The organism is Phaeocystidibacter luteus (assembly GCF_008933115.1).
In the GTDB taxonomy this organism is placed as follows: domain Bacteria; phylum Bacteroidota; class Bacteroidia; order Flavobacteriales; family Schleiferiaceae; genus Phaeocystidibacter; species Phaeocystidibacter luteus.
The window spans coordinates 1-57,671 of the sequence record NZ_WBVO01000009.1 but is presented as its reverse complement, the minus strand read 5'-3'; the positions used below and the strand labels follow the sequence as shown (position 1 = coordinate 57,671).

The 57,671-nt window shown below is 47.0% G+C and carries 53 protein-coding genes and 1 tRNA gene (1 of these 54 running past the window's edge); 32 read left to right on the top strand and 22 right to left on the bottom strand.

Annotation, left to right across the window (positions count from 1 at the left end; all coding sequences use genetic code 11):
- Together cysS and folE are read right to left on the bottom strand one after the other, a co-directional pair.
- Nucleotides 1-815 carry the 5' portion of a cysteine--tRNA ligase gene (cysS, locus tag F8C67_RS10925; RefSeq protein ID WP_151667887.1) on the bottom strand. 670 nt of this gene lie to the left of the window's left edge, so only the first 815 of its 1,485 coding nucleotides appear in the window; its start codon is at nt 813-815; the stop codon falls past the left edge of the window.
- Nucleotides 816-833: 18 nt separating this feature from the next.
- Entirely contained in the window at nt 834-1,532 is a 699-nt protein-coding gene (gene folE, locus F8C67_RS10920) for a GTP cyclohydrolase I FolE (protein ID WP_223277554.1), read from the bottom strand.
- A 221-nt stretch (nt 1,533-1,753) separates the two neighbouring features.
- On the opposite strand from folE, the gene F8C67_RS10915 reads away from it, so the two are divergent.
- Nucleotides 1,754-2,812, top strand: a complete 1,059-nt coding sequence (locus F8C67_RS10915; protein ID WP_151667886.1) for a 3-oxoacyl-ACP synthase III family protein — start codon at nt 1,754-1,756, stop codon at nt 2,810-2,812.
- A gap of 78 nt (nt 2,813-2,890) precedes the next feature.
- On the opposite strand, the gene F8C67_RS10910 is transcribed toward F8C67_RS10915, so the two are convergent.
- The 4 genes from F8C67_RS10910 to F8C67_RS10895 form a co-directional block, all read right to left on the bottom strand.
- Entirely contained in the window at nt 2,891-6,112 is a 3,222-nt protein-coding gene (locus F8C67_RS10910) for a VPS10 domain-containing protein (protein WP_151667885.1), read from the bottom strand.
- A 52-nt stretch (nt 6,113-6,164) separates the two neighbouring features.
- A complete protein-coding gene (locus F8C67_RS10905) occupies nt 6,165-8,714 on the bottom strand; it encodes an ATP-binding protein (protein ID WP_151667884.1) in 2,550 nt (849 codons plus the stop codon).
- Between the two features lie 64 nt (nt 8,715-8,778).
- Nucleotides 8,779-10,212, bottom strand: coding sequence for an OmpP1/FadL family transporter (locus tag F8C67_RS10900; protein ID WP_151667883.1), 1,434 nt, complete (start codon nt 10,210-10,212; stop codon nt 8,779-8,781).
- 34 nt (nt 10,213-10,246) lie between these two features.
- Nucleotides 10,247-11,665: a hypothetical protein gene (locus tag F8C67_RS10895; RefSeq protein WP_151667882.1), complete on the bottom strand. Its 1,419-nt coding sequence runs from the start codon at nt 11,663-11,665 to the stop codon at nt 10,247-10,249.
- 71 nt (nt 11,666-11,736) lie between these two features.
- Here F8C67_RS10895 and proS point away from each other — a divergent pair, with 71 nt between their 5' ends.
- From proS to F8C67_RS10845, 10 genes are all read left to right on the top strand, one after another.
- Entirely contained in the window at nt 11,737-13,212 is a 1,476-nt protein-coding gene (gene proS, locus F8C67_RS10890; RefSeq protein ID WP_151667881.1) for a proline--tRNA ligase, read from the top strand.
- Between the two features lie 3 nt (nt 13,213-13,215).
- A complete protein-coding gene (locus tag F8C67_RS10885) occupies nt 13,216-13,920 on the top strand; it encodes a hypothetical protein (RefSeq protein WP_151667880.1) in 705 nt (234 codons plus the stop codon).
- 75 nt (nt 13,921-13,995) lie between these two features.
- Nucleotides 13,996-14,069 (top strand) — tRNA-Glu (locus F8C67_RS10880).
- Between the two features lie 31 nt (nt 14,070-14,100).
- Nucleotides 14,101-14,352, top strand: coding sequence for a 30S ribosomal protein S20 (gene rpsT, locus F8C67_RS10875; RefSeq protein WP_151667879.1), 252 nt, complete (start codon nt 14,101-14,103; stop codon nt 14,350-14,352).
- A 128-nt stretch (nt 14,353-14,480) separates the two neighbouring features.
- Nucleotides 14,481-15,179, top strand: a complete 699-nt coding sequence (gene radC, locus F8C67_RS10870) for a RadC family protein (RefSeq protein WP_151667878.1) — start codon at nt 14,481-14,483, stop codon at nt 15,177-15,179.
- Nucleotides 15,180-15,191: 12 nt separating this feature from the next.
- The gene (gene wecB, locus F8C67_RS10865; protein ID WP_151667877.1) at nt 15,192-16,286 is read left to right on the top strand and encodes a non-hydrolyzing UDP-N-acetylglucosamine 2-epimerase; all 1,095 of its coding nucleotides are present in this window, start codon (nt 15,192-15,194) and stop codon (nt 16,284-16,286) included.
- A gap of 17 nt (nt 16,287-16,303) precedes the next feature.
- Nucleotides 16,304-16,687 carry a hypothetical protein gene (locus F8C67_RS10860; RefSeq protein WP_151667876.1) on the top strand — a complete coding sequence of 128 codons (384 nt, stop codon included), beginning with the start codon at nt 16,304-16,306 and terminating at the stop codon, nt 16,685-16,687.
- A 12-nt stretch (nt 16,688-16,699) separates the two neighbouring features.
- A complete protein-coding gene (locus F8C67_RS10855) occupies nt 16,700-18,010 on the top strand; it encodes a polysaccharide deacetylase family protein (protein WP_151667875.1) in 1,311 nt (436 codons plus the stop codon).
- Nucleotides 18,007-18,927, top strand: a complete 921-nt coding sequence (locus F8C67_RS10850; protein WP_151667874.1) for a hypothetical protein — start codon at nt 18,007-18,009, stop codon at nt 18,925-18,927. The genes F8C67_RS10855 and F8C67_RS10850 overlap by 4 nt, the downstream gene beginning before the upstream one ends.
- Before the next feature lie 56 nt (nt 18,928-18,983).
- Nucleotides 18,984-19,916: a LysR substrate-binding domain-containing protein gene (locus F8C67_RS10845; RefSeq protein ID WP_151667873.1), complete on the top strand. Its 933-nt coding sequence runs from the start codon at nt 18,984-18,986 to the stop codon at nt 19,914-19,916.
- Here F8C67_RS10845 and F8C67_RS10840 read toward each other — a convergent pair.
- Nucleotides 19,913-21,322, bottom strand: coding sequence for an SLC13 family permease (locus tag F8C67_RS10840; RefSeq protein WP_151667872.1), 1,410 nt, complete (start codon nt 21,320-21,322; stop codon nt 19,913-19,915). The genes F8C67_RS10845 and F8C67_RS10840 overlap by 4 nt on opposite strands.
- A 52-nt stretch (nt 21,323-21,374) precedes the next feature.
- Here F8C67_RS10840 and F8C67_RS10835 point away from each other — a divergent pair, with 52 nt between their 5' ends.
- Nucleotides 21,375-22,238 carry a cupin-like domain-containing protein gene (locus tag F8C67_RS10835; RefSeq protein ID WP_151667871.1) on the top strand — a complete coding sequence of 288 codons (864 nt, stop codon included), beginning with the start codon at nt 21,375-21,377 and terminating at the stop codon, nt 22,236-22,238.
- Here F8C67_RS10835 and F8C67_RS10830 read toward each other — a convergent pair.
- From F8C67_RS10830 to F8C67_RS10815, 4 genes are read right to left on the bottom strand one after another with little or no spacing between them, the layout of a single operon-like run.
- Complete coding sequence (locus tag F8C67_RS10830) at nt 22,235-23,260, bottom strand: hypothetical protein (RefSeq protein ID WP_151667870.1); 1,026 nt, start codon at nt 23,258-23,260, stop codon at nt 22,235-22,237. The genes F8C67_RS10835 and F8C67_RS10830 overlap by 4 nt on opposite strands.
- Nucleotides 23,257-24,015: a LytR/AlgR family response regulator transcription factor gene (locus F8C67_RS10825; protein WP_151667869.1), complete on the bottom strand. Its 759-nt coding sequence runs from the start codon at nt 24,013-24,015 to the stop codon at nt 23,257-23,259. Before F8C67_RS10825 ends, F8C67_RS10830 begins: the two co-directional genes overlap by 4 nt.
- Entirely contained in the window at nt 24,012-25,037 is a 1,026-nt protein-coding gene (locus F8C67_RS10820; protein ID WP_151667868.1) for a sensor histidine kinase, read from the bottom strand. The genes F8C67_RS10825 and F8C67_RS10820 overlap by 4 nt, the downstream gene beginning before the upstream one ends.
- An 18-nt stretch (nt 25,038-25,055) precedes the next feature.
- Nucleotides 25,056-25,415 (bottom strand): hypothetical protein, encoded by a 360-nt coding sequence (locus F8C67_RS10815; RefSeq protein WP_151667867.1) that lies wholly within the window; start codon nt 25,413-25,415, stop codon nt 25,056-25,058.
- Between the two features lie 162 nt (nt 25,416-25,577).
- Between F8C67_RS10815 and F8C67_RS10810 the strand changes: the two genes are divergently transcribed.
- The gene (locus F8C67_RS10810) at nt 25,578-26,156 is read left to right on the top strand and encodes a non-canonical purine NTP diphosphatase (protein ID WP_151667866.1); all 579 of its coding nucleotides are present in this window, start codon (nt 25,578-25,580) and stop codon (nt 26,154-26,156) included.
- Here F8C67_RS10810 and F8C67_RS10805 read toward each other — a convergent pair.
- From F8C67_RS10805 to F8C67_RS10795, 3 genes are read right to left on the bottom strand one after another with little or no spacing between them, the layout of a single operon-like run.
- The gene (locus F8C67_RS10805; protein ID WP_151667865.1) at nt 26,153-26,692 is read right to left on the bottom strand and encodes an RsmD family RNA methyltransferase; all 540 of its coding nucleotides are present in this window, start codon (nt 26,690-26,692) and stop codon (nt 26,153-26,155) included. The genes F8C67_RS10810 and F8C67_RS10805 overlap by 4 nt on opposite strands.
- The gene (locus F8C67_RS10800; protein WP_151667864.1) at nt 26,683-27,522 is read right to left on the bottom strand and encodes a DUF3822 family protein; all 840 of its coding nucleotides are present in this window, start codon (nt 27,520-27,522) and stop codon (nt 26,683-26,685) included. Before F8C67_RS10800 ends, F8C67_RS10805 begins: the two co-directional genes overlap by 10 nt.
- Nucleotides 27,506-28,120, bottom strand: a complete 615-nt coding sequence (locus tag F8C67_RS10795; RefSeq protein WP_151667863.1) for a hypothetical protein — start codon at nt 28,118-28,120, stop codon at nt 27,506-27,508. The genes F8C67_RS10800 and F8C67_RS10795 overlap by 17 nt, the downstream gene beginning before the upstream one ends.
- A gap of 107 nt (nt 28,121-28,227) precedes the next feature.
- Between F8C67_RS10795 and F8C67_RS10790 the strand changes: the two genes are divergently transcribed.
- From F8C67_RS10790 to F8C67_RS10760, 7 genes are all read left to right on the top strand, one after another.
- Nucleotides 28,228-29,652 (top strand): ATP-dependent DNA helicase, encoded by a 1,425-nt coding sequence (locus tag F8C67_RS10790; protein ID WP_151667862.1) that lies wholly within the window; start codon nt 28,228-28,230, stop codon nt 29,650-29,652.
- Between the two features lie 15 nt (nt 29,653-29,667).
- A complete protein-coding gene (locus F8C67_RS10785) occupies nt 29,668-30,363 on the top strand; it encodes a YjjG family noncanonical pyrimidine nucleotidase (protein ID WP_151667861.1) in 696 nt (231 codons plus the stop codon).
- A 62-nt stretch (nt 30,364-30,425) separates the two neighbouring features.
- Nucleotides 30,426-31,298 carry a hypothetical protein gene (locus F8C67_RS10780; RefSeq protein ID WP_151667860.1) on the top strand — a complete coding sequence of 291 codons (873 nt, stop codon included), beginning with the start codon at nt 30,426-30,428 and terminating at the stop codon, nt 31,296-31,298.
- Nucleotides 31,295-31,777 (top strand): hypothetical protein, encoded by a 483-nt coding sequence (locus F8C67_RS10775; RefSeq protein WP_151667859.1) that lies wholly within the window; start codon nt 31,295-31,297, stop codon nt 31,775-31,777. Before F8C67_RS10780 ends, F8C67_RS10775 begins: the two co-directional genes overlap by 4 nt.
- Nucleotides 31,778-31,779: 2 nt before the next feature.
- Nucleotides 31,780-33,081, top strand: coding sequence for an alkaline phosphatase family protein (locus F8C67_RS10770; RefSeq protein WP_151667858.1), 1,302 nt, complete (start codon nt 31,780-31,782; stop codon nt 33,079-33,081).
- The gene (locus F8C67_RS10765; protein ID WP_151667857.1) at nt 33,078-33,965 is read left to right on the top strand and encodes a hypothetical protein; all 888 of its coding nucleotides are present in this window, start codon (nt 33,078-33,080) and stop codon (nt 33,963-33,965) included. Before F8C67_RS10770 ends, F8C67_RS10765 begins: the two co-directional genes overlap by 4 nt.
- Nucleotides 33,962-34,396, top strand: a complete 435-nt coding sequence (locus F8C67_RS10760; protein WP_151667856.1) for a hypothetical protein — start codon at nt 33,962-33,964, stop codon at nt 34,394-34,396. The genes F8C67_RS10765 and F8C67_RS10760 overlap by 4 nt, the downstream gene beginning before the upstream one ends.
- Here the strand turns inward: F8C67_RS10760 and F8C67_RS10755 are convergent.
- Nucleotides 34,393-34,791: a DUF1761 domain-containing protein gene (locus F8C67_RS10755; protein ID WP_151667855.1), complete on the bottom strand. Its 399-nt coding sequence runs from the start codon at nt 34,789-34,791 to the stop codon at nt 34,393-34,395. The genes F8C67_RS10760 and F8C67_RS10755 overlap by 4 nt on opposite strands.
- Nucleotides 34,792-34,951: 160 nt before the next feature.
- On the opposite strand from F8C67_RS10755, the gene F8C67_RS10750 reads away from it, so the two are divergent.
- From F8C67_RS10750 to F8C67_RS10710, 9 genes are all read left to right on the top strand, one after another.
- A complete protein-coding gene (locus tag F8C67_RS10750) occupies nt 34,952-38,335 on the top strand; it encodes a methylmalonyl-CoA mutase family protein (protein WP_151667854.1) in 3,384 nt (1,127 codons plus the stop codon).
- Nucleotide 38,336: 1 nt separating this feature from the next.
- A complete protein-coding gene (locus tag F8C67_RS10745; protein ID WP_151667853.1) occupies nt 38,337-39,308 on the top strand; it encodes a class 1 isoprenoid biosynthesis enzyme in 972 nt (323 codons plus the stop codon).
- 13 nt (nt 39,309-39,321) lie between these two features.
- A complete protein-coding gene (locus tag F8C67_RS10740) occupies nt 39,322-40,320 on the top strand; it encodes a class 1 isoprenoid biosynthesis enzyme (protein ID WP_151667852.1) in 999 nt (332 codons plus the stop codon).
- Nucleotides 40,321-40,372: 52 nt separating this feature from the next.
- The gene (locus F8C67_RS10735; protein ID WP_151667851.1) at nt 40,373-41,527 is read left to right on the top strand and encodes a cytochrome-c peroxidase; all 1,155 of its coding nucleotides are present in this window, start codon (nt 40,373-40,375) and stop codon (nt 41,525-41,527) included.
- A 151-nt stretch (nt 41,528-41,678) separates the two neighbouring features.
- Nucleotides 41,679-42,218 carry a heme NO-binding domain-containing protein gene (locus F8C67_RS10730; protein ID WP_151667850.1) on the top strand — a complete coding sequence of 180 codons (540 nt, stop codon included), beginning with the start codon at nt 41,679-41,681 and terminating at the stop codon, nt 42,216-42,218.
- Nucleotides 42,215-43,933, top strand: a complete 1,719-nt coding sequence (locus F8C67_RS10725; protein WP_151667849.1) for an ATP-binding protein — start codon at nt 42,215-42,217, stop codon at nt 43,931-43,933. The genes F8C67_RS10730 and F8C67_RS10725 overlap by 4 nt, the downstream gene beginning before the upstream one ends.
- A gap of 78 nt (nt 43,934-44,011) precedes the next feature.
- A complete protein-coding gene (locus F8C67_RS10720; RefSeq protein ID WP_151667848.1) occupies nt 44,012-46,255 on the top strand; it encodes a helix-turn-helix domain-containing protein in 2,244 nt (747 codons plus the stop codon).
- 54 nt (nt 46,256-46,309) lie between these two features.
- On the top strand, nt 46,310-46,918 hold the full coding sequence (locus F8C67_RS10715; protein WP_151667847.1) for a redoxin domain-containing protein: 609 nt from the start codon (nt 46,310-46,312) through the stop codon (nt 46,916-46,918).
- A gap of 39 nt (nt 46,919-46,957) precedes the next feature.
- Nucleotides 46,958-47,926: a YpdA family putative bacillithiol disulfide reductase gene (locus F8C67_RS10710; protein WP_151667846.1), complete on the top strand. Its 969-nt coding sequence runs from the start codon at nt 46,958-46,960 to the stop codon at nt 47,924-47,926.
- A gap of 1 nt (nt 47,927) precedes the next feature.
- Here the strand turns inward: F8C67_RS10710 and F8C67_RS10705 are convergent, their stop codons facing one another.
- Entirely contained in the window at nt 47,928-48,614 is a 687-nt protein-coding gene (locus F8C67_RS10705; RefSeq protein WP_151667845.1) for a hypothetical protein, read from the bottom strand.
- A 77-nt stretch (nt 48,615-48,691) separates the two neighbouring features.
- Between F8C67_RS10705 and F8C67_RS10700 the strand changes: the two genes are divergently transcribed.
- Nucleotides 48,692-49,459 carry an exodeoxyribonuclease III gene (locus F8C67_RS10700; RefSeq protein WP_151667844.1) on the top strand — a complete coding sequence of 256 codons (768 nt, stop codon included), beginning with the start codon at nt 48,692-48,694 and terminating at the stop codon, nt 49,457-49,459.
- Here the strand turns inward: F8C67_RS10700 and F8C67_RS10695 are convergent, their stop codons facing one another.
- From F8C67_RS10695 to rpsF, 5 genes are all read right to left on the bottom strand, one after another.
- Nucleotides 49,460-49,858: a hypothetical protein gene (locus F8C67_RS10695; protein WP_151667843.1), complete on the bottom strand. Its 399-nt coding sequence runs from the start codon at nt 49,856-49,858 to the stop codon at nt 49,460-49,462.
- 322 nt (nt 49,859-50,180) lie between these two features.
- Entirely contained in the window at nt 50,181-52,127 is a 1,947-nt protein-coding gene (locus tag F8C67_RS10690; protein WP_151667842.1) for an O-antigen ligase family protein, read from the bottom strand.
- Between the two features lie 131 nt (nt 52,128-52,258).
- Nucleotides 52,259-52,711 (bottom strand): 50S ribosomal protein L9, encoded by a 453-nt coding sequence (gene rplI, locus F8C67_RS10685; protein ID WP_151667841.1) that lies wholly within the window; start codon nt 52,709-52,711, stop codon nt 52,259-52,261.
- 9 nt (nt 52,712-52,720) lie between these two features.
- Nucleotides 52,721-53,014 (bottom strand): 30S ribosomal protein S18, encoded by a 294-nt coding sequence (gene rpsR, locus F8C67_RS10680; RefSeq protein ID WP_151667840.1) that lies wholly within the window; start codon nt 53,012-53,014, stop codon nt 52,721-52,723.
- 11 nt (nt 53,015-53,025) lie between these two features.
- Nucleotides 53,026-53,364, bottom strand: coding sequence for a 30S ribosomal protein S6 (gene rpsF / locus F8C67_RS10675; RefSeq protein WP_151667839.1), 339 nt, complete (start codon nt 53,362-53,364; stop codon nt 53,026-53,028).
- Nucleotides 53,365-53,435: 71 nt separating this feature from the next.
- On the opposite strand from rpsF, the gene F8C67_RS10670 reads away from it, so the two are divergent.
- Complete coding sequence (locus F8C67_RS10670) at nt 53,436-54,476, top strand: hypothetical protein (RefSeq protein ID WP_170266436.1); 1,041 nt, start codon at nt 53,436-53,438, stop codon at nt 54,474-54,476.
- A gap of 77 nt (nt 54,477-54,553) precedes the next feature.
- On the opposite strand, the gene F8C67_RS10665 is transcribed toward F8C67_RS10670, so the two are convergent.
- The gene (locus F8C67_RS10665) at nt 54,554-54,976 is read right to left on the bottom strand and encodes a hypothetical protein (RefSeq protein WP_151667837.1); all 423 of its coding nucleotides are present in this window, start codon (nt 54,974-54,976) and stop codon (nt 54,554-54,556) included.
- An 807-nt stretch (nt 54,977-55,783) separates the two neighbouring features.
- Between F8C67_RS10665 and F8C67_RS10660 the strand changes: the two genes are divergently transcribed.
- Nucleotides 55,784-57,580, top strand: a complete 1,797-nt coding sequence (locus F8C67_RS10660) for a DNA polymerase III subunit gamma/tau (RefSeq protein WP_151667836.1) — start codon at nt 55,784-55,786, stop codon at nt 57,578-57,580.
- The last annotated feature ends 91 nt before the right edge of the window (nt 57,581-57,671 follow it).

The window sequence follows — 57,671 nt, the reverse complement described above, 5'->3', positions numbered from 1 at the left end:
GCCCCGTCGTGACCATGAGCCGCTTGGTTTTGAGCCACCTCACATTCGTGGTGCGGGAACTTCAAGTCCATACCACCACCGTGAATGTCGAATGACTCACCGAGGTATTTGGTTGACATCACCGAGCACTCTAGGTGCCATCCAGGAAAGCCGACGCTCCACGGAGAAGGCCAGCGCATGATGTGTGCAGGGCTCGCTTTCTTCCAGAGGGCAAAATCGAGTGAACTGCGCTTATCGGATTGTCCGTCAAGGTCACGCGTACCTTCGAAAAGCTCTTCAATCTTCCGACCTGAGATCTTTCCGTAGTGCTTCTCTTTGTTGTATTTCTCAACGTCGAAGTAAACCGAACCATTCACCTCGTAAGCCAATCCGGCCTCGAGGATTTCTTTGATCATTTCGATTTGCTCAACGATATGTCCAGTGGCAGTAGGCTCAATACTAGGAGGGAAGGCATTGAAGCGCTCCATCACATCGTGGAAACCAACGGTGTACTGCTGAACAATTTCCATGGGCTCAAGCTGCTCGAGGCGTGCCTTTTTAGCAATCTTGTCCTCTCCTTCGTCGGCATCGTTTTCAAGGTGACCAGCATCCGTGATATTGCGGACGTAACGCACTTTGTAACCGAGATGTTGAAGGTAACGAAAGACCATGTCGAAAGAGATGAACGTGCGACAGTTCCCGAGGTGTACGTCGCTGTATACGGTTGGACCGCACACATACATACCTACCAAAGGTGACTTAATCGGAACGAAGTTCTCTTTGCTGGCTGAAACGCTGTTGTAGATTTTCAGCTCGTTGGTCTCGTATAAGGCCATGGAAAAATGAGGTTGATATTAGGCTCCGAAGGAAGTTTCCATTCGAATGAAGTCGAGGAACTCTCTTCTTACTTTTTCATCTTTGAATTTACCACCGTATTCGGCAGTGATCGTACTGCTTTCGATATCGCGGATACCTCGCGAATTCACGCATAGGTGCTTGGCATCTATAACACAAGCAACGTCTTCTGTGCCGAGCGCAGCTTGCAGGGCTTTTACAACCTGACGTGTCATGCGCTCTTGAACTTGTGGTCGCTTGGCATAGTAATCCACGATTCGGTTCATCTTGCTAAGGCCGACAACCTTTCCGTTGGAGATGTAGCCTACGTGAGCACGACCTACGATAGGGAGGAGGTGGTGTTCACATGTACTGTAAACGGTGATGTTCTTTTCGATTAACATCTCGCCGTACTGATAGCTGTTGTCAAAAGTGGAAAGATTTGGCATTCGCTTCGGATCCAATCCGCCGAATGTCTCCTTCACAAACATCTTGGCAACGCGTCGAGGAGTGCCTCGGAGACTGTCATCTTCAAGATCGAGTCCCAACGTTTCCATAATACCTTTTACATGCTCCTCAATGGCCTGCATTTTATCGTCATCCGACTTATCAAATGCGCCCGGAAGCATCGGTGTATCCGTCGATGAGCTTAGGTGTGCATCACCTACATTTTCATAGAGCTCATCCATTACGGAAGTTTTATTGTTGTCTTGGCTCATGCCCTTATTCTTTCTGTACTTAACGCAGTACTTCGTATTGAGTTTGCAAAGGTAGTCGTTTTGTTGCAGGTATACTTACTTCATAAATTGGTTATGCATGCGTAATATTTTTGCAATATTCTCTTGTTGTTCAAAATAAAAATTGAAACTTGCTGTTCCCAACGCCAAGAGACAAGCTTAACTACAACATAGAATAGGTACTTCTAACCTGAAACGAGAGTATGTACGTCAAATTTACAGGCACAGGGCATGTCCTTCCCAGCCAAAGGGTAACAAATGAGGACTTTACCAATCACGAGTTTTACGACGAAAAGGGTGAATTGTATCCTATGCCGATGCCAGATCTTCTGAGGAAGTTCGAAGAGATTACCGGCATTGGAGAGCGTCGATATGCGAGTGACCAGGAGCGAGCTTCCGACCTTGGGGCTGCTGCGGGAAAGGTGGCCATTGAAGAAGCTGGAATCGATCCAAACTCAATCGATCTCATTATTGCAGCGCACAACTTTGGAGATATGGACAAAGGCACTGGCCGCAGCGATATTCTGCCCAGCTTAGCTTCGCGTATCAAGCATATCTTAGAAATTGAGAATGATGCCTGCGTTCCATTTGATATCCTTTTCGGATGTCCCGGTTGGATTCAGGGCGTTCTGTTGGCGGAGATGTATATCAAAGCTGGTAAGGCTAAGCGTGCCCTTGTAGTGGGGTGTGAGATGCTGTCAAGAGCGCTGGATCCGCACGATCGAAACGGGATGATCTTCGCCGATGGCGCAGGAGCATGCATCCTTGAGGCTTCCGACAAGCCAGGTATTATTGGATCTGCCGTGATGAATAAAGCTGCGGAAGAGGCATATTACTTGTTCGCAGGTCCAGGCGAGAAGCCAGGGGCAGACCCAGATGAGCGCTTCATCAAAATGAAAGGGAGAAAGATTTACGAGTTTGCACTTAAAGAAGTTCCAAAGGCCATGAAGATGGCTATGGATGACGCAGGCGTAGAGGCCAAAGACCTCGACATGATTTTCATGCATCAAGCCAATGCGAAACTAGATCACGCAGTGGTAGATCGCTTCTATCGACTTTACGGTATACGAGAGATTCCAGAGAATGTATTGCCAATGTCAGTCAACTGGCTTGGGAATAGTTCCGTTGCTACGGTACCAACATTATTCGACCTCGTTAGAAAAACGGATTACAACGGACACACCCTGAAGAAGGGCGACACCCTACTCTTTGCTTCCGTAGGCGCAGGAATGAATGTGAATGCCTTCGTTTATACGTATTGATTTAGATATTTCAACGAAAGAAAACCCCCGTCGTTGCTATGTGCCTCGACGGGGTTTTTTCATTGTGATGAATCAGTCTTAATCCTGCTGTGGTAAGTCACCTTCGAGATAAGGCGCGCCCGCATCATAAGCTTGCTGCTTGATAATCAAGAGTTGATCTCCCGTGGTTTGTAAACCATCAACGAGTTGTGACAATTCAGCCTGAACGGTAGAAAGTCCGTCGCGCTGTGTTTGTGTAACACCGCTTGTAGTTGAGTAACTACCCCAAGCTGTAATGCCAAGGATGTCGCCCAACGAAGTTGGAGTTTCGAATTCTTTTCTCGTCAAACTTGCATCGCCATTGATGTCAATGTTCATATCAGCCAGCGAGTTGCTCAACGTTCTAAGCTGGGCAAGAAGTTCCATTGGAGCACCCGGCGTATTGCGGATAGCTGCTTCGAGCTGTTCTACAACTTCCATCTGACGATCGAGTTCGTTGCTGATGGCGTTCAAATCGCGATAAGCTTTGTCAACCTCACGCTGGAACATCGCAATTTCAACTGCATCTCCCTGGATGGAACCATTCGACAAATGCGTTAATTCAAACTGAACAGCGTCTGAAAGTTGAACCGTTTCGCCATTCACCGTTCTGTAAATCTGAACTGAGTAGGTGCCTTCCGGTGCCAAGCCAACTGTGCCGGAATTAGTCATAGGAGCGCCTCCTGTTGACAAGTATCCGTTGCTAGCAATGCGCCCATCCCAAGTGAAACGACGAACGCCAGAACCATCAGAAGTATTCATTCTGCGAATCTCGTTTCCTTCCATATCTCTAATCACAAAAGTGATGTACGGTGACTGGAAACGGTCTTCTGCACGAATGTCCTCCGCAGATGGATAGCTGATTACCTCCATGTCCTTCTCAGCTTCCTGTCTTTCTTGCGTAAGTGACTTTGCTGATTCGGCAATGTAATAGGTAAACGTTGCACCAACAGGCGGGTTTTCGGCCATATAATAGGATGCTCCCAAGAAGCCTGGTGCTCCATATCCAATTGGATTCGACGTCATAAACGCCAATCCATCTTTGATCGGGAAAATAGTTGCATCTCCATCAAAAGCATCTTCGCTCATGTGACGAAGCGGTGAGTAATCATCGAGTACGTAAAATCCTCTACCGAAAGATGCGAGAACCAAATCGTTCTCTCGCTTTTGAATGTCGATGTCGCGTATTGCAACCGTTGGCAGGCCTGCTCCAAGTTTCTTCCAATGTGCTCCTCCATCATTTGTGAAGTACACGCCAAATTCAGTTCCTACGAACAGAAGGTTCGGATCTTCATGGTCTTCCGCAAGCGCATACACGCTGCCTCTCTCGGGAAGATTTGCCGTGATGTTCGTCCAATTCTTCCCACGGTTTGTCGACTTCATTACGTAAGGTTTGAAGTCGCCGTTCTTGTGATTGTTGAACACGGCATACACTACATTATCGTCGTGCTGCGAAGCATCTAGGTCATTTACATACGTGTTGGCCGGCACGCCTGGGAAGGTGTTGTAACGCGTCCAGTTCTGACCGTCATTGTCTGTAACCTGAATCAATCCATCGTCAGTTCCAACATAAATCAATCCTTGAGTTACTGGGCTTTCAGATAGAGAAACAATGTTTCCGTAGATGGTGGTTGACTTGTTCTTGGCTATGGCGTCAATTGACCAAACCTGACCCATTACAGGTAGTTCGTTGCGGTCAATTTGCTGAGATAGATCTGGGGAAATCAGAGACCAAGAGTTACCTCGGTCGGTTGACTTAAACACACGGTTTGCTGCAAAGTACAGGGTTTTGTTATCGTGCGGACTAATCAAAAGCGGGGCGTCCCAGTTCCAGCGTAGAGGAGCTTCGCCTCTTGGAACATCCGGTTTAATCGGCACCGTTTCGCCGTTAAGTTTGTCATATCGTACCAACCAACCGTATTGCGCCTGTGCATAAACGATGTTAGGATCCATAGGGTCAACTTGACTCTCAAAGCCGTCGCCGGTGTTCGTCACAAACCAATCGCTATTTACAATACCTCGGTCGTGTGTTGTGCGAGACGGACCACCCAAACTGAAATTGTCCTGTGTTCCACCGTATACAAAGTAGAATGGCTCGGCGTTGTCTACAGCCACTCGGTAGAATTGCGTGATAGGCAAGTTGGGCTTGAAGTGCCAAGTAGAGGCATTGTCCCAAGTTTCATATAGGCCACCATCGCATCCCATAAGGAAGTGGTGTGCATCACTCGGGTCAATCCACATTGCATGGTTATCCACGTGCTTTCCTCTTTCAGGAACGCGGTTGAACGTCTTACCGCCATCTGTTGTAAAAGCGGCGTAGGTGTCCATGGAATAAACGGTGTTCAAGTCGTGTGGACTGGCGAATATTTCAACGTAATAGTTTCCGCTGGTTTCGTGACCACTCATCTTGCTCCAGCTCGCACCGCGGTTGTTTGAGCGGTAAAAACCGTGACCCTCAATGCATGCGTAGAGTACATCAGGATTCACCGGTGAGATGTCCATACCGATGCGACCGACATCGCCACTGGGCAAACCGCCTGCAAGTTTATCGAAGCTCTCGCCACCATCTGTACTCTTGTAGATGGCAGATTCTGGTCCGCCAGATATATAAGTCCAAACGTGACGTCGACGCTGGTGCGCGGTAGCGTAAATCACATTGGGGTTTCTTGGGTCGAGGTGTACTTCATTGATGCCGGTGTGCTCGGATATTTCGAGGACCTTATCCCACGTTTCGCCACCGTCTGTTGTCTTGTACAACCCTCTGTCGCCACCGGCGCTCCAAAGCGGACCATAAGCCGCAACATATACTACGTCGGAATTTGTAGGGTCAACGGCAATCATGCCAATGTGCTCGGAATTCTCGAGTCCAACTTTATTCCAAGAACGTCCGCCATCCTCACTCTTGTAGAGGCCGTCGCCGTAGGCAACAGAACGTTGGTTGTTGTTTTCACCAGTCCCTACCCAAAGTACATTTGTGTTGTTTGGGTCGATGGTGATACAGCCAATAGAGTAGGAACCTTGTCCGTCGAAAATTGGGCTGAATGAAACGCCGTGGTTTGATGTTTTCCACACGCCGCCGCTAGCTGCGGCAACGTAGTATTCACTCGGGTTGTAGGGATTTACGGCGAGATCGGCGATACGGCCAGAAGTGGTTGCTGGACCAATATTTCTGAAGGACATTCCGCTTAGGCGGACATCATCCATGTACCAATCTTCTTCACTCTGCGAATAACCTGCTGTGGCTATGCAAAGTGATGTGAGGAGGAGTAGGGATTTCTTCATAAGTCAACTTTATGATTTCGTTGAAGTTAAGCAATCGAATAGATTAACGCTTTTACGATGTTGCTGAAATGAGCTCCGAAATGGCGTTAATGAGTTCGTGAGATTGAAACGGTTTAGTAACCACTTCGTTCATTCCTGAGGCAATTGCCTTTTCTTTTGTTTCTGTCTGGACGTCAGCCGTGAGTGCAAGAATTGGTGTAGAAGTGTTCATGCTTTCGCTTCGTATCCTCGTTGCAGCCTCCATGCCGCCCATAATTGGCATTTGGATGTCCATTAATATGATGTCGAATTCTTCCTTCGCACATATATCAACAGCTTCTTGACCGTTATCCACAATGGTCACCACCACGCCTGTAGGTTTCAAGAGCCTCTCAGCGACGAACTGATTCATCTTATCATCTTCTACAAGAAGTAGCTTCCGACCATTCAGATTTGCTCTGTCTCGCTGCTCGCGCACCTCCTGAGTATGACCAATTTCGAAAGGAATGGAGAAAGAGAAAGTCGATCCCTTGCCTTCTTCGCTCGTTACCTTGATGGCACCATTCATCAATTCGACGAGCTGCTTGCAGATGGCTAAACCAAGTCCTGTGCCGCCAAATCGGGCGTGTATGTCAGTAGATCCTTGTTGAAATTCTTCAAAGATGTGGTTGATCTGTTCGGCTGGTATTCCTATTCCATTGTCCTCAACCTCAAAGCCAATTCGACATCTTTTCTCGTTTTTTTCATCTTCAAAAACACGCAAGTGAACGTGACCATTCTCGGTGAATTTCACTGCATTTGAAACGAGATTATTCAAGATTTGACCAAGCCTATCCGCATCGCCAAAAACGAGTTCGGGGATGGTTGAATCAATTCTGAGGTGTATAATCGAATTGTTGGTCTTCGCGCGCTGGGTGTTCAGTTCGCTGATTTCGGTTACGAGTTCAGAAATGTTGAAGTTTCGTTCTTGAAGCTTAACACGTCCGGCCTCCAACCTAGAGTAGTCAAGGATGTCGTCCACTAAAGATGTAAGTCTGAGAGAGCTGTGGTTAATGTTCCGAACCAACTGTTCTTGGTCGGAGGTAAGCTTTTGTTCGAGGAGTACTTCCGTCAGTCCTGCAATAGCATTCATCGGTGTCCGAATCTCATGGCTCATCTTGCTCATGAAAGTGGACTTCTGCTGCAGCGATTCCTCAAGAAGGTTGTTGGTGTTTTGAAGCTTGGCGTTCGCCTTTTCAATTTCGATATTCTGTTTGGTGATGATATCGGTGTCGGCTTGACTTCGTTTGTTTCTCTTATAAAGTTGGAAGAAGAGGAAACTAAGTGTAAGTCCGAAGATGAAAAGGGTGCCAACAAGTATGTAGAGTAGGGTGTTGGTGCGCTTCTGCGATTGTAGTGTCGATTCCTGCATGAAGCGGTACTGCTCGTTCCGGCGAGCGTTTTCGCGTAGGTTTCTCAGCTCTTGTTGATAGGTTTTACTTGTTATCTCGAGGCTCGAGGTTGCATCCGTCAGTTTGTCTATCGTTTCTACGAGTAATTCTTGATGCTCAACTGCACGCTTGTAGTTGCCTCTTTGTATATCTAATGCGATCCATTCCTCGAGAGCATCTCGACGAGTTGGCAGGATGTTATTCTCGGTGGTGATTTCAAAAGCTTCGCGAATGCTGGATTCAGCTATGGCAAAATTGCTCATCGCACGTGCTGCTTTGCTCTTGTTAATCAGGGCAAGAGATTGGTGATTCTTCCATTGAAGTCTGGATGCAACTGCGTTGGCTGAATCTGCATAGGCAAGCGCCAGACTGAATTCTTCCCTCTTGTAGTTTACTCGGCTGAAGGCATTGAGTAGGTCCCATTTACGTTCGTGCCAAGTTGAGGAATCGATGTCCGTTTTATCCAACAATTGCCGTGCTTTGACCAAATACTCGAGGGATTTCTCATATTCCTCAAAGGATTCGTGCATGAGTCCGAAATGCTGGTAACTGTGGACAACCAGTTGGTTTCTCACCTGTGGACGCTTGAGCTCCATTCTGAGCTGAAGAGCGGAACGGTAGGCCTCTTCCGCTTTTCGCTTGTCTTTGAGCTCCTCGTATATCAGACCTATGTTGTTCCAAGAAACCGACTTCGCTACACGGATATCGTATTCAGGATCATTCAGGTCGAGAACAGCTCGGTAATACGATTCGGCATCTTCGTAAGAGCCGAGGTCGTAAAAAATATTGCCAATGCTAATGAGTTCGTAGGCTAATGACCCGGTAAGTCCTTCCCGACGGAACGCATCCATGGCGATGAGGTAGTGCTCTATGGCGCGGTCAGAAAAACCCGCTCCGCGATAAATATTTCCGAGGTGATTGTGGATGTCTGCTTGACCTTTCACATAACCAATACTGTCGGCATGCTTCAACAACAACTCGGCAACATCGATGGTAGCACCAGGGTCGTAATTGGCAAACGAGTAGATGTTCTTCTCGAAATATTCGAAGGTGTTGGAGTCAATTTGCTTGGCCTCAATGGCTTTGCGTAATGAATCTAAACTGGTGTTGACACGTACTTGTCCTACCGCAAGTGAGCTTACGGAAATGAACAGAACGAATAAGTGGAGTAAACGTGATTTGGTCCAGTGCATAGATTGCTTTCCCTGCAGACCAAATTACACGAAAACTTTCAAAAAACAGGAATGTGGCGGGGTCCTAGATGCGGAAATACACAGTGCCGGTAATAAAGTGGCCGAAACTGGTTCTATCCACAGGGTCGGTCAACTCCGGTGCATACAAATAGAACGAATTCTGGCGAGTTCGTAGGGAATATGCAAAGTCGATACCCCACAGGTTTTCTTTAAAGCCGAAGCCTCCTGCATACTGTCGTGCAACTTCATCAGAATTCTGGAATGGAGTAGTGGTGAAATGAACCCCTCCTCTGAAGAACCATTTGTCAACGCGCATTTCGGCACCAATTCTCACATCATGCCATCCTTGTACTTCTGCTTCGAGATCGTCATTGATATAGTCGACAGACCCAGGGAATTCGTTTGAACTCGCCTCGGCATTTTGCATGGCTTGGTACGAGTAATCAATAGAAAGGAGACCCTTCTTTTCAAAGACATAGGCATAGCCAGCGCCGACTCTCAGTGGGGTTTGAAGTTCCCATTGGAATTGATTGAACGGTTGGTAACTCGTTTGAGTCCCTCCGCCATTGGCAAACGACCTCATTTCGCTGTCTCCCTCTTGGGTCATTGACCACCAGGTAGGGGTGTGGATGTAGGCCGCGAATCTACCGTAGTCTTCAGGAGTAAATAACACTCCGAATTTAATTTGAACACCAACGCCTTGAAGTTGATAGCGGTTCACCCATTCCATACGGGAGTAATTGCTGCCAGCGTCGTAATCGCTTTCGGTATATGTTTCCGTGGTTTCGTAACTCAATGTTGGGATTTCAATGGAGCCACCAATATTCCATCTGTTCTCAGTTTGATAACCGAAATCGATTCCAAAAACTCCTTTACCACCTCTCGATGAATAGGTTTGATCTTGGGTGAGAGAAGTAGTGCCTGCACCTTTTACCCACTGGTTGTTTTGGTATTCGATGAGTCCAACATCATCTGCCATGTCTTCATAGAGCAATCCAACACTCGCTAAATCTTCTCCGTTGGGAGCAAAGGCATTGGCAAGTATTTCCCATTGATCTAGAATACTTGTGTTCAGGTTGCGTGCGGTTACACGCTGGTCGAAACCATAATCGTTCGAACGGTGGTATCGAAGTCCAAAGTTAAAGTGCGATTTATCACTCAAGTTGGCATGTGAAACGAGACCTATTTGGGAAAACCTGAATTGGTTGTCGCCTTGGTCGGCCGATTGCATAAAGTACTCGCTAGATGTCCTTGTGCTACGGTTGTACAAGGTCATGCCCACCTCGCTGTGGCGGTAAACGGCGATACCCGCTGGGTTGATACTCGCTGCTCCAAAGTCGTTGCCAAGTGCGGAGAAGGCGCCAGCCATGCCCATGTATCTGGCGCTGCCAAGGTCATCCGGACGTGTGTATCGGATCACATCCACATAATTCTGCGCATAAGTGCAGCTTGAAATGGACAAGGCAAGGCATGACAATACTAGTGCGAGTCTTCGCATGATAGAGAGTTCTTAGGTTATTGAGTGATGTTTCTTAGCGTCTTCTGATTGTATTGCTGCTGCGAGAAGAACCTCCACCGCCAGATGAACTTCTACTTCTTGTAGGAGAAGATGGTCTAGTTGTGCTTCTAGAAGGAGTCACCGAACGTGAAGGTGTTGCACTTCTTGAAGGCGTTGAGCTTCGCGATGGAGTGCTAGCAGGCTCGTATGACCTGCTCGGACGAGCCGATCTGCTCGGCGTTGAACTTCTACTAGGCGTACTTCTGCTAGGTGTTGCACTACGTGATGGCGTAGCGCTTCTACTAGGTGTCGCGCTTCTAGAAGGTCTGCTGCTAGAGCCACCTCTATCGTATTCAGATGGACGTGAGCGATCCCAACGATCGTTTGAACTTGACGAACGGCTTGGTCGAGAAGCGGGTTCAGAATCTCGTGAGCTCGGCGTATAAGATGGTGTTCCCATTCGAGATGGGCGTCGAGTAGGAGTAGAAGTAGAACGGTCTTCCACTGGACGTGAGGCTGGAACGCTAAGCGTACCTCTATCTCCAGAAGTAGTGTTGCGCGATGGCGTGCGAGTATCACTAATTGTAGTTGAACGTGGAGTAGAACCTACGGTAGGGGTTCCTGCGCTAACAGGTCTTGCGCCATTTACCTCACGAAGTCGCGTAGAGCGTACGGGAGCATCTACTGTTCGTGGCTTAGGCGTAAGCACACGGTCGGATGTCGTTCTGTCGGGTCTAACCGTCGTTGGCATGTCAGCTAAGTCAACTTTTCCGCTACCTCCGATAGATTTACCACCTCCAGGGATATTGAATCGGTTTGGTGTTGGACCGTAGTAAGTACGACCGCCTGTGCCAGTTCTTGGAGCTGGGTCGGAAGCCCAACCTCGACCAGCACCTACGGGGCAATATCCGCTGCCGTATCCACCATATGGACGCCCAAAGCCGTAGCCTCCGCCGAATCCCCAAGGATTATAAGGATTGTATCCGTAGCCGAACCATGGGTTATATCCAAATCCCATTCCCCATCCGTAATTTGGGAAGAAAGGATCGTAATACATCATATATGGATTGTACCACGGGTTATATCCGTAGCCCATTCCAAATCCAAAGTTGAAAGTAATGTTGGGAGACCCGTAGTATCCTTGGTTGCCGAAACCGGAACCATTGTCGTAATACTCGTCTTCGAAAGGTTGGTCGGTATTGTTCGGGTCGTAATAGTCGTAAGCAGCTTGGTCAGATTGCGGAGTTTCAGCATCGGCGACACCTGGAGTTTCGCCATTTTCGGTGAGCCCGAGGTCTGCGGCCATCCAATTACCACCGTATTCAGAATCGTAGTAGATTCCATCGTCGTAATAATTCGACACGATTTCATTGGAGCTAGAGCAGCTTGTAAGTGCAAGCATGGCCGTTACAGAAAGGCTTAAAAATACGGGGGGTGCTACTCTAATTCTCATGACTATTGATGCTTTTTCTTTCATAACTTCGCACTCTTAAAGTTACAAACTTCATACCAAAGGGAAATAGTATGGCGAAGGACTTAACCTCGAGAAGCGAGGATTACGCTAAATGGTACAACGAATTGGTAATCAAGGCTGACCTAGCCGAGAACTCAGCAGTTCGCGGATCTATGGTTATCAAGCCTTATGGTTACGCCATTTGGGAGAAAATTCAAGGGGAGCTTGACAAGAAGTTCAAGGAAACTGGTCACGAAAACGCTTATTTCCCACTATTCATTCCAAAATCTCACTTGAGTAGAGAGGCCGATCACGTAGAAGGATTTGCCAAGGAATGTGCAGTTGTAACGCATTACCGTTTGAAGAACGACCCGAATGGGAAAGGTGTAGTTGTGGATGAAGATGCCAAGCTTGAAGAAGAGCTTATCGTTCGTCCGACTTCCGAAACCATCATTTGGGATACTTATAAAAACTGGATCCAGAGTTACCGCGATTTGCCAATCTTGGTAAACCAGTGGGCAAACGTTGTTCGTTGGGAGATGAGAACTCGACTCTTCCTCAGAACAGCCGAATTCCTGTGGCAAGAAGGGCATACCGCTCACGCTACACGTCAGGAAGCAGTGGATGAGGCCGAAATGATCCTGCATCTCTATGGTGACTTCGCCGAGAAGTTTATGGCTATTCCTGTTATCCGAGGTATAAAGAGCGAGAATGAAAGATTCGCAGGTGCACTTGAGACCTATTGTATTGAAGCTTTGATGCAAGATGGTAAGGCGCTTCAGGCGGGTACGAGTCACTTCTTAGGACAAAACTTTGCCAAGGCGTTCGACGTAAAGTTCCAGGATAAGTCTGGAAAGCTCGAGCATGTTTGGGCGACCAGCTGGGGTGTTTCTACAAGATTGATGGGGGCATTGGTGATGACCCACTCAGATGACCAAGGATTGGTACTTCCTCCAAATCTGGCTCCTATCCAAGTGGTTATTGTACCTATTTATAGGAATGATGAGCAGCTTGACCAGATTAGTGAAGTTGCGAACAAACTCAAGGCTGAGCTCCAGGCCAAGGGAATCAGTGTTAAGTATGACAACCGCGATACCCATAAGCCAGGATGGAAATTCAACGAGTATGAGCTCAAGGGAGTTCCTGTTCGTTTGGGTATCGGACCAAAAGACCTTGAGAAAGGTACGGTTGAGTTGGCGCGTCGTGACACACTAACGAAGGAGTTCGTGGAAATGGACAACGTGGTTAGCAAGATTGAAAGCCTGATGGTGGAGATCCAAGAATCCCTCTACAACAAGGCGCTAGCTCATCGCGAAGAGAATACTGTTGAGGTGGACACTTGGGATGACTTCGTAGCTCGCATTGAAGGCGAGGGTGGTTTTGTGAGTGCACACTGGGATGGAACACCTGAAACGGAAGACAAAATCAAAGAGGCTACAAAAGCCACTATTCGCTGTATTCCTTTGGATGCAGTAGAAGAAGATGGAAAGTGTATCTTTAGTGGGGCTCCTTCAAAGAGAAGGGTGCTCTTCGCTAAAGCATACTAATCCATGGCTGACTCCTCTTGTAATCCACAAATCATTCAACTGCTGAGTACCAAGTCGAGTACCAAGCAGTATGTATACCGACAAACCGTTGAGATCTTCAAGGAATTCAAAAACCAGTTGAAGAAAATTGCGGAAGAGTTGAACGATAACATTTGCAATGTAGATGCAAGTGTTGTGGTCGATTTTGTGGATCGGGGGGCTTATGAAGCTGAAATTCGCTTCAGTGGAGATATCATCATCTTTCAAATGCATACGAACGTCTTCACTTTTGAGAAGACACATGGCATATGGAAGAACAGCTATGTAAGGGAAGACAGCATGCGAGCATACTTCGGTATGATTAATATGTACAACTTCCTTACGGATAGTTTGAAATTTAATCGCCTCGGCGATGTGGGGCACCTTATAGGAAGGATATTCGTGAACCGCGATCAGCATTTCTTTGTGGAAGGGAAGCGACAGTTCGGATATCAATTCAATAATGTGGCTGGAGATGTGCTCGATCCGGCCAAAATTCGCGAGATAGTTGAGATGTCAGTTATCTATGCTTTGGACTTTGATTTGACGACGCCAGACTTCAATAGTCATCGATATATCACGGTTCAGCAGATTCAGATGCTCAGTAGCGACTTAAGAAACTCAACTTCTAAGAAGCTAGGTTTCAAGTTCAAAGCGAATATTGATACAAAAGGAGAGAAAAAATCTTAGCAAAGGTCTTGCGGGATTCAAATTCGGTGTTACCTTTGCACCCGCAAACGACACAAAAGTGTTCTTTAACATTTTGGCCCGTTCGTCTAGCGGTCCAGGACATCGCCCTTTCACGGCGAAGATCACGGGTTCGAATCCCGTACGGGTCACGAAGTTTATTTTAAACTGAAGTAATTAATTATGGCAAATCACAAATCGGCTTTAAAGCGTGTACGTCAGACGGCAAAGCGTCGTGTACACAATGCCTATTACCACAAGACTACGAGAAACGCTATCCGTCGTCTTCGTGCTAATACCGACAAGAAAGATGCTACTGAAAAGTTGCCTACTGTAATGTCTATGATTGACAAGTTGGCAAAGCGTAACATCATTCACTCTAACAAGGCTGCGAACTTGAAGTCGAGCTTGATGAAGCACGTCAACGCATTGTAAATCGTTTCGAACAAAAACGAGAGCCGTCTATCGAAAGGTAGGCGGCTTTTTTGTTTTTATCCGTTTGTAAACGTTTAACACACGACTTGTACCAATCGGTCTTTCCATCTTCGCAGAAACACCATGCCATGAAGGAAAAAGATCATCCCATCTCATCCCTGCAAGTCGATGACCGTCCACGAGAACGTATGGCCAAACTCGGTCGCACCGTTCTATCCGACGCCGAAATTCTCGCCATTCTCATCGGGTCGGGACTCAAACACAAATCAGCACTCAGTCTAGCCCGAGAAATATTGGTCGTTGCCGGAGGCCTCAGAAACTTGGCCCGCTGGACCGTCGACGATTATACTGCCGTTCCCGGTATCGGGCAAGCCAAGGCGGTTCGACTCATGTCCGCCTTCGAGTTGGGAAGGCGATTTCCAGTCGATAACCAGAAAGCCGCAATTCACGTGAAGAGCAGCGCGGAAGCATACGATTTGTTTCAACCTGTTCTTTCCGACCTCAGGCATGAAGAGTTTTGGGTGATTTACCTGAGCAATGCCAATCGAGTACTTGCTCGAGAGAAGCTCTCTCAGGGCGGAATGACCGGTACGGTGACCGATCTCAGGTTACTCTTCAGGAAAGCGTTGAGCGTACATGCTACGGGTGTCATTCTTGCTCACAATCACCCCAGTGGGAACCTTCAACCTAGTTCGTCAGACCATAACTTAACCAGAAAGACCGTTGAAGCAGGGAAGATTATGGACATTACTATACTGGATCACCTTATTCTCAGCCCAACAGATTATGTTAGCTTTGCCGATGAAGGCTGGCTAACCACGTCCTAGCGCACTCTCCTTATGACAAAACCGCACAGAATTATCAACCTCGTTGGAGCTCGACCCCAGTTCATCAAAGCGTCAGCTATTTCGAGAATCCTGCAAGGCGATAAACGTTTCGAAGAAATCCTGGTACATAGCGGCCAGCACTATGACAAGAACATGTCGGATGTGTTCTTCAAAGATCTCGGAATACCAAAACCGAAGCACAACCTCGGAATCCGTAATGAATCGGCCGAGCATGTGGTGGACGCCATTAGAAAGTCGTTTGAACGGGTATTAAAAGCTGAATCTCCCGATGCAGTCATTCTTTATGGAGATACCTATACGACCCTAGGAGGCGCCTTAGCAGCTAGAGCGATGAACATTCCGGTGGCACATGTAGAGGCCGGACTTCGATCTTACAATCCTGAGATGCCGGAGGAGTTCAATCGTGTGCAGACGGACAAGCTGTCCACTTGGTTGTTTTGTCCAACCGATTCTGCCATCGCCAATCTAGAAACTGAAGGATTGAATAACTCCCCTGGCGTTCGCTATGTAGAGCGCACCGGAGATATCATGCTCGACGTGGCGCAATGGTCCATGAAGAAACAGAAAACGAGGTTGTGGGAGGCTGGTGAATATGCGGTGTTTACGCTGCATAGAAACTTTAATACAGATAACCCGCAAAGGCTAGAGACCATACTTCATGCCGTGATGGATCTGTCCGAAATTGTGGAGGTCGTATTTCCCATTCATCCGCGCACGGCGAAAAATCTGACCAAGAAGCTTCGCCAAGATCTCGATGAATCCAACGTTTGGGTCATCGAGCCGGTGGCGTATCCTGCTATGATCAATCTTCTTTCGCATTCGAATTTTGTAATCACGGATTCTGGAGGTCTTCAGAAAGAGGCCTACTTCGTAAAGAAACCGGTAATGATTACCCGAGCAGAGACAGAATGGACGGAGATGCTGAAAACGGGAAATGCTGTGCTCGTGAATGATGATGCCGATGAAATACTGCGGAAAGGGGAGGAGTGGTTAGACAATCCACCATCAGATTTCCCTTCGCTCTATGGTGATGGCATGGCGGCCGCACAAATCATAGAATCTATCTACACTCATTTTAGAGCCTAGTGAGCTTTCAAAATCAATTGCACACCCGGCCCAACGGAGTTTGGAGCCTGCGATGGGCGGAGCTGAATAAACGTATTTTCTTTTCGGCTTATCTCAATCGCATTGATGATGTTGCCATTCGGAGAGCACTCATGGAGGCGAAGACATTCTTGCAGACGAACTCATCGGAAAGTGACGAAGAATCGGACCTCCAGAAAAGGTGGAATGCCAATCCGCCAAAATCACTTCACGAAATGAAATGGTGGATAGCCGTTCATCAAAAGCATTTGTTCCTACCAGATGAAATGAGAGGGTCCTTACTACGTGCCTTTCCTGCCATTCGGAAAGGAGATCAAAGACCCGACTACAAACTGACCAAGCTTTTTTACGAGCGACTCAAATCTTTCGTCGATGGAATTTAGCATCTTCGCATAATGCGTGTTTATGTCGACAAGCTAACTCCAAGAGTGGCCTATGCCATCAATCTCGTTTTGAGAGATACTCTCTTGGTGGAGGGAATCCGAATTACCGACAAGTGGGAGGCTTTCTCCGAGTTTGAAGGTCCAAGGCTGATTTACGGAAGAAAGAAGCTCGAGGGAGTACCTTCGATTTTCAACGTTGAGCTATTGTTTGAGAAAGATATCTCAGAACAGGACTTGAACGTGCATTTTGAGGAAGACGGTTTGCCGTATTTTTTTGCTACCAGCAATCAGAGTTTCGTGCCGTTCGACATCTTCGCGGCCTCTTTTTACCTGGTGAGTAGATACGAGGAGTATTTGCCGAACATCAGCGACGTACACGATAGATATCCCCACGAAGAAAGTCTCGCGCACCAACACGGATTTTTACAGAAGCCGGTCGTGAATCATTGGGCACTTCAGCTCAAGCGCAAGCTTTTGGAAGCCGATCCGAGATGGGAGTTTGAAGAACGAACATTCAAGTATACGTCTACAGTTGACGTAGATAACTTATACGCCTACAAAGGCAAAGGTGGTTTTAGAACGCTTGGTGGATTCGCAAAGGACATCAGTCAGCTCGATTTTAAGAATGCCTTCCGCAGGGCCCGCGTCCTCTTCGGTCTGAAGAGAGATCCGTACGATACCTTTGAGTTTCAGCGTGACCTCGCACAACAATACGGAGTATCGGCTATTTATTTTATGCTGTTCTCAGAGTTTGGAGAGTACGATCGCAACGTTCCAATGTACAGTCGTAGACTTCACGAAGCGGTAAGGGCAATCAATGACTTCTTTCCTGTAGGTATCCACCCGAGCTATGGCAGCCATGCCTCTCCTAAAGTGCTAGAAAGAGAAATTAAGGGGCTGGAAGATGCCCTCAGAATGCCCGTGAAAAGAAGTCGCCAGCACTTCTTAAAAATGAAGATGCCTGAGACTTTTCGCCAGCTTCTCGATTTTGGAATCGAGGAAGACTATACCATGGGGTATGCCGGCGAGCTTGGATTTAGAGCGAGTATCTGTACGCCCTATCGCCTTTATGATCTGGAAATGGAAACTGAATTAGGTTTAAAGATGTTTCCTTTTGCAGCTATGGATGGAACACTCATTTATTACAAGAATGTCGACGCAAAAGATGCCTTCGAATATATTCAACCACTAGTGGATGAAGTAAAGGCTGTGAATGGTCACTTGATAACCGTCTGGCACAATCGAATCTTTTCTGAAGCGGCGTCTGAATGGCGCGGATGGAATGATGTATACGTGAAACTTCTCAAGTACATCACGAAATGAGTGAAATCCGATTCGTTCCTGCTGCTGAACTTGATACAGATAAATGGGATGCCTGCATTAAGGCTGACCCGGAAGGGCTGATTTATAACACGAGTTGGTATCTCGACACGCTCGGTGTCGATTGGGATGCCCTTGTACTCGGCGATTATGAAACCGTCATGCCCCTTAGCCGAAGAGAGAAGTTCAGGCAGCATTATGTATTTCGTCCCTTTGGAATTCAGCAACAAGGCATAACTGGAAAAGATGCAGATAGACCAGAAGTGCTCAATCGGTTCCTGGAAGCTATTCCTGCAGAGCTCAAGTACATCGAGTTTTACACGAATGCGCGAAATGACATTTCCAAAGTTCCGAGCGCATGGCAGACAAAAGAGAACGTCAACCTCATACTCCGAGTAGCGGGGTCTTATGAGAACCTCTATTCCAACTTCTCTTCTAATACCAAGCGCAACATAAAAAAGGCGGCGAAGCAGAATTGGAACATCTTTGAGCACGATCCTCCCGAAGTACTCTTGCGATTATTCAAGGATAACCAAGGGAAGAAGTATCCGGTAGACGATGCGTTCTATCCGGCTATGCGACACCTGATGCACGTGCTTATCCACAAGAGAATTGGACAGGTGTGGACCCTTCAAGACGAGCGCAATAGCACCGTTGCAGGGATTTTTGTGATGACGTATCAAGGGAGGGCTACGCTATTATTCTCAGCCATGGATGATTTTGGCCGAGAGAATCAGGCCATGTTTCATCTGATTAACGAGTATTTGTTGCTCGCTTGTGGGCATATCGACGTCTTCGATTTCGAGGGGAGTAATGAGCCTGGTCTTCAAAGGTTCTATGGCGGGTTTGGAGCAGTTGAGCGAAATTATGCCCTTCTGAAAAAGAACAACCTCCCTATCCCTTTTCGCTGGTTTAAGTAGGTGGTTATTGATGAGATTGATAACTTTATGTTTTTGATTGATTCAATCTCGCAACCATGACAACTGTACAGCTACACTACATCGTAGAGCTTGATAACCATCGGCATTTTGCACGAGCGGCAGAGGCGTGTCACGTTACACAACCCACGCTAAGCATGCAGGTTCACAAGCTAGAGGACGAGCTTGGGGTGTTGATTTTCGACCGATCTAAGCAGCCGGTAACGCCCACAGATATTGGTAAACGCATCATAGAGCAGGCTCGCGTGGTACTGCATGAAATGGGGCGAATCGATCAGATTACCCAGGAAGCTATGGGCAATTTTGAAGGCGAGTTTTACCTTGGGATTATTCCAACGGTAGCGCCAGCTCTCTTGCACAGAATCATCCCAAAACTTAGAACAGCGCTGCCAAGTGTGAGATTTGTGGTTGAGGAACTTCAGACAGAGGTTATCATTGAGAAGCTTCGAAAAGATCAGTTAGATGCTGGCATTCTAGCAACTCCATTGGATGAAAGAGGTATCATCGAACATCCGATGTATTACGAGCCCTTCATGGCTTTCATTCCTGAATCACATCGCTTGGGTAAGGAGAAGTTCATCACGAATTCCGAGTTGGATATCAACGATATGCTTCTGCTTAACGAGGGACATTGTTTCAGAAATAGCGTACTCAACCTGTGCAACAAAACGGAGGAGAGAGAAGAAAAACCACTCCGCTTAGAAAGTGGGAATTTCGATACCTTAATCGGGCTTGCTCGCCAAGGTTACGGAATGACTCTCATTCCTTACCTAACCGCGGTGGACTTATCTGATGAGCTACAAGGATTTGTCAAGCCTATTGCAGAACCTCGTCCAACGCGTGAAATAAGCGTGGTATACAGTCGCACACAGCTCAAGATTGGCGTCATCGAAAAAATGATTGCCTCGGTAATTGCTTCGGTTCCTAAGAAAATGACCGAAGAGAAGCATCATGTAATTGCTCCAGTTTAAGGAAGGTAGTCGCTAAGCGCGAACACAATCAAGGTTATTAGAATGGTTGCGATGAGGTTCATGAAGAAGCCACGTCTAACCATGTCCACTATTTTCAATTCACCACTGCTAAATACAATAGCATTCGGAGGCGTAGCCATGGGCAGCATGAACGCGCAGCTAGAACCCAGTGTGAGTGGAAGGGCGAGTAGGAAGAAGCTCTCGCCAGTTGCTCCGGAGATGGCTGCTACAATTGGCATCATGGCCGCTACAAGTGCCATGTTGCTCATTATTTCGGTCGCCCAAATACCGAGTACAGCCATGAAGAAAATCCAGGTCATCAACCCCAAAGACGATTGAGCAGAGAACAGGTCTGTGATGTGGTGAAGCAATCCGCTTTCATTCATGCCAGAAGCAAGGGCAAGTCCTCCTCCAAAGAGTACAAGAATTCCCCACGCTAGTTTCTTCGTGTCTTTCCACACAAGCAATGGAGTGCCCGTTGTGGCCGGTGTAACGAACAATACGAGTGAGGCGAGGATTGCAACTGAGGTGTCGGTAAAGCCCTGCAATCCGAAGAGCTGAACAATTTGTGGACGAACAATCCATAAGAGCGCGGTGAAGCCAAACACAATGGCCACGCGCAATTCGGCTCCTTTTAGAGGCCCTAGTTTACGGTATTCGTTTGCAAAATAGGTTTTGATCGATGCAACGTCGGCCTCAACCTTTCGCACCATCAAGCTCAATAATATGTACGCCGCAAAGAAGAGTGAAATTGCTACGGGTAATCCGATTTTCAACCATTGCGCAAAGGTGATTTCCGTTGCATAGTTCTGACTGTAGAAACCGGTAAAAACTAAATTTGGAGGCGTTCCAATTAGAGTTGTCATTCCTCCGATGTTTGCCGACCATGCCACGCCCATGAGTATGGCGACGCTAACTTTTCTGTCTTGAAACCCTGCTTTGCGCAAGAGCTTGAGAACGCTCATGGCCATAGGTAGCATCATTACTGTGGTTGCCGTATTGGAAATCCATGCGCTTAGGAATGCTGTGGCAATCATGAAGCCGAGGAGTATGCGCCGGGGTGAACTCCCAACCCTTCGTATGATGAGCAATGCTATGCGCCGGTGAAGCTTCCACTTCTCAATAGCCAAAGCCAAGATGAATCCTCCAAAGAAGAGGAAAATAAGGTGATGACCATAAAGCGCGGTTACGTCGCCAATAGCCATAACCCCAGTTACGGGCAGAAGTAGAATGGGGAGTAGGGCGGTCACAGCCAAATTGACAATTTCGGTAATCCACCAAGTGAGCATCCAACCAAGTATGCCTAAAACGGCTAGTTCTGAATGTGTTAGAGTTTCCGAAGGCCAGAGTAGAGCGCCTATGAAAAGGAGTGGCCCAAGGAAATATGGAATTTGCCGTATATTCATAGCAAGAGTTTAGACCCCTCTAAAGTAAGTTAGTTCAACCAAACCTCCTTCCATGGGCTTTAAGCTAGAACCAATCCCTCGTGTGAGCGGACTAGATAGAGCTACTTTTGAACGTGAATTTCTCAAACCTCGTCGACCAGTAGTTCTAGAAGATTTTGCAGATAAATGGGTGGCCACAGAAAAGTGGGACATGGATTTCATTCGTCAGATTGCAGGAGATCACATTGTGCCGCTTTACGACAATTCCAAGGTCGATTATTCCAAAAAGGTGAACGAGCCCATCGCGGAAATGAGAATGGCCGAATATCTTGACCTTCTCGAATCTGGTCCGACCGAGCTGCGCATTTTCCTCTACAATATTTTCAAACACATTCCTGAGTTGTGTAACGATTTTGAGGTGCCAGATTGGGCGCCGCGCGTACTCAAGCAGTTTCCAATGATGTTCTTTGGGGGAGAGGGATCGAATGTTTTTCTACACTATGATATCGACATGAGTCATGTGTTTCACACCAATTTTGTGGGAGAGAAACGCGCTATACTTTTCGATCCGAAGTACAAGAAGGACCTTTATCGAATTCCATTCGGTGTACACAATGTAGAGGACATCGATATCGACAATCCTGATTTTGACCGTTGGCCAGCACTGAAGAATGTCAGCGGTATGGAGGCTGAACTGCACCATGGAGACACCCTCTTTATGCCTGGTGGATGGTGGCATTATATGAAGTACTTGTCTGGGAGTTTTTCGCTTTCACTTCGGGCTTTAGACCCATCGCCAGTGAGAAAGCTTCAAGGTTTGTACAACGTAACGGTGATGCGCCAGCTCGATAATCTCGCTAGAAAAGTAGGGGGGCAGTCTTGGATTGAATACAAAGATCGTTGGGCTGTACGTCGAGCCGAAAAAGGCCTCAGCTAGTAGTCTTCATCAGATTCATTTGGCCCTTGTACTGGCTGATCCTTCCAGTTGTGCACCACCAAGTCGATGGTGTCCTGAATTCCGAAACTCAGCTTGCGGTTTGAAATTTCGTATCCGTTCTTACCCGTTTCCACCGTATGCCAGTTGCCCCCTCTCGTAATCTTGAATTCGATAGGGTCGGGTGAGTTTGGTATCCGAATGATGTAATCGCCATCGGCCATTTTCTCAAACTTGTACTCGCTTGAGCTCGGATTCCATCCGTTAATGTTAGACGCAAAATGCAAGCTCGATCCGAGTGGAGTAGATTCCGGCAAGTCTGTTATTCGCAGATAGCGGTACGGATGTTCCTGTAGACAGAAGTCTTTCCAAAGGCTTACCTCTATGCGTTGTCTACGTCCATTGGTCAATCTGCGGTTCACGATATCTCTTCCGTTTTCCGATACTTCCACGGTTGTCCAGGTGCCTCTTGTAACCTTAAACTCCTTGCCTGAGTATGATTTTGGAAGTTCTAATCGGTAGATGTTATCCCCCGCATATTCAGCGCGATACTGACTACCGCCCGCTTGCCATCCGTTGAATTCTCCGGTTAGGTAGATTTCGTTGGGGAAAGGCGTTTCATCTGGAACTTTGATGAGTACTACAATCCCGTCACAGAATCGTTCTGGGCGATCTTTCCATTGTTCAATTTCAACATTTACCTCGTTGATTTGGAGGTTGGAAATCACACGGTTTGGGATAGTGTTCCCACAACTGTCGAGTTCTTCCGATTCCCATGAACCACGCGTGAATTTATACTCCAAATGGCCAATACCTCTAGGGATTTCGATGTATCCACCTCCAGTAGAATCTCGACTTATTTGATAGGTAGGGTCGCCCGGGTTCCAATGGTTAAAATTACCGGTGATGTAGATAGGCTCGCTTCCAGGTGTGTTGTCCGGCAAATCATCAATTTGAATGATAAGCGGTTTGCTGCAGCCTACGGCTAGAATCAAGAGGACGATATGTGAAAGAAAGCGCTTCATTGATTCAACCATTTCATGAATGCCTTGGTACGTGCTCGACTTACCAATACTCTTTCTGTAAACGAAGGGAGCAATTCCAACGCATATTGAGAAGTGCCATAACGTTCAACTTTTTGAATGGAGGGGTACGACACCACTAGCTTCCTGCTTATTTGAAAGAAGTCATTCGGATTTGTTTCCTCTACAAGTTGAGAGAGTGAGCCATCTATAATGACGGCAGATCCGTTTTTCGGAACGAGGTATAGAGAGTCATCGTCTGCATAGAAATAGGCAATATCCTCTGAAGTGAAGGTTTTGATCTTGTCTCCAACCTTCACGGCCCATCTCGACTTGAATTTCTTCTCAGCCGCAGGTGGCGGTTGAAAGGCTTTCATCAGCGCTTCCATTTGAAGGGATGGGACCTGGTTCTTTTCAAACTTTTTCAACGCCGCTTCTAGCGCTTCGGGCTCAACTGGCTTCAGGAGGTAATCAACGCTGTTTACTTTGAAAGCGCGAATGGCGTATTCATCAAACGCGGTTGTGAAAATCACGGGAGTGTCTACCTCAATCTCTTGGAAGATGTCAAAGCTCAACCCGTCCGACAGTTGAATGTCCATAAAAATGAGATCCACCCTGTGGTTATCGATCAGTTCAATGGCTTCATCTACGCTATCGGCGTAGCCATCGACCTTCACATCAACATGCAGGTCGTCCAGCAAGCGTTTTAATTCTCGCTGTGCGTGTGGTTCGTCTTCTATGATGAGCGCTCGTATCATGCCTTTATCAAAGGTAAGGTCACAACAAAGTTACCTTCAACTTTATCGATTTGTATTTTTTGGTTCGACAACTGGGCGAAGCGTTCGCGAATATTCGAAAGTCCGAAGCCCGTGCCCGATTCCAATTGCCTCCGGGGTTGATCGCTGTTGCCAACGATGAGCTGATTCCCCTTTGTTTCCACCCAAAGTTTGAGTGGTTTTTTGGTTGAGATCGCATTGTGTTTGATGGCGTTCTCCACTAGAATTTGAAGGGTCATAGGCGGGATTCTCCATTCTGTCGGACGATCTGGCCATTGTGTTTCAACCTTCAAATTGTCTTCAAATCTAGTTTCACATAGGTAGATATATGAGTCAAACAGCTTGATCTCATTATCGAGCGTAACCATGTCCTTCTCGCGATTTTCCAGGATGTATCGGTATACCGAACTAAGCTGTCGAACGAACTGTCGGGCTCTGGCTTCATCTTCAACAATCAGTGACGACAGTGTATTCAAACTATTGAAAAGGAAGTGTGGATTTACCTGAGCTTTGAGGTTTTCTAGTTGTGCTTGGGTGTGTAAACGATGCAGTTTTTCTTTCTCGGCCTCGCTACTTCTCCACTTATCGAGTAACTCGTACCCCATATCTAAACCAACGTAAATAAGGAACACAAAGAAGGCTATAGCTTGATAGGAGGCGATGGTTCCGAAGGAGATGAAGGTGTACCAAGACCCTAGCCATACCTTGGCCTGAATGGATAGTCGGACCAGGATAAGGATGGGGATTAATAGAATGAACATACGCTGAACGAGGACGCCTACGGGGCCTAAACTATTGCGATAGGCTGGAAACATTCGGCGCAGGTATTCAATCAGGTAAATCAAAATGAGAAAGAACGCGATATCTATGTACAAGCCACTCAGCTCCAACGTGAGCCAGTCGCGGGTCACCGAAGTGATAATGCCAGCAGCTATGTTATAAAGCAAAGCCAGCACGGTGGCTGACATAAGCTTGATGAGTATCGGTCGAACGCGTTGTTTCACAACGACAATATACGTTTATCAGTAGAGGGTTACCTTTTCTATGGCAAGAACGTATTCGCCGCTCTCCAATACCACTTCGTATTCTCCGTCTGCCATGCCCTCCAAATCAAAACCGAGCTTGCTTCTATCGGCATCGCTGAGGTCCTCAACGTGTACGAGGTAACCTTGTGGTCCATAGATTTTGAGGTGGAGCTCTGCGTTCAGGGGGTTGATATATTCAAACATCACAAGGTGCTCGACATATTCAATGTCCCACTGAATCATTTGAACTGACTTTGGAGCGGTTGGATTGTTTGGTGCGCCAACTGGAGCCTGTGCATGTGCAAAAGAGAATGAAGAGGCTAGGGCGATTAGTGTTGCGGTTAAGAACTTTTTCATGATTGGCATCTTTGGGTTTCTGTAATGAACACTCCAAAAGTGCGGCGACCGGCTATCATTCCTATTATGAATGTCGGTGAGTGGTATTATTCGACCGGTGAATGGTAATTTTGAACCGAACGTGCTTCTCCGCGTTGGTATAAGTAGATATCAATATTGAATATGAAACTAGTATTTGCTACCCAGAATCAGAACAAACTCAAGGAAGTCCAAGAGCTCATGCCCGAAGGGATTGAACTCGTATCGCTTACGGATATTGGTCACGAGGAGGAGCTTGAAGAGACAGCAATATCACTAGATGGGAATGCCCGACAAAAGGCTGAATTCATTTACCGCAAGTACAACATGAATTGCTTTGCGGATGATACAGGCTTGGAGATTGACGCTTTAGACGGAGCTCCAGGAGTTTACTCAGCCAGATATGCTGGTGCCGCGAAGGATGCTACGGCAAACATGATGAAGGTGCTTCACGAACTTTCCGGGAATCCGAATCGTGGCGCTCAGTTTAGAACAGCAATTTGCCTATTCTGGCAAGATAAGATGCACACGTTTGATGGTGTGGTACGCGGATCAATCCTTGAAAATCCGATTGGAGAAGAAGGCTTTGGGTATGACCCGATTTTTACGCCAGAAGACGAGACGCGTAGTTTTGCCGAGATGTCTTCGAAAGAAAAGAATGAAAGAAGCCACCGAGGCAGAGCTATTGCCAAGCTAGTGGATTGGCTTGCCGAAAACGCTTAGTCTTCTTCGCCGAAAATGGCAAAGTGCACGCTGCCGTATTTGCGTTTGTCCAATAAATCGGGATGTTCGCTAAAATCTAGGTTTTCGCCATGCTCCAATACGAATACCCCGTGCTCTTTTAGCAAGCCCTTTGATAACACCGCTTCAATGAGCGCGTCATGACCGTCCCAATCATACGGAGGATCGGCCACAATAATATCATACTTATCGAGTGTTCTTTGCGCAAACTTCAGGGCATCACCCTTGAGTACTTTCAACTGATCATATCCCAATTCAGCTGCCGTCTTTTCGATGAAGCGCACACAACCGTTGTGTATATCTACCGCGGTAATTTTCTCCGCATCGCGTGAACCGAATTCGTAGCTGAGGTTACCCGTGCCAGCGAATAGGTCTAGAACAGTAACTTCAGAGAGGTTGTACCAGTTCATGAGGATATTGAACAGGCTCTCCTTGCCGAAATCGGTGGTTGGGCGAACTGGAAGTTTGGTGGGTGCAGTGATATGTTTGCCGCGATGTTTGCCGCTAATTATACGCATGAGTGCAGGTGAATGAGTGGCGCGTATTGACGCAGTTGTGATTGTGGAATGGCTGCGGTACTGTGAATCTGGTTCAGGTTCTCAAGCCATTCTACGTTGCGAACGTACTTGTCAAAGCTCTTCCACAAGTCGTCGTTTTCTAATATCCCTCCCGTGAGTTTCAACGGAACTTCGTCGGGATGAAATTTCAATTGCTCGTAGGCGTATAGTACAAAGTAGAGTTTATCTTCTTTGGTTTTCGCCACGAATCTATTGTGAAGCTGAAGCTTGCCATTAGAAAAGGCCAAGATATCTACGTACTCCTTTTCGAGGTGTAAGTAAACGTGTTCTCCTGGTCTGGTTTTCCAATGCCTTCCCAGCGACAATGCATCCGAAGCTGGCTTTGGAAGTAGGATGGGTGCTTCGAGTGCTTCGGCGATTCTCTCTAGTACGGGAGGAATGGGAGAATGGATGAGTACGGCTTCCAATTCGGGGACAGGTGTTGCAATCGCATTGTTGATCCCAAGTAGCTTGGAGCCGAGTTGAGTGGTTTCAGACTCGAGGAAGAGCTCTTGAGGAATCCAAGTGAAGCGCTCCACATCCCAGCCTAGTTGGTACGACTTGAACGTCTCGTTGAACTGGTTGAGTAGTTCTAGTCCAGATTCGGGACGATTGTCCAGTTCATAGTCCACTAAGAGCATAACCCTGCCGGAGGAGGCATGGGCCAATGAAAAAGAAAGTCCACCCTCCGTATGGAAGATGGACAACACGCCTTCAACGGCGGATAATTGTTCTATGGCGTCGTCGATAAACTCGGCGCGCGTGGAAATACTCTTACTTCCAGTTACCACTCAAAGTTGGTTCTGTAAGTGATCCGATGATCAATTCAGCATTTTCATCGATGAAGTAAGCGTACTGGCCTTTAGCGATTAAATCGTGGTAGATTTTGTCGTACCCAGCTTTCACTTCGAAAACAGGAACTTCAACCCCATTTCTGTCGATTACAGATGCGTCCATTTCAAACTCCACATTATCAGAGTAAGGTATGTATCGCATGCGCGCTTCGGCGTTGTATTCTGATGTAAATAGGCGCTCTTTTACGCTTTCAGTACCGATTGTGCGGTAGATTACGGTGTCCACATTCATATCTGTACGGTACACTTCGTTGTAACGCATGAATGAAGAATCCTTTCTTGTGCGGATGTCAACCATACCCGTGTCAACGTAACCAATGAGTACGTCGAGGTCACCAGTATACTGACCATTCTCTTGCTTGTAAAGTTTTTGAGCTTCGCGGATGTCTTCGAGGCTTGTGATTACATCGGCAAAGCGACGCTTCTCAATTCTCTCAAATTCAATCGGTTCCATTACAACACGGTACGTCTTGTAGGCTAGGAAGCCAGCTAATACCAACAAAGCGGCACGAATAGCATAAATGACATTCTTCATATTCTCAGATAAGAGTGGGTTATGAACGCAGACAAAACTACGATTTTTTTTCAACGCTGAAAGTTGTAAAAGCTGTGTTCTGACCGTTAAATTGCCACTATTCCGATATGGCTATAACTTCCGATGAAATAAGAGCTCAGCTCAGCAGCAACTTTCCATTTACACCAACGCAGGATCAGAACGTTGCGTTGGGTAAAGTTGCCGAGTTTTTGTCCGACAACCGGACCGATACCGCCATGATTCTTCAGGGGTATGCCGGTACGGGGAAGACTTCCCTCATCCGGTCTTTCGTAAAAACGCTTCCTTCATTGGATATTCAAGTTGTACTGCTCGCCCCAACAGGTAGAGCGGCCAAGGTGATGGCGCATTACGCCCAAACGAGAGCCTTCACTATTCACAAAGCCATCTACATTCCGCAGCGTTTACCAGGAGGTGGAATGGCCTTTACCATTCGGCCCAATCGCGCCTCGAACACCTTGTTTGTGGTCGATGAAGCCTCAATGATATCCGATAGCACCCTCGATGCACGAATGACGGGTGGCTCATTGCTGGAAGACTTGCTTCGATTTGTGAGCATGGGGAAGGGAAACAAGCTCATGTTTATTGGCGATACGGCGCAGCTTCCGCCCGTTCATTACGACACATCTCCTGCCCTCAATCCGACCGTTCTCGCTGGATATGGAAGAGATGTTTACTTCACAGAACTCAGGCAGGTCATGCGTCAGTCGGAAGAATCGGGCGTGCTTCGCAACGCTACCTATCTGAGAGAATTGCAGAAGGAGCACAATCCCAAAGTGCTACTCCAAGAGAATGCGGATGTACATCGCTTGTATGACGGATATATGATTGAAGAAGCTCTCAACAAAGCGAATGATGAAGGAGTGGATGAAGTGGTAGTGGTAACGCGTTCGAATAAGCGGGCAAATTTGTACAATCGACAGATACGATCGCGCGTGCATTGGCGGGAGGATAGAGTCGCAACCGGTGATTACCTGATGATTGTCAAGAACAATTATTTCTGGTTGCCCAATTCTCACAAGGCGGGATTTCTAGCCAATGGTGATGTGGTGGAGGTCCTTCAAATCAGAAACGAAATGAGCATACATGGCTTCACCTTTGTTGATGTTACGCTCAGGCTTCCCGATTATCCCGATGAAGAACCTTTTGAGTCGAAGTTGATGCTAGATGTACTCGATCTGGAGGGACCTTCCCTCGATCGAGAAATGAGTAATCAGCTGTACGAAGGCGTGCAAGCAGATTACAGCGACATCCCGTCGAAATCAAAAAGAATGGAGCAAGTGAAGAACGACCCCTTCTTGAATGCATTACAGGTAAAGTTCAGCTATGCGGTAACGGGGCACAAGGCGCAAGGTGGACAATGGAACCACGTGTTTATCGAGCATCCTTGGACGCCGGATGGAACCATTGATTTGGAATACTTGCGATGGCTCTACACTGCCTTTACACGATCGAAGAGTCAAGTTTATCTTTTGGGATTTCCGAATGAATTCTTTCCAACTCAGAATCCATAATCCGACCTTTGTGAAATGCACGACATCTCACACCTGTTTTTCGATCTAGACCACACCCTTTGGGATTTCAAGTTAAATAGCCGCGAAACGCTTTCGGAGCTCTTCCATGAATTGCGTCTACAAGAACATGGCGTTCGCGACGTGGAAGCTTTCATTGAAACCTATGAAGAGGTGAACGACGAAAAGTGGGCCGCTTATCGGGCCGGTACTATCGATAAGGAGACGCTGAGAAAGACGCGCTTTAGCTCAACACTCAAACGCTTTGAGGTGGAGCATCCGGAAATGTCGCAACACATGGAGGTAGAGTACATCAAGCGCTCTCCACACAAGACCCGACTATTCCCTGGCACTTTAGAGGTATTGGGACAACTTCAGGAAAAGTACGAGATGCACATCATTACGAATGGGTTTTCGGAGGTGCAGGATATAAAAATGTCGAAGTCTGGCCTTAAACCTTTCTTTAAATCCGTAATCTCATCTGAGATGGTAGGAGTGAATAAGCCCGACCCGAAGATTTTCCTTCACGCTCTGGATAGTGCCAATGCAAAACGCAACAGATCGGTTATGATTGGCGATAATTTGGAAGCGGATATTCGAGGAGCGCGACGCGTTGGAATGCATCAGGTGTTCTTCAATCCAGAAGGCCAGAGTCACGCAGATAAAATCTCAGCAGAAATCCACTCTATGCCTCAACTGCTAGAATTGTTCTAGTAGGATGTGTCTGACAGAATGAAAGGACCCTTTTTGTACCTTTCGTTTTCAACATGCGCTAGATGAAGAGGAGTTTTAAAGTATTGTTTTTTACGGCCTTGACGTCGCTCGTCTTGCTCTCTTGTGAGCAGGAGGTTGTGAATGTAGTCGGTGGAAATAATCCTCCCGAAGATCCTACCGTTTCGTTTCAACAACGCGATCGATACATTGAGCGCGTATACATTACCCTACTAGGTAGAAAGCCTGATACAGCGGAGCACAGCGCGGCACGAACCATCATCGATGAAAACCCTCGGGATAGCGCGCAGAGGTTCACATGGCTTTCAAGTATCATGTCTAACCGCTCTGTAGCCGTCAAGCGTTGGGACGATATCCGATCCGAGCTCCTCGAGAGTGTAGACACCACAGAGATAAGCAACCTTATATTTTCTCTTCAAATCTTAATGCAGGGAGCCCCTCCAGAGCAACAGTTCATTTATCAAGCTGAAATAGATCGACTCCAGCGAATCCAATACGTGCCAGACAGTCTATTTGCAGGAGTGTACTCCACTCGTGATGCGCATCGCTACGCGGTTGATAATGCCATTTACGACGACATTAATATGGGCGCAGAGAACTTTGTAGTTTCTGTTTTCGATCATTTCCTGTACCGCTATCCCACTCAATTTGAGCTAGAATCTTCGAAAAGAATGGTAGAGGGATTTCGCGATGTACTCTTTCTTCAAGGAGGCGAAGGCAAGCAAGATTTCCTCGAGATATTTTACAACTCAGACGGGTACGTGGAAGGTCAAATTAGATACGTCTACCTGAATTATTTGTTCCGTGAACCGACGTCATACGAAGTTACCACAGAGCGAGCTAGGTTCAGTGCTGATTACGACTTTGAGGAGATGCAAATGCGCATATTGTCAACCGATGAATACTTCTTCCTATGAGAGTGCTAGTCGTTTCCCTACTGTCAATTTTCGTCCTGATTTCCTGCAAGGAAGTTGAGGTGAATCAATATGAGGTAAATCCAGTAGGGGTCACTTCAGGAGGCGCGGATAAATCGCAATTGAAGTCAGATTTGCAGCTTTTGAGCATCATGTTCAGCGATGTGTTCGGACGCGCAATTTCACAGTCTGAACTTCAAGACCTCGCCGATACCTACAATTCATTTGGAGATAAGCAGGTGATTATCGATCGCTTGACATGGCGTTTTTTAAACGACGCTTCGGCGCAATTGCCTACCGACACCGAGTTGCAGACGGATCCGGCTGGCGTGATAACGTCCCTGTATGAAAGATACTATTCGCGCACACCGGGCGAGATGGAGGTATGGTATTATCAAAATTGGTTGAGCGACAACCCGGATTTAGGTGTTTTGCACCTGGCCTTTGTTCTGCTTACAGCCGATGAATACAAATACTACTGAGCATGGAAAGAAGGAACTTTTTAAAGAAGACTGCACTCGGTAGCGTTGGAATGTTGGCCGCTCCATACATTCTACCCTCGGGTAGACTGTTTGCAGCAACAGGTGCCAGAAAAGTGAACCACGTGGTATTCTGTTTGTTCGCAGGTGGCGTCCGAAACTGGGAGAGTGTTCAAAAGGCAGAAGGTAACCTGATGCCAAACATCCTTTCAGGAAATGAGGCCATTACGAACGACATCGCCAGCAGCATGTCGGCTCTACCAAGTTCACCGTTATCAGCTCCCATGCAAACCATGGGTACGTTGTTCCGTGAGTTCAGATTTTCAGATGGACCAACCGGTCATTACAACGGTCACACCACGGCAATTACAGGTCAGCATACAAATACCGCACTCAATCTAAGAGCTGCGCCCGAATGGCCAACGGTATTTGAGCTTTACAGAAAACACAGCAACCCAGCAGCCTCAGCAACGAATGCGTGGTGGGTGTCGCACACCAACAACCTGTACCCATTGTTGAACTACAGCTCACACCCGAGTTATGGTCCACAATACGGCGCGAATCAAATATCGCCCAACCAGCTCTTCTCGAACAGTGGCTTGAACGCATTGGGGAACAGCTATGCCATTGACCCAGATGTGGCCGAGGAGCTCGACCGACTTCGTCACTTTACCAATGCGCAGTTTGACGTTCCATTCAGCGCAGCAGCAGGTTTGGAGAATTCGAAAGAGGGGAGAGATCAAATTCAAGCATTCATAAATCGCATGGTTCAAGAGGCCCAAGGTGGCCAGCACAACAATCCATGGAACATTCCGAGTGGAATGAATGGCGACATGCGAAATATCTTCTACGCCGAACAAGTGTTGGAAGAGTTCAAGCCAGAGCTCCTCGTTGTGAACATGTTCGGAGTGGATGTAGCCCACACCAACTTTACGGAATACTGCAACAACCTACGCAGAGCCGACTGGGCCGTTGCCCACCTATGGGATACCATACAGAATACGCCGGGATTGGCGAATGATACACTACTTATCGTCGCACCAGAAATTGGACGAAACGCCAATCCGAACACCATTCTCGATGCAAACGGCAGACCGGCACTCGACCATACCACGGATGATGCCGTGAGCAGGGAAATCTTCTGCTTAATGCTCGGCCCATCAGGTGTTGTGAATACCGGCAACGTGGTCAATCAAGTAACAGGACAGAGCATTGATATCGTTCCAACTATCGCAGACGCACTAGGGTTCCTTCCAGAAACCAATGGAATACTTCCGGGGCGTGTGCTTCAAGAGGCATTTGTATGATGAAGTTGATGCGATATACCGTCATTTTTGGAGCGCTCTTCACTTTTGTGATGTGTACGACTGTTGAGGACCCTACCGAGAATCCTTTCTCGAACAACGATGACACAGAAACGCCTCCAGGAGAGCCGGATCCTCGAACCATTCAAGGATTACATAAGAACATCTTCGCGGTTAAATGTGCCAACCCTACTTGTCATGACGGTTCTTTTGAACCCGATTTTCGAACGGTTGAATCGACCTATCAGACGCTGGTGTATCATCCTGTAATCAAGAATACAAATGATGAAGCGTACACGTATCGTGTTGTGCCGAATGACCATGGTGCTTCTTGGTTATATGAGCGTTTGATAACGACGGATGATGTTATAGGCCGAATGCCTCTTTATGCGCAGCCGCTTACGGAAACAGAGTTGAGTTGGGTGCGTGATTGGATTAATGATGGGGCGAAGGATGCGGATGGCAATGTCGCAGTTTTTCCGAACCAGCCTCCTACGGTCACGGGTTTTGCCTTATTCAATTCTCAAAGTCAACGAATTGATACTGCCCGCATGAACGGACAGATTTCACCTTTGATTCTGCCCAACAATGAAGCTGTTACCATGTATGTGTTGGTGGAAGATGACTCTACTTCGATCCAAAATCTACTTGTGCGCGAAGGGAAGTTTTCCGGTGATGAATATGACTTTTCGAATGCTATCGTGAAGCAGGCTCAGCCCTTCGCGGGGATTGCGCATGGCTTGACCTTCAATACCAATGAATTTACTCCAGGTGATACCGTGTGGTTTAGGTACTACGTGAAGGATCCGGAGAATCCGGTGGTGGAATTTCCAAATGATCAATCGCCGTTCTATTTCAGAATCATTTCATCCTTTGTTGTGCAATGAGAAAACTGTTGTCCATACTGATACTAGCGGTTGTTTGGGGCTGCGGAGAGGATGTTGCGTTCGAAGAATCGCCAACGATTGATTTAGTGAAGATTGGTCCGAGTACGGTTGTTGAATTGCAAGACAGCATCTACATAGAAATCTCCTACGAAGATGGCGACGGAGACTTGGGAGAAAATGCACCAGATGCGAAGAACTTCTTTTTGCGAGATGAGCGGATTGACCTCACGTATCTGTACAGAATATCGGAACTCGCACCATCGGGGAGCGATGTGCCTATTAAGGGCAAGCTAATTTTGATTCTCCCCAACACGGTGATCACCAATGGATCCACGCAAGAGGAAGTGACCTATTCCATTTGGGTAAAAGACAGAGCCGGCAACAAGAGTAATACCCTCACTGCCGGCCCCATTACTGTTGTTCAGCCTTAGTTAAAAGCTGCCAGAATCATTGAGATAATAATAATGCCGATTATCCAATAGGCGCCATTTACGAAGATGTAGGCAAAGCCTCGTCGCTCGTACATCGCGGTGGTTCCCATTGCGGGGAGAATAATTCCCAGTCCGAGATACAAGCCCATGCGAGCCGCTACCGCGATATCGTCTGTACCATGAACGAAATAGGTTGTCATAATAGCCATGGCTAGTGCTAGAATGAAGCTCACACCGAAGATTTTGCCCATTCCCGACATATCCTTCATTTGCTCGTCGGACAAGCCCGCAGCCTTCTGCCACATGGTTCCAAATACCTTGGGGTTATACCAAATGAATCCCAGAACGAAGGTTGAAAGTGCGGCGACAATAACCGCTATCCAGTTGATTTCCATAGTGATGATGAGTTAGGGTTGTTGGATTCTGATTGACTTCAAACAGTTCCATTTCGGTAAGTTAGAAAAATCTGAGATGTTCTGAACTGAGTAGAAGTTGTTCCGTTTTTTACTCGCCTGCCGAAGCCCTATCTTTGCGCAGCTACAGAAAATCCGACAGATGGAATCAATTAAGCCCTACAAGCCAAAACATAAAGTTCGTATCGTCACCGCAGCCTCGTTGTTCGACGGTCACGATGCGGCTATCAATATCATGCGACGTATCATGCAGTCATCTGGCTGTGAGGTAATTCACCTTGGTCACGACCGCAGTGTTGAAGAGGTTGTAAATACCGCTATTCAGGAAGATGCCAACGCCATTGCGATGACTTCTTACCAAGGTGGTCATACCGAATACTTCAAGTATATGTACGATCTGCTCCAAGAGAAGGGAGCTGGACATATCCGCATTTTCGGTGGGGGTGGAGGAACTATTCTTCCAGAAGAAATTGACGAACTTCATCAGTACGGAATTACGCGAATTTATCACCCAGACGATGGTCGCTCAATGGGCCTTCAAGGGATGATTAACGACCTCATTGAGAAGTCGGATTACGCCATTGGTGAGAAGCTCGAGAACGAGCTCGACCGTATCGAAAGCAAAGAGCCACTCGCACTTGCCCGCTTGATTAGCGCGGCAGAGAACTTCCCAGAGGAAAGTAAATCTGCCTTTGATGAAATTCACGAAAGAGCAGCCAAGACTGATATTCCCGTTCTGGGCATCACCGGTACGGGTGGAGCAGGTAAGTCTTCTTTGGTGGATGAACTCGTTCGTCGTTTCGTGCTCGATTTCGAGGACAAGAACATTGCGGTTATTTCTGTAGACCCGAGTAAACGCAAGACGGGTGGCGCATTGTTGGGTGACCGCATCCGAATGAATGCCATCAACCACGAGCGTGTGTACATGCGCTCTTTGGCTACTCGTCAGAGTAACCTTGCGCTCTCCAAGCACGTAGCTGAAGCAGTGCAGGTGATGAAGGCTGCGAAGTTTGACCTCATCATTCTTGAAACTTCTGGTATTGGTCAGAGTGATACCGAAATCCTCGACCACAGCGATGTTTCACTCTATGTGATGACTCCAGAATACGGTGCGGCTACACAGCTCGAGAAAATCGACATGCTCGATTTTGCCGACCTTATTTCATTGAACAAATTTGATAAGCGCGGTGCACTCGATGCCCTTCGCGATGTGAAGAAACAGTATCAGCGCAACCACAATTTGTGGGATAAAAAGGCTGATGATATGCCGGTATTCGGCACAATCGCTTCCCAGTTCAACGATCCTGGAATGAACCAGCTCTACCGCACCATTATGGATACGATTGTAGAGAAGACAGGCGCTGAATCGCTCAAAACTGAGTTCACCATGAGCAAGGAGATGAGCGAGAAGGTGTATGTGATTCCGCCAAATAGAACGCGCTATCTAAGTGAGATTTCTGAGAATAACAGAAGCTATGACGACTGGGTAAACAAGCAGGTTGAGGTTGCAGATAAGCTCTACGGACTTCAGCGCAGCTTGGAAACCATTGGCGAATCAGATTTAGAAGATAAAGACCGATTGCTCAAAGGTTTAACTGAGCAAATGGAAAAGACTAAACTCGATCTTGACCCACACAATTGGGAAGTTATTCAAGGTTGGGATACAAAGCGCGAGCGCTACAAGGCCGACGTGTACACGTTTAAAGTTCGCGATAAGGAAATCAATGTGAAGACGCATTCAGAGTCGCTTTCGCATTCGCAGATTCCTAAGGTGGTAACTCCGAAGTACAAAGGCTGGGGAGACATCTTGCGCTGGGTACTCCAAGAGAATGTCCCAGGAGAATTCCCTTATACTTCAGGTATTTATCCGTTCAAGAGAGAAGGTGAAGATCCAACGCGTATGTTCGCCGGAGAGGGCGGTCCAGAGCGTACCAACAAACGTTTCCACTACGTGAGCTTGGACATGCCAGCAAAGCGATTGTCTACGGCTTTCGACTCAGTAACGCTTTACGGACACGATCCGGCTCGTCGCCCTGATATTTATGGCAAAATCGGTAACTCAGGTGTGAGTATCTGCTGCTTAGACGATGCCAAGAAACTCTACTCTGGGTTTGATTTAGCCGATCCGAAGACGTCCGTATCGATGACTATCAATGGTCCAGCGCCGATGCTCTTAGGTTTCTTCCTCAATGCTGCTGTAGATCAGCAATGTGAGAAGTATATCAAAGAGAATGGCCTAGAGGCTGAGGTTGAAAAGGTGAAGAAAGCCAAGTACGACGACCGAGGAATTGATCGTCCGAAGTACAACGGCGACATTCCAGAAGGTAACGACGGACTCGGCTTGATGCTCTTGGGCGTGACTGGTGATGAAGTGTTGCCGGCCGATGTTTATAACAAGATCAAGGCAGAGACGATTTCAGTGGTTAGAGGTACAGTTCAGGCGGACATCCTCAAGGAAGACCAGGCTCAGAACACATGTATTTTCTCTACGGAATTTGCCCTTAGATTGATGGGGGATGTTCAGAGTTACTTCATTCAGAACAGAGTAAGAAACTTCTATTCCGTTTCAATTTCGGGATATCATATTGCAGAAGCTGGAGCAAACCCTATTACGCAGTTAGCCTTTACCTTGGCAAATGGCTTTACGTATGTAGAGTACTACTTGAGCCGTGGAATGGACATCAACAAGTTCGGACCAAACTTGAGCTTCTTCTTCAGTAATGGAGTAGATCCAGAATACGCGGTTATTGGTCGCGTTGCGAGAAGAGTATGGGCCAAAGCGCTCAAGAACAAGTACGGTGCAGATCCTAGAGCACAAATGTTGAAGTATCACATCCAAACTTCGGGTAGATCGCTTCACGCTCAGGAAATCGACTTCAACGATATTAGAACTACGCTACAGGCGTTGTACGCGATTTACGATAACTGTAACTCGCTTCATACCAATGCATATGACGAGGCAATTACCACTCCAACAGAGGAGAGCGTTCGTCGTGCCATGGCTATTCAGCTCATCATCAACCGCGAGTTGGGATTGGCGAAAAACGAAAATCCGATTCAAGGCTCGTTCATCATCGAAGAGTTGACAGATTTGGTGGAGGAAGCAGTGTTGACAGAGTTCGACCGAATTACAGAGCGTGGTGGTGTTCTCGGTGCGATGGAAACCATGTACCAGCGCGGGAAAATCCAGGAAGAATCACTTCACTATGAGACCTTGAAGCACAACGGTGATTACCCAATCATTGGCGTGAACACCTTCCTGAGCTCCAAAGGTTCACCAACGGTATTGCCAAAGGAAGTTATTCGTGCGACGAAGGATGAGAAAGAATATCAGATTGAGATGCTCGAAAGCCTTCACAAAGCGAATGAAAAGAATGCGGCAGAATCCCTTCGCGAAATTCAGTCGGCAGCTGTCAACAACGAAAACATCTTTGAGGTCATCATGAAGGCGGCTAAGTTCTGCTCGCTGGGTGAACTCACACAATCGATGTTCGAGGTAGGAGGTCAGTACCGCAGGAATATGTAACATGCGGTACCTCGATTTGCTCCACGCTTGTTGGGGAATGTTCTATGCAGTTGTGATTCGAGGTCCAAGGCGGACTCGCAGAATCTTGGCTGAATTAGATGACTTGCTCGCGAAGCATGACCAAAGCTTATCCACCGACCATCGGAAGAGGATTCGTAATTACATCATCGGCATTTCGGTTACCAGCGAGTGGTTCAACCAGCTCCACGGGAGAAAACTGACGAGGGAGGAAGAGAACTATGCCCTTTGGTTAGGGGCGTTTACTCCTCTCGCAGATGACACTATGGACAGCACGGGGCGAAGTTTTGAGTCCGTTGTTGAAGATACTTCAGGCTCAACAGCGGAGAGCATTTGTATTCGATACCTCTATGAAAACCTCCAGGTTCTCATTGCTAAGAGTCCAACTTTTGCTCGTGAATTTAAGGTTGCACATGAGGCTCAAAACGAGAGCTTAAAGCAACTTGAGGATGCAGAACTCTCCGTGGATGAGATACGTGCAATCAGCTTCAAGAAAGGGGGGCATTACACCACGTTGTATCGGTCCATTATTTTAGAAGAACCGGTGGCAGGAGAATTTGAGGCGATTCATCCTTTGGGTTGCCACATGCAGCTTCTCAACGATACGGTTGATCTCTACAAAGACAGTCACGAAGGGGTTAAGACGCTCATGACGTCAACGTGCGACATTTACTTTATGGAGCGGGAGTTTGAAACGCTTGAGGAAGAGTTTTTTCGCCGCCTTCAAGTGGTGGACTATCCCGTCAAACGACGAAATAGATTCTACTTGTCGGCACAGCTCATCATGACTCGAAGCCGCATTGCCGTTGATTTCTATAAGGATGTTCAAGGGCAAAAGGATCGAATTGATGTTGGTGAGTTCGATCGCAAATCACTCATTGTAGATATGGAATTGCCGCTGAACTTGTTGAAGAACTTTATCTTGGTGGCACGCAAAACTCAGAATCTTCGATAGTCGAAAGGAAGACATGTCAAGCCCTATTCAAACCGGTTACCTTCAAGTTGGAATTGAATTCTTCCGACTTGCACGTGAAATAGTTTTTGGGACTCGAAAGGCAAACCGACGTACCGTTGAGGAACTGAATACCCATTTGAAATCGGTTGGCTCAAATCTATTGACGGACCAGGAGCGAAAGCGGATTGCGGCATATGTTGCCCAGAACTCAATCGTAAATCTGCATACTAGGCTCCTCCATGGCGTTCCCGTTCTGAAAAGGGACCAGAAGTATGGGGCTTATTTTGGGGCGTTTACGCCGTTCATGGACGATGCCATGGACGATGGCAGGAAGACCTATCGAGAAGTCATTGATGAAGTTGAAGCTAGCCCTGAACTACATCCTTCGCTCGCTTATTTGTGGCGACCAGTAAAAGAGATTCTCGACACGAACGAGACCTTTCATCGGTTTTATCAAGATACCATAGTAGCTCAGAATGAAAGTGTTTCGCAAAATGAATCAACACCGCTCACTTTTGAAGAGCTCGTAAAGATTACGGAAAAGAAAGGCGGTAGCTCAACCTTGCTTTATCGGTCAATCGCCACGCATGAGCTTTATCCTGAAGAGGAGCGTGCGCTTCATGCACTGGGAGGAGTCTATCAACTTTTGAATGACATCTTCGACTTTTACAAGGACACTCAGTCTGGCCAACAAACGATTGTCACTAACCGCCCCGACTTCTTCTTTATTCGTGAGTTGTTGGATGAAAAAGTGCGTGAGTTTTTGCACTTGTTTGATGAAATCCCAGCTTCGAGAAGAGGTAAGAAGCGAGCGCTTGCATCGATTTCAATAATCCTTGCGCGCGGATTTGTAGCCTGTGATCAATATCAAAGATTGCAGCGTGATTCGCGGTTTTTGGTAGTGCGAGGGAGAGAAAGGAAGGAGCTTATTGTGGATATGGAGAAGCCTCAAAATTTGCTCAAAAGCTTGAGTTACGCAGCGCGAATTCGAAAAATTTCCACGGACAATTAAACCGAAGCGCTATCTTCTGCATCAAACGCTCAACTACTACAAGCGAATTGATATGAAGAGAGTTCTGATCATCCCCCTAGCGTTGTCTATCTTGGCATGTCAGCCAGAAGATGAACAACCCGTAGACAATGCGAACCCGAATCAATATGCCGGAATAGAGGCGGCATTGAATATCGACCCAGAAAACCTGCCAGATTACGTCAATCAGCAGTTTCCTGCATTCTATGACAACGATGTGTTTGCAAGGTTCGACAACACCCCAGCGAACAACATGATCACCAATGAAGGTGCTACTTTGGGCAGAGTACTTTTTTATGACGAGGAACTCAGCTTCAATGGAACCGTTTCTTGTGCCTCATGCCATACACCGAATGATGCTTTTTCAGACCCAGATCAATTTAGCACTGGTTTTGAGGGCGGATTGACAGATGTACACAGTATGCGCTTGGCCAACTCTCGTTTTTACGAAGGGGAATCCTTCTTCTGGGATAAGCGAGCAGCCACTTTGGAAGCGCAAACTACGCAGCCAATTCAGAATGAAGTTGAGATGGGGTTCGATGCATCTAACGGTGGTATTGCTGCCTTGATAGCGAAGATGGAGGACTTGGATTACTATCCTGAACTCTTTGAGCTTGCCTTTGGCGATGATCAGATTACGGAAGCACGCATGCAATTCGCCATGGCGCAGTTCATCCGCTCGATGATAAGTGTAAATAGCAAGTTTGATGCGGGATATGCTCAAGTATATAACCTCAACGCCCCTGGAAATGGAATTCGAGCTGACTTCCCCAACTTTACGGCTCAGGAGAATACAGGTAAGGGCTTGTTCCTAGATCCACCTAATGCTGGCGGAGCTGGCTGTGCAGGTTGTCACGTGCCTCCGGTGTTTACGCTCGATGTCGCATCTAGAAGTAATGGACTCGACGCAGGAGAAACCGTAGTATTCAAATCGCCGAGCTTGAAGACGGTTGAAGATGGTCAGCACTTCATGCACGATGGTCGTTTTTCGACATTGCTCGAAGTAGTTGAGCATTACGACAACGGAGTGTTGGATGGTCCGGCTTTAGACAATCGTTTGAGACCAGGCGGACAGCCACAGCAATTAAATCTCACTCAAGTAGAGAAAAATGCCCTGGTAGCGTTCTTGGAGACATTAGGCGACAATACACTAATGACAGATAGCAAGTATGGCGACCCATTTAAATAGGGAATCCTAAGTGATTAAACGTTGAAAGCCGCGATCCAATTCGCGGCTTTTTTTGTGCCTAAACTTTTCGACCAAAAGGTAGGTGCGCTCGATGAGCGGTTCTTTTTACGTAACTTGATGCTGTACCTTGTTCTTACTAAAAGAAGTACAGATGAAAGGAGTTGTTTTTGTAGAGATATTGGAGATGGTTGAGGAGGTGTTTGGAATGGCCAAAGCCGACGAAATCATTCAGGGAGCAAATCTGCCACATGGCGGAGCATACACCGCTGTGGGTACATATCCGCATGAGGAAGCAGTCAATATTCTCGTCAGTGCGAACAAGGTAACTGGCGTAGAGATTCCCGTTATGTTAAATCAATTTGGTCACCATCTATTTGGTGTGTTTGCCAAGGGGTACCCGGCGTTCTTCGAAGGTATGGCGCACCCTTTCGACCTGCTCGAGAAGGTGGATGACTATATCCATATAGAGGTTTTGAAGCTTTATCCGGATGCACAGTTGCCGAGGTTTGATCATGAGCGTGAGGACAATGTACTTCGGCTCACTTACATCTCACCCAGACAAATGTCATCCTTGGCTGAAGGATTGATTGAGGCTTCCGCAAAACACTTCAATGTGCCCTTGGACATTCAAATGAGAACACTCGATTCAGACGGATCGAGAGTACTCTTTATACTTACATCGCCTAAATGAGCGAAGAGCTCGAAATACTAAGACGTCGTCTCGAACGCGAAAAGGCCGCTCGTAAACAGGCTGAGCAGCACCTTGAACAACACTCGTTAGAGTTGTACAAGGCGAACAAACGCTTGACTGAAATCAATGATTCCTTGGAGAAGGAGATTGAAGAGCGGATGCGAGAAATCAAGCGACAGAAAGAGTTTTACGAGTTAATATTCAATGTACTTCCGGCTCGGTTGGGAGTACTGGATTCCGATGGCCGCTACATCTTTATCAATTCACGAACGATTCCAGACCCGAAGTTGCGGGAGTGGTGCTACGGCAAGACCAATGAAGAAGTTGCTGAGAAAATTCAGATGCCCAAAGATGTCGTTGAGAAACGAATAGCGGTCTTCGAGCAGTTGAAGGCGAATCCTACCACGGCAGATTGGGTTGAGAAATGGCACATCGACGGTAAGGATAAGTACATCTTAAGCCGCTTGCACCCTCAATTTGATTCAGAAGGGAAGTTGAGGTTTTACATCGGATACGGTGTGAATGTCACCGAAAATGTACACGCGAATATGCGTCTCGAGAAGGCGAAAGAAGAAGCCGAAGCCGCTACGCAAGCCAAGTCGGATTTCCTTTCTAAAATGACGCATGAGATTCGTACACCACTCAATGCTATTACAGGTCTTACCGACGTCCTTTTAAAGGAAAACCCCCAATCGAATGAGTACCTGGAAGCTATAAAATACAGCGCTGACAGTCTGCTCGGTATCATCAATGAAATCTTAGACTTTTCGAAAATTGAGGCTGGTAAGATGGTGTATGAGAATATTCCGTTTTCACCAACCAAGGTATTTGAAGGCATTAGACGAACCTTTGATTATCGAATTTCAGAGAAAGGTCTGGCCTTTGAAGTCGATTACACCGACTTACCCGATTCAATCAAAGGCGACCCACAGAAGCTATCCCAAGCCATGGTCAACCTCATTGGGAATGCAGTGAAGTTTACCGCGAATGGTTCGATAACCGTTAAGGCCAAATTCGAAAGGAACGGTGAGCAGGGGAATCTAAATGTCTGCGTTTGCGATACAGGGATTGGTATTCCTGCTGAGCGACTGGATTCTGTATTTGCCAGCTTCGAGCAGAGCGAATCGAGCACATCTCGTCACTATGGAGGAACGGGGTTAGGACTCACAATCACCCAACGTTTCATTGAAGGAATGGGTGGATCTATACATGTCACAAGTGAGGTTGATAAAGGATCGCGCTTCGAGTTCAACATTCCGTACACGTGGTGGAACGACCGTCCGAATCAAAGTGAAGTGCGCAAAACGGAAGTTGATCTTGCACTAGACAACTCTAGATTTTTGCTCGTAGAGGATAATCTGATGAATCAGCTTGTTTTCAAGAAGATGATTGAACGCTGGAATCCTACCATTGAAACCGCGAGCAATGGGGAAGATGCCATCCGAATGATGAAAGAACAGGATTGGGATATCGTATTTCTCGATATTCAAATGCCGATTAAATCTGGAATTGAAACGATTCAAGAATGGCGTCAGTTTGAAGGTGAGAACTCGAGGTCACGACAAGCTGTGGTTGCCCTTACAGCCGATGCCTTTGAAGAATCGAGAAAGAAGGCCATAGATGCGGGGATGGATGATTTCTTGACCAAACCTGTGAGCACGGATGAACTGCGCAGAATCATCATCAAATTCATGGGAGAACAGGTCATCTCCTAAATTCATGGTTTGAAATCAGGGGGTGCGAATTTTACCCTCCCTATCTTCGTGACATAATCCTCTCGAACAGGAAACTTTATGTCGAAAAACGATCCCATACAAGTCGCAGCTGCCTTCGTGAACCGAACGGCGAGAAATATCTTTCTCACTGGAAAAGCAGGCACGGGGAAAACGACTTTCCTGAGGGATCTTGCTGAGCATACCCACAAGAATTATATGATTGTTGCGCCCACTGGTATTGCGGCGCTTAACGCAGGTGGAGCGACTATTCATTCCCAATTTTCACTTCCTTTCGGCACCTATATTCCCGATTCGAACTTTCGGATGAGTGCGGATCAAAACCAAGGCTTCTACACCCGAAATATTCTAATCTCTCATCACCGTTTGAGTAAGGTGAAGAGGCTCGTTTTGCGGAGTCTTGAGCTGCTCATTATTGATGAAGTGAGTATGCTTCGCGCGGATATCCTCGATGCAATTGACCTCCGACTCAAGTCTGCCAAGAATATTTGGGACCAGCCGTTTGGTGGTGTGCAGCTGCTCTTTATCGGTGACCTTTTTCAGTTGCCGCCCATTGTAAAGGACCACGAGCGAAGCTTGATGCATCGGTATTATCCCAATGCGAATTTCTTCAACTCATTGGCGCTGAAGCAAAGCGGACTTATCTATGTAGAACTCACTAAGATTTATCGCCAGAGCGATGACGTGTTTATTGACGTGCTCAACAATTTGCGTCAGAATCGAATCACGGCGGCCGACAGAGAAATATTAAACTCCCATTATCTGCCCGAAGAAGAACATCCGGAGGGGGTAATTACGCTGGCTACGCACAATCGTTTGGTCGATGATATCAACCAAAACTCACTTGCGGAACTCGAAGGGGAATCTCATTTCTATCGCGCTAAAATCGAAGGAGATTTTTCTGAATCCATGTATCCGTGCTCGAGAGAAATAGAACTGAAGATAGGAGCGCAGGTCATGTTTATCCGCAACGATTCTAGTCAGGATAAACGCTACTACAACGGCAAACTTGCAAAAGTTGTAGGACTAGAAGAGGATGAGATAACTGTTGTGCTCGAGGGTGAGGAAGACGAATTCCTCGTACCCAAAGAGACTTGGGAGAATGCTAAATACACGGTGGAGGACGATTCGCTTAGCCCCCAATTGGACGTCGTTGGTACCTTCCAGCAATTTCCGCTTAAACTCGCATGGGCCGTTACGATTCACAAGAGTCAAGGGTTGACCTTCGATAGAGCAGTCATCGATGTAGGTCGGGCTTTTGCACCTGGTCAGGTATACGTTGCACTCAGTCGTTTACGCTCGCTAGATGGCCTCATCCTACGAACGCCCGTGCCCTTATCGGCTGTACAAAGCGATCCAGATATTGTTCATTTCAGTGAAGAGAAAAGGAAGTCGGCCAACCACGTTCAGGATTTAAAGACCGGCCAGAAGCAGTACATGCAGTTGTTGTTGAACGAGGCCTTTGATTTGATGCCGATTGCACGGCTGGTTGGCAAGTCGATTGAGAGGTGGCCGCGCCCGCTTCCGTTCGATGTCGAACGCGTAGCTAAGTGGCCCGATGAGTGGGTGAGTAAGGTGGGTGAGCTGATTCAGATAGGTGCTCGTTTTAGGTCGCAGCTCAACAGTCTGTTGAATGCAAGTGAAGAAGATCAACTGTTTGAAAGACTGACCAAAGGCGTTGAATATTTTGAATCGGAACTCAAAACTATACTGGTTAGCCTCTTCGGTTTTCGTGCGGATTTAGCTGCATTTTCCGGGACTAAGAAAATGATAAATGAACTCGACGAACTAGATCATGAGTTCATGCAGAAGTGGAGAAGGATAGATGAGATCATCCACCGGTGCGAAGCGCTGCTTGCGGGAAAAGTTATAGAGAAGAATACCAAATCCGAGAAGGCTATAACGAATTGGCGCATAGAGCAAATCACTGCGCAGAAGGCTAGAGCGGCGGAAGATAAAGCACTGAGAACAGGGAAGAGAGTTCGAAGTAAGTCTAAAGCACGAGGAGGTAAAAAAGTTTCAACTTTTGAAGAGACCTTCAGTTTATATGAAGAAGGATTATCCATCGCACAAATTGCAGAAAAACGAGAATTGACGGAGACGACGATTGTTGGCCACCTGGCCAGAGGCATTTCAATTGAGCGCGTGGATTTCATGAAGCTGCTGCCTCCGGCCAAGGCTGAGGAAATACTTAGATCGTATAAAGGTCAGGACGGATTAAGCGATTGGAGGAAGGATGTGGACAATGCCTTCAGCTATCAAGAATTACGACTTGCTTTAGCACATATTAAGTTGAAAAAGTAAGGAGTGTCTCAACTTCGCGTCGAATATTGTCGTTACAACATCAAAATACATTTTATGCGCTACTTGATAACTGCTGTTACCCTTCTATTTGCCACATTGATTCATGCTCAAACACCTACTTCATATGGAATGGAGGAAGACGATTTGCCGCTGGGACTTGAAGTTGGCGACTCGCTCGTGAATATGGAGCTCGAGGACCAATTTGGTGAAGCTATATCTCTTGTGAATGATGGTCCAACGGTAGTGTTATTTTACCGCGGCTCATGGTGCCCTTACTGCACAAGACAACTTGCAAGATTGACGGACAGCATTGACGAACTCACCTCGAAAGGAGCTACAATTATTGCGATAACACCGCAAGCCGAAGAGGAGGAAGTGGAGATGGTCAACGAATTAGTTGGCGGACAGCTTCACATTGTGGTAGACCACACAGGAGAATTGATGAAGTACTTCGATGTTGACTTCGAAGTAACTGAAGCCTATCAGGATAAGATTGTGAATGTATTGGAAACCGATTTAAGTGAAACGAACGATCAAGAGGTTGTTGTTCTTCCGGTGCCTGCAACATACATCATCGATTCTAACGGAGTGATATCATGGAGATACTTCGATATTAACTATCGTGTAAGAGCTACTCCAACGGAGATTTACGATAACCTTTGATTCTTTGAACACTACGGTACTGTTTCAGTTCTTTGTAGTATGAAGACTGTGGATTTAGTGATTGTTGGGGCTGGACCTATTGGCTTGGCATGTGGGATTGAGGCTCAGAAGAAGGGGCTTGAATATGTCATTATCGACAAAGGCCCACTCGTGAACTCGCTTTACAATTACCCATTGGGCATGACATTCTTTTCCACTTCGGATAAGTTGGAAATCGGGGGTGTACCCTTTATCAGTCATAATCACAAACCAACTCGAAGCGAAGCGCTGGAGTATTATCGTAGAGTGGCTCAGAGTTGGAAGTTGAATACCCGCTTGTACGAATCGGTCAAAAGCGTAGAAAAGCGAGAGGATGATCTGTTCTATGTAAAAACATCCAAGTCGAGTTTTGTAGCCTCTAAGGTTATACTGGCCACTGGATTCTATGACATTCCGCATCAGGTTGGCATTCCTGGAGAACACCTGCCAAAAGTGGCACACTATTACCGCGAAGCACATCCGTATTACGGTCAGAAGCTGGCGATCATTGGTGCGATGAATTCGGCTGTTGACGCCGCGCTAGAGTGTTACCGAAAGGGGGCAGATGTGACCATGATTGTGAGAGGAAGTGAAATAGGAGAGCGCGTTAAGTATTGGGTGAAGCCGGATGTCGAGAATCGAATTAAAGAGGGAAGCATTCGGGCTATATTCAATTCCAGTGTATCTGAAATCCGTGAGGAAAGCATCGTGGTCCAAACTCCTGATGGCACGACAGAGCTCCCGAACGATTTCGTACTTGCGCTAACCGGCTATGAACCGAACTATCAGTTTCTACGTGCTATGGGAATTGATATTGCTGATGATGAAAAGAGAAAGCCAGTCTACAATCCAGATTCCATGGAAACGAATGTACCTGGCCTTTACCTTGCTGGGGTAATCTGCGGGGGTATGGAAACGAACAAGTGGTTTATTGAGAACAGTAGAGTGCATGCAGATGTGATAATTGATCACATCACGGCAGCCGAATAGGTTATTCCATTTCCTCTACGATGTATCTCAAATAGACGTATTGAGTACCGCCAGATCGAACTCTCATTTTTACGGGTAAGACCTCTCCTTCGGCATACCATGCTTCGTACAATGTACCTGAACCGGCCGCAAATCGATGTACAACTGGGATTTCTTCCCGTGTCAGCCAATGAGCCGGAATGCTGTCTTCTCTAATCTCCTGGATTTCATAGAAAGTAAAGTCGCCAGAAGTGGGCAGAAAGAATGGGATGTCTCTCGTGATTCCAAGGGTGTCATACCCTCTTAGGACAAGGTCGAGTTGCAATGCATCGTACACGGTATCATACTCGTTGATGATGCGAGCCGTGTCTCCGAGTTCAATCATGAAAATGTTTGGCTTGCTGTACACTACTCGCTTAGTGTTTCCATAGTGCTTCATCACGTGTTCACGTGGTTGGCCGTTTGGGTGGAAGTAAATTGAATCGATGAGTGAGACCCCTGGCCCTTCAAGTGTTCTTACGTAGGTGAACCCATACTTCTCAGGAATCAACTCCACATGTTGCATGGCTGGAGTTTGACTCAAATATCCGTCCTCTTGAATGAACATCTTGTACGTTTGGCGTTCGGCCTTCGCAATTCCAGAAGTAGCTTTCTGGGACCCACAAGAGATCATGAAGACTGCGCTAAAAAAGAACAACAGGTATTTCATGCCGACTAAGGTAAGTTATCGCTGTGCATTTTCACGGCATCCCTGTATCTTGCCGATTGAACAGAAAGAATTAGTGTATGAAGTATATATCCTGGAACGTAAACGGTGTGCGAGCGGCGGCAAAAAAGGGATTTGCAGAGTCGGTTAGAGCGATGAATCCCGATGCAATTTGTCTTCAAGAGACCAAGGCTACTCCAGAGCAAACGGCTGAGGCAGTTGCTGACTTGGAGGAGTACAAGGTATATGGATACGGAGCAGAAAGAAAGGGGTATTCGGGTACTGCCATTCTCACACGTACTGAACCTATTTCGGTGAGCTATGGTCTAGGTATAGAAGAGCACGATCAAGAAGGACGCGTAATTGCGGCCGAGTTTGAGGATCACTATCTGGTGACTACGTATGTGCCAAACTCGGGTAATGGATTGAAAAGATTGGATTACCGTGAGGAGTGGGACAAAGCTATGTTGGTTTATCTACAGAATTTAGAAAAGAAGAAGCCTGTGATTTGGTGTGGTGATTTGAATGTGGCTCATCAGGAAATCGACATTGCTCGTCCGAAGTCAAATTACAACAAGACTGCTGGTTACACCCAGGTTGAGATTGATGGGATGACTCGATTTTTGGAATCTGGTATGATAGATACGTTCAGGGAAATGCATCCTGAAGAAGTGAAGTACAGTTGGTGGAGCTACCGAGGTCAAGCCAGGGAAAAGAACATCGGCTGGCGTCTCGATTATTTCTTGGTTTCCAAGTCCCTTAGGGATCAAGTGGAGGAGGCCTTCATCCTGAATGAGGTCGAAGGCTCCGACCACTGTCCCGTTGGATTGGTATTATCTGGCAGCTAATTAGCTCGCCTTTGAAAGCTGTTTCTCGTGAACGGCTTCGTATGTATACTCGGCCCGAGCCACCTTCTTGGTGCGTTTCGGGCCTTTTAGTACCCGGACGAAGAGGCGCAGCTTGACGGTTCTTTTTTCGGAAGGGTAGAAGCGGGCAAGAATTTCCACTTCATCGCCTAGATGAGCATCGCTGAACTTGTCGAGGTTTACATTTCTTCTGTGCTTCTCGTACTCTGGCGCAACGCTACAAAGTTGTTTCGTGGGTTCGCTGGTGCTTTCCTCTATTTCGGTGAGGAGGTCCCACAATTTGAGTTTGCCGGTTTTATCGGCTTTCGGTTCAGTAACAGTAAACTGCCTACTGAATGAGTTGGAGGTTTGGGCTTTGATGCTAGTCAATAAATCTTTCATAATAACGGTGGTCTTAAGGATGGGTCACTGGGTTCCGTAGCAATCCAATAGGTACAGTTGAAGCGATTCATTGAGCGATACATTTGATGTTTTGAAATGACCATGGTATTCATGATTTTGAAGAATTAGGGTTAAAAAAAAGAGGTGCTTCCACTGGGAAACACCTCTTTTCAAAATTGTCTTTTGGTTCACTTAACGTGTCATGAGGTGCTTCCCTTTCGGATATGCGCAAGTGACCATCCACATAATATTGCGGCGGTTGTTTTGATGCATATTCTTTTGAGTTGCTCTCATGAGTACGAATGTAACGAAGAAGATTTTATTATCGTGCAGCAGAATCTGAAAAAGTTTCTTTGAGCACGTTGTCTCTATGACGAATGAATGCGTTGTAGAGTTGGTTGTCGTTCATACTCTCCACATCTATCTTGATATAGAATTCGTTCACGTTCTCATCTGCGCCTTGGCCATTGTGGGCACGAAGGGATTGAATGACCAGACGTGCATACTTCTGTTCGTTTTGAACTCCTGTGATATTCATCAGGAAGTGAAGCGCTCCATTGTATTCACCTTGGCGCATTTTAATCTCTGCACGGTTTAAGCGGATCTCTTCGCTAAATGGACTGATCTCATAACCTCGCTGGTACATCTCCATCGCTTCTTCCAGTTTGCCTTGAATCTTGTACCAGTTACCGTATTGGATGTACGTTGCCACGTGCCATGGGTGTAGCGCAAGGGCATCGTCAAAAGATTGCTTTGAAATAGCCAACCTCTGTTGTGCTTGATTCTTTTGATTCGGCGCTTGGGAAATGGCGAGATATGACAACCCGTTGAAATAGCTCAATGGATTCGCGAAAGGATCGAGATCATACTTATTGATATCTATGTTCTCGATATTCGGAATGATCATTCCAGGATCTTGTCTCTCATTACCCGTCAGAATTTTGATCACGTACTTCTCTTGACTCAACCTTCCAACGCCATTGTTCAACGTAAACGCTGCTAGCCCAATGCCAATTAAGGCCACTAATGGTTTTGGTAGTCCGATTGAACCTGAGTTGCGGGAGATGTATGCTGCGGCTAAGAATATGGGGATGGCTACATCCACACGCTCGATAGGGAATTCGGCAAGGGCATAGGTTAAGAAGGCTATGGTCATTGCTAGGGCGGAGAGCAGCTTCATGCGCTCTTCGGAATCATCCGTTTTGTATAGCGATTTAACGCCGATGAAGATTATGAATCCAAAGAAGGATACATAGAGGAGTAGAGAGGGGAGACCACCTTCGGACAGCATCCAGAAGTAGTCGTTATGTGGACGAAGAATTGCTGTTTTTCCGGCCGATACTTTTGCGTCTGTTCCGGCGAGGCCATATTTCGGAAAGTGGATTTTCCATTGTCCGGCTCCAACCCCTGTAATTGGACTTTCGCTGAACATTTTAATGGAGTGGTCCCATTCCTTGAAACGGATGTCGATGTTGGTGGTGTCGAAAACCGCCTCTTCAACTTTTGGTTGCGCGATTACGGCCGCGAATCCTGTAATTAGAATTCCGAATCCGAGGGCGATGTACTTCAGTGGAATGACGGTACTCGTTGATTCTTTTGGACGAAACACACGGCTTCCCAGTAGTAGGGCGATGGAAGAAACGATTGACGCAATCCAAATGCCTCGTGTTCGGAGAAGGATTATGGTGACTGTTGCCACAATGATACCAGCGATGGCTACGTAGCTCCACTTTTTGTCTTTGAGCTGAGCCGTGCGAAGAGATCCGAGAAGTGCAACGAGCATGACGGCTGACGCAAAGTTTTTGTGTCCGAAGGGGCTAAAGGCCTCGGTGATATCCCGTGCTTCGGCGACAGATGCCCAAGATAGAAGTCCGCCCACGATAGCAAGAAGGGCGAGGCCTTTGGATACATCATCAAAAGAAATTCTATTTGATTTAAAGGCTATGGTGCCTATGATTAGGATGGCTCCGTAAAGGCTAAATCTGGAAAAGGTGTACCAGAATTCAGGGAGGCTATAGGCGACGCTTAGGCCGGTGAGAGACCAAAGGGTAAATGCAATCCAGATGAGCGTTGCGAAAGTGATGTTGAAGCTCTTCTGCTTTATGGTGAAGAGCAGGAAACCTCCGATAGCTGTGAGGATACTCCAGAAGATTGTTCTGGGGAGAAGATAATGCTCTACGCTTGCCTCGGTGCTGATGAAGGGCGTGATGCCGATGAGAAGCGTTAGGATTAAACCTATGGGAAGTTTGGAGGAAGAAGACTTGCTCATGAAATAGATTGACTTGAGGAACACAAGGTACAATCTATGGATGTGAAGAAGCAAGGAGGGCTATAAAAAGCGAACCCCTTCTACATTGCTGCAGAAGGGGGACTCGCATAAACAAAGCTGATTGTATCTGCTTAGGCTTCTGTGCCTACAACTTCGAAGTCCATTTCGAAGCTAACGTCGCGGTGAAGGCGAAGTTTAGCAGTGTGAGTACCTACGTTCTTTACAGAACCACCCATGATAGAGATGAAGCGGCGATCCACTTCGAAGCCCATATCAGAAAGTTTGTCTGCAAGGTGACCAGTAGTAATAGCACCGAAGAGCTTACCGTTTTTACCTGCTTTGGCGTTCATCTTAACTTCATTCTTCTGAAGTTGGTCGGCCATTTTCTTAGCGTCTTCGATAAGCTTAGCTTCTTTGTGAGCACGTTGGCGAAGGTTTTCGGCCAACACTTTCTTAGCGCTCTCGGTAGCTAGTTTTGCTTTTCCTTGTGGGATAAGGAAGTTACGACCGTAGCCGTCCTTCACTGTTACCACTTCGTCCTTGAAGCCAAGGTTCTCTACGTCTTGAACTAGAATGATATCCATGGTAATCCCTTATTTCAAGTTGTCAGCCACGTATGGCATAAGGCCGAGGTGACGAGCACGCTTGATAGCCTGTGACAATTTGCGTTGATACTTAAGTGAAGTTCCGGTAATACGACGTGGAAGAATCTTTCCTTGTTCGTTTACAAAGCGGAGGAGGAATTCTGGATCCTTGTAGTCGATGTACTTGATGTTGTACTTCTTGAATCGGCAATACTTCTCCTTGATACCGGTGTCAATGCTGATTGGCTGTAGATAGCGAATCTCGCTTTGAGAAGACTGTTGTGCTGTTTGCTCTAAGTTCATGATACTTGGAATTAGGCGTTAGACTTTTGCTTCTTGCGACGCTTGTCTGCGTACTCAACTCCGTACTTGTCCATCTTGATGGTCAAGAAACGCATGATACGCTCGTCACGCTTCATTTCAACTTCCATTGGAGCGATAGCATCTCCTGGAGCTTGGAACTCAACGAAGTGGTAAAATCCACTCTTCTTCTTCTCAATGGCGTAAGCCAATTTTTTCAACCCCCAATTCTCGTGGTTGATGATCTCTGCACCATTCTTCTTAAGAATGTCGAGATACTTGTCTGCCGCTTCCCTTACCTGTTCATCAGATAAGACGGGATTCAAAATGAAAACGGTCTCGTACTGGTTCATAAATGATTGAATTTGAATGAGATTCACGTTAATTCGTAAATCGGGCGGCAAAGATAGAAATAAAGGTTGTGATGTGCAATAGGTGGAGGAGTGTGGGCTCTAAGGCCTCGTTCCTCGGCAAGACCTCCGGTGGAGGTAAGACTTCCTGCGGAAGTAAGGCCTCGTTCCTCGGCAAGACCTCCGATGGAGGTAAGACTTCCTGCGGAAGTAAGGCCTCGTGCCTTGGTAAGGTCTCTGGTGGAGGTAAGACTTCCTGCGGAAGTAAGGCCTCATGCTTCGGCAAGACCTCCGGTGGAGGTAAGACTTCTTGGGGAAGTAAGGCCTCGTGCCTTGGCAAGGCCTCCGATGGAGGTAAGACTTCCTGCGGAAGTAAGGCCTTGTTCCTCGGCAAGACCTCCGGTGGAGGTAAGACTTCTTGGGGAAGTAAGGCCTCGTGCCTCGACAAGGCCTCCGGTGGAGGTAAGACTTCCTGCGGAAGTAAGGCCTCATGCTTCGGCAAGACCTCCGATGGAGGTAAGACTTCCTGCGGAAGTAAGGCCTCGTTCCTCGGCAAGACCTCCGATGGAGGTGAGACTTCTTGGGGAAGTAAGGCCTCGTGCCTCGACAAGACCTCTTGTGGAGGTAAGACTTCCTGCGGAAGTAAGGCCTCGTTCCTCGGCAAGGTCTCTGGTGGAGGTAAGACTTCTTGGGGAAGTAAGGCCTCGTGCCTTGGCAAGGCCTCCGATGGAGGTAAGACTTCCTGCGGAAGTAAGGCCTCGTTCCTCGGCAAGGTCTCTGGTGGAGGTAAGACTTCCTGCGGAAGTAAGGCCTCATGCTTCGGCAAGACCTCCGATGGAGGTAAGACTTCCTGCGGAAGTAAGGCCTCATGCTTCGGCAAGACCTCCGATGGAGGTAAGACTTCCTGCGGAAGTAAGGCTTCGTGCCTCGACAAGACCTCTTGTGGAGGTAAGACTTCCTGCGGAAGTAAGGCCTCGTTCCTCGGCAAGGCTCGCTGCGCTCGCAAGTTGTCGAAGTTCATTAATATGGGCAAAGGTAGGGGGAGTAGAGATGTCGGCTTAACTCTGGCGAATTGTGAACATGCCGTAGCGAAGCAATTTAGCCTACGCCAATAGCCCATTACCCATTCCATTTTCCTGGATTAGGAGTCAGAAAAAAGCGGTGTACTTCTATCTGTCGAGATAGGAAGCTCTTACTTGAACTTTACAAATCGAGCAACAACGATTTTTTCGTTCTCAGTAGTTGTCGAAGAAACTGACCCCCAATTGGTAGAGTTGGAGTTGCCTTTTCCGTCACTCGAATGTGTCGAAGAACCGTTTGACCAAGTTGAAGATCCTATGGTCTGCTCGTGAAAGTCGTCGATGATTACCGCATCCGCACCAACCTCCATAGCCTTCTCTTGTATTTTTTCTAGAATCAATTGTGCATCAAAGGCATCCGGAGCCGAAACTCTATCAACGCCCATAATTTCATACTCCCCCACTATGTCAGACTCGGCGTAGTATACTTTAACTTCAGTCGTGCTAGGATAAGTTTGCCCCATATAATCATGGGATACGCATGAGGTAGCTAGAATGGCAAACAGTAGAATCGAAACAATCTTGCTTAGCTTCATTTTTCAAAGAGTTTAGGTTGGATAAAGTTATGTATAAAACTCAAATACAATGGGATAAACTAACCTGTATGGATTCATTCTGGGAGATCTACAGATTGTAAGTTTCATTTTTCACAATTGACCGACAGAAAAGCTGTGGTCTTGATGCTTAGTTCGAGTATCCGAAATGGAGGGGGCTGGAAAGCCCCGCCCCGTTCTCAAGCTACAATTTCAAAGCCTGATAGTCGTGTGATAAACGTTTACAATCGGCTAGTTTTCAACATGGCTAGATGTCCACTTTTTGTCCCCTTGAGTTTCTGAACTTTCATTTTAACAAGCGTAACTTGAAACCGGGGAGGGGTTAACCAGCCCCCTGTTTCAAATCGAAGCAGAAGTAGTCCTAAGCCTATCTGCATCTAATTACTTCTTAGAGGCGGACCTGCATTCTTTGACGAGCCCATGTCAGATTGATCCAAAGACTCATCCTTCGATTCAGTGAATCCGAAAATCATTATCGCCATTATTATTTTCGTGCGCCAAGAGCATGAGCGATAACACGCCCATTCACCCTCATCGTCGCTCCGTCGTCTCCACCAATAGACTCTCCATACATCTCGATTGACCGCCTCTCATTGAAAACTCTTCTTTCTCTGTAAGGGAATAAGTGGCCTATATGCCTCCTTTTAGTCGGCACAACAGTCTCCCGAATCGGCTGTGCCTCTCGGGATGCCTCCTTTCAGTCGGCACAACAGTCCAACACTCCAATAATCCAACCCTCCCATCACCACCCAAAAAGTCCTCCAAAATTCTATCTTTGTTCCCCTGCCCATGAGTACAGAGAATCAATACATCGTTTCCGCCCGAAAATACCGGCCTCAGACTTTCGAATCTGTGGTTGGTCAGCATCACGTTACCAACACTTTAGAGAATGCAATTGCGCAAGATCACCTTGCACAAGCACTTCTTTTCTGTGGTCCGCGTGGCGTGGGTAAAACCACTTGTGCTCGAATCCTCGCCAAGAAGATCAACGAGCATTATGGCGGCGAGAATGAAGATTACTCACTCAATATATTCGAACTCGATGCCGCGTCCAATAACTCGGTAGATGATATTCGAAGTCTCATCGAGCAGGTTCGCTTCGCGCCCCAAGTCGGCAAGTTCAAAGTGTATATTATTGATGAGGTTCACATGCTGTCACAAGCCGCATTCAACGCCTTCCTCAAAACACTTGAAGAGCCACCGAAGCACGCAATTTTCATTCTCGCTACAACAGAGAAGCACAAGATTATCCCAACGATTCTTTCTCGTTGCCAAATCTTCGACTTTAAGCGAATCACCGTTGATGATATCGCTAAGCATCTCGCATGGGTAGCCGAGCAAGAGAATATTACTGCGAACCCGGATGCCCTCCATCTTATCGCCCAAAAGGCCGATGGAGCTCTTCGCGATAGCCTTTCAATCTTCGATAGAATCGCATCGTTTAGCGACGGTGAAATTAGCTATGAGTCGGTTCTCGAGAACTTGAATATTCTCGACTATGACTATTACTTCCGTGCCGTGGATAATGTTATGGCCGGCGATGTGCAACAGTCGTTACTCCTCTTTAGAGAGGTGCTCGACAAAGGGTTCGACGGACATATGTTCCTAACCGGACTTGCATCTCACTTCAGAGATCTGCTCGTAGGCAAAGATCCTGCAACGCTTGAACTCCTAGAAGTGGGTGAGTCTATTCGAGCCAAATACGTGGAGCAGTCCGCCAAGTGTAGCCTGCCGTTTCTCATTCAAGCTTTGAAAGTTGTTACTGAAGCCGACGAAAAGTTCAAGGCTTCACACAATCAAAGACTTCACGTAGAGGTCGCCCTATTACGCCTCGTGCAGCTCGTCGCTTATGCCGACGAAAAAAAAAATGACGGTGCAGACAACGTAAAGCTTCCTCCGCAGCCTCAAGCAACTGCTTCGGCTCGTCAGCAAGACGTAGTTGTGGAAGTTCAGCCGAGGAAATCAGCGCCCGTTTCATCTCCTATCGACAAGTCACAACCCGAAACGCAAAAGGAGAATCTCAAGGAAGAACTTAAAAAGTCGGCAGAAACAAAAACACCGTCTAGAGAACCCATTACCGAAAAGGGGCAAGTTCGCCAATCCGGACGTCGAGGTAATCGACTTAAGGGCTTTTCGCTCAAGGATCTAGACAATCAACCGGAAGAAGCAGAAACTGAATCAACTGAAGAAGCTGGCGAGATTCGCGATACTTCCGGGCTGCCACAAGAGTATTTTTCCGAGCACGAATTGAAGGAGGTTTGGGATTCCTACCTTAAGAAAATCGAACATAAGAAGTCGATTTTTAATACGCTCTCGCGCCACCGCCCAACGCTGGTTGACAAGACTACCCTCGAACTCCAACTCGACAATAAAACCCAAGAGGGTTACCTACAAAGCGGGCGAGCCGACCTCATGGCCTATCTCCGCACAGAGCTCAAGAACTTCAAGATCGATTTGAAGACGACCATCACCGAGAAGGAAGAGGTGAAAACGCTTTATACTCCTGAAGAGAAGTACAAACACATGGTAGAGAAGAATCCGGTGTTGGCGGAGTTTAGGAGGAAGTTGGATTTGGACTTGGAGTAGGGCTTAGGTAGAGTTTGGCTCGCAGAGAGAATTAAGAATCACCTTGGTGGGCAGAGAACGCAGGGGTGCATGACCGAATACGTAGCGCAAA

Excerpts from the sequence above, each read along its gene's own strand:
- F8C67_RS10905 (WP_151667884.1), bottom strand. The coding sequence starts at position 8,714 with ATGCACTGGACCAAATCACGTTTACTCCACTTATTCGTTCTGTTCATT.
- F8C67_RS10900 (WP_151667883.1), bottom strand. The coding sequence starts at position 10,212 with ATGCGAAGACTCGCACTAGTATTGTCATGCCTTGCCTTGTCCATTTCA.
- F8C67_RS10755 (WP_151667855.1), bottom strand. The coding sequence starts at position 34,791 with ATGGAAATCAACTGGATAGCGGTTATTGTCGCCGCACTTTCAACCTTC.
- F8C67_RS10835 (WP_151667871.1), top strand. The coding sequence starts at position 21,375 with ATGGGCTTTAAGCTAGAACCAATCCCTCGTGTGAGCGGACTAGATAGA.
- F8C67_RS10665 (WP_151667837.1), bottom strand. The coding sequence starts at position 54,976 with ATGAAGCTAAGCAAGATTGTTTCGATTCTACTGTTTGCCATTCTAGCT.
- F8C67_RS10695 (WP_151667843.1), bottom strand. The coding sequence starts at position 49,858 with ATGAAAGATTTATTGACTAGCATCAAAGCCCAAACCTCCAACTCATTC.
- F8C67_RS10775 (WP_151667859.1), top strand. The coding sequence starts at position 31,295 with ATGAGAGTGCTAGTCGTTTCCCTACTGTCAATTTTCGTCCTGATTTCC.
- F8C67_RS10815 (WP_151667867.1), bottom strand. The coding sequence starts at position 25,415 with ATGAAAAAGTTCTTAACCGCAACACTAATCGCCCTAGCCTCTTCATTC.
- F8C67_RS10790 (WP_151667862.1), top strand. The coding sequence starts at position 28,228 with ATGGCTATAACTTCCGATGAAATAAGAGCTCAGCTCAGCAGCAACTTT.
- F8C67_RS10715 (WP_151667847.1), top strand. The coding sequence starts at position 46,310 with ATGCGCTACTTGATAACTGCTGTTACCCTTCTATTTGCCACATTGATT.
- F8C67_RS10830 (WP_151667870.1), bottom strand. The coding sequence starts at position 23,260 with ATGAAGCGCTTTCTTTCACATATCGTCCTCTTGATTCTAGCCGTAGGC.
- F8C67_RS10770 (WP_151667858.1), top strand. The coding sequence starts at position 31,780 with ATGGAAAGAAGGAACTTTTTAAAGAAGACTGCACTCGGTAGCGTTGGA.
- F8C67_RS10750 (WP_151667854.1), top strand. The coding sequence starts at position 34,952 with ATGGAATCAATTAAGCCCTACAAGCCAAAACATAAAGTTCGTATCGTC.
- F8C67_RS10780 (WP_151667860.1), top strand. The coding sequence starts at position 30,426 with ATGAAGAGGAGTTTTAAAGTATTGTTTTTTACGGCCTTGACGTCGCTC.
- F8C67_RS10725 (WP_151667849.1), top strand. The coding sequence starts at position 42,215 with ATGAGCGAAGAGCTCGAAATACTAAGACGTCGTCTCGAACGCGAAAAG.
- proS (WP_151667881.1), top strand. The coding sequence starts at position 11,737 with ATGGCGAAGGACTTAACCTCGAGAAGCGAGGATTACGCTAAATGGTAC.
- F8C67_RS10760 (WP_151667856.1), top strand. The coding sequence starts at position 33,962 with ATGAGAAAACTGTTGTCCATACTGATACTAGCGGTTGTTTGGGGCTGC.
- F8C67_RS10740 (WP_151667852.1), top strand. The coding sequence starts at position 39,322 with ATGTCAAGCCCTATTCAAACCGGTTACCTTCAAGTTGGAATTGAATTC.
- F8C67_RS10745 (WP_151667853.1), top strand. The coding sequence starts at position 38,337 with ATGCGGTACCTCGATTTGCTCCACGCTTGTTGGGGAATGTTCTATGCA.
- F8C67_RS10670 (WP_170266436.1), top strand. The coding sequence starts at position 53,436 with ATGTGCAATAGGTGGAGGAGTGTGGGCTCTAAGGCCTCGTTCCTCGGC.
- F8C67_RS10730 (WP_151667850.1), top strand. The coding sequence starts at position 41,679 with ATGAAAGGAGTTGTTTTTGTAGAGATATTGGAGATGGTTGAGGAGGTG.
- radC (WP_151667878.1), top strand. The coding sequence starts at position 14,481 with ATGAAGGAAAAAGATCATCCCATCTCATCCCTGCAAGTCGATGACCGT.
- F8C67_RS10850 (WP_151667874.1), top strand. The coding sequence starts at position 18,007 with ATGAGTGAAATCCGATTCGTTCCTGCTGCTGAACTTGATACAGATAAA.
- F8C67_RS10735 (WP_151667851.1), top strand. The coding sequence starts at position 40,373 with ATGAAGAGAGTTCTGATCATCCCCCTAGCGTTGTCTATCTTGGCATGT.
- rpsF (WP_151667839.1), bottom strand. The coding sequence starts at position 53,364 with ATGAACCAGTACGAGACCGTTTTCATTTTGAATCCCGTCTTATCTGAT.
- F8C67_RS10855 (WP_151667875.1), top strand. The coding sequence starts at position 16,700 with ATGCGTGTTTATGTCGACAAGCTAACTCCAAGAGTGGCCTATGCCATC.
- F8C67_RS10795 (WP_151667863.1), bottom strand. The coding sequence starts at position 28,120 with ATGAAGAATGTCATTTATGCTATTCGTGCCGCTTTGTTGGTATTAGCT.
- F8C67_RS10840 (WP_151667872.1), bottom strand. The coding sequence starts at position 21,322 with ATGAATATACGGCAAATTCCATATTTCCTTGGGCCACTCCTTTTCATA.
- F8C67_RS10765 (WP_151667857.1), top strand. The coding sequence starts at position 33,078 with ATGATGAAGTTGATGCGATATACCGTCATTTTTGGAGCGCTCTTCACT.
- F8C67_RS10690 (WP_151667842.1), bottom strand. The coding sequence starts at position 52,127 with ATGAGCAAGTCTTCTTCCTCCAAACTTCCCATAGGTTTAATCCTAACG.
- rpsT (WP_151667879.1), top strand. The coding sequence starts at position 14,101 with ATGGCAAATCACAAATCGGCTTTAAAGCGTGTACGTCAGACGGCAAAG.
- folE (WP_223277554.1), bottom strand. The coding sequence starts at position 1,532 with ATGAGCCAAGACAACAATAAAACTTCCGTAATGGATGAGCTCTATGAA.
- F8C67_RS10885 (WP_151667880.1), top strand. The coding sequence starts at position 13,216 with ATGGCTGACTCCTCTTGTAATCCACAAATCATTCAACTGCTGAGTACC.
- F8C67_RS10660 (WP_151667836.1), top strand. The coding sequence starts at position 55,784 with ATGAGTACAGAGAATCAATACATCGTTTCCGCCCGAAAATACCGGCCT.
- F8C67_RS10805 (WP_151667865.1), bottom strand. The coding sequence starts at position 26,692 with ATGCGTATAATTAGCGGCAAACATCGCGGCAAACATATCACTGCACCC.
- F8C67_RS10710 (WP_151667846.1), top strand. The coding sequence starts at position 46,958 with ATGAAGACTGTGGATTTAGTGATTGTTGGGGCTGGACCTATTGGCTTG.
- F8C67_RS10825 (WP_151667869.1), bottom strand. The coding sequence starts at position 24,015 with ATGATACGAGCGCTCATCATAGAAGACGAACCACACGCACAGCGAGAA.
- F8C67_RS10915 (WP_151667886.1), top strand. The coding sequence starts at position 1,754 with ATGTACGTCAAATTTACAGGCACAGGGCATGTCCTTCCCAGCCAAAGG.
- F8C67_RS10810 (WP_151667866.1), top strand. The coding sequence starts at position 25,578 with ATGAAACTAGTATTTGCTACCCAGAATCAGAACAAACTCAAGGAAGTC.
- F8C67_RS10700 (WP_151667844.1), top strand. The coding sequence starts at position 48,692 with ATGAAGTATATATCCTGGAACGTAAACGGTGTGCGAGCGGCGGCAAAA.
- F8C67_RS10705 (WP_151667845.1), bottom strand. The coding sequence starts at position 48,614 with ATGAAATACCTGTTGTTCTTTTTTAGCGCAGTCTTCATGATCTCTTGT.
- F8C67_RS10910 (WP_151667885.1), bottom strand. The coding sequence starts at position 6,112 with ATGAAGAAATCCCTACTCCTCCTCACATCACTTTGCATAGCCACAGCA.
- F8C67_RS10785 (WP_151667861.1), top strand. The coding sequence starts at position 29,668 with ATGCACGACATCTCACACCTGTTTTTCGATCTAGACCACACCCTTTGG.
- F8C67_RS10720 (WP_151667848.1), top strand. The coding sequence starts at position 44,012 with ATGTCGAAAAACGATCCCATACAAGTCGCAGCTGCCTTCGTGAACCGA.
- wecB (WP_151667877.1), top strand. The coding sequence starts at position 15,192 with ATGACAAAACCGCACAGAATTATCAACCTCGTTGGAGCTCGACCCCAG.
- rpsR (WP_151667840.1), bottom strand. The coding sequence starts at position 53,014 with ATGAACTTAGAGCAAACAGCACAACAGTCTTCTCAAAGCGAGATTCGC.
- F8C67_RS10895 (WP_151667882.1), bottom strand. The coding sequence starts at position 11,665 with ATGAGAATTAGAGTAGCACCCCCCGTATTTTTAAGCCTTTCTGTAACG.
- rplI (WP_151667841.1), bottom strand. The coding sequence starts at position 52,711 with ATGGATATCATTCTAGTTCAAGACGTAGAGAACCTTGGCTTCAAGGAC.
- F8C67_RS10845 (WP_151667873.1), top strand. The coding sequence starts at position 18,984 with ATGACAACTGTACAGCTACACTACATCGTAGAGCTTGATAACCATCGG.